We start from the raw sequence: 56,324 nt of genomic DNA on the forward strand, positions 1-56,324 counted from the left end.
TGAGGTCGTCGATCCCCGCGGACGCGGAGGTCATGACGGCCTCGGTGCGCAGCGGGTTGATCTCCGAGACCGCGCCGACGAGGGTGGTCTTGCCGACACCGAAGCCGCCCGCGACGACGATCTTCGCCGAGGTCGTCGCCCGGGTCGCCGTGCCGCCGAGGCCCGGATCCGCGGGCCTAGAGCTTGCGAAGTCCACTGAGCACCCTTTCGAGCAGTGTCACGTCGGGCTGTCCGCCGGTCTCGCCCGAGGCGGCGGCCGGCTGGTGGATGGCGACCAGGCCGGCTTCGGCCAGGTCGGCGACGAGGATGCGTGCGACCCCGAGCGGCATCGAGAGCAGTGCCGAGATCTCCGCCACCGACTTGATCTCGCGGCAGAGGTGGACGATGCGCTGGTGCTCGGGGAGCAGCCCGCCCTGGCGGCCGGCGGTGGCGGTGGTGGAGATCAGCGCCTCGATCGCGAGCTGGTACCGCGGCCGCGTGCGGCCGCCGGTCATCGCATAGGGGCGCACCAGCGGCTGCTGCTGTTCGTAGCCGCCTGGCTGCTGGTCACCGTAGCCGTTGCCGTACCCGTTTCCGTACGGACCGGCCGTGCCGGGGGGCGGGGTCATGAATCCTCCTTGCGCTGCAGCGGATCGCAGCCCGTGTCAGCGGGGTGGTTCTCCGGCGGCGCGGCGGGACGGCCGCGCCACCGGCGTGATGAGGGGTCAGTGCAGCAGGCTGCCCTGGAGTTCGGCGCGCAGCGCGGGGGTGAGGACGTCGCCGGCCCGGTCGACGAGGAGTGCCATCTCGTAGCCGACGAGGCCGATGTCGGAGTCGGGGGAGGCGAGCACCGCCAGCGAGGAGCCGTCGGAGACGGCCATCAGGAACAGGAAGCCCCGCTCCATCTCGACCACGGTCTGGTTGACGTCGCCGCCCTCGAAGATCCGGGAGGCCCCGGAGGTCAGGGAGGTGAGGCCGGAGGCCACCGCGGCGAGCTGGTCGGCCCGGTCGCGGGGGAAGCCCTCGGACATGGCGAGCAGCAGACCGTCGGCGGAGACCACCACCGTGTGGGACACCCCGGGGGTGTTGTCCACGAAGTTGGTGATCAACCAGTTCAGGTTGCTCGCCGCCTGGCTCAACTGACTCACTGTCTCAACGCTCCTGGTGGTCGGGCCCGTAGGCGCCGCTGCCGAATACTCCGGACCCGCTGTTCGGGTACCCGGTCTGCCTGCCCTGGTGGGGCTCCGCTGCGCCGGCACGGCGGCCCTGCTGGATGCCGCGGCGCAGGTTGGTGAGCCGGCCGCGCACCTCCTCGGGGGCGCGGGAGACCTGGGGGCCTCCCAGCGGTGCCTGCTCCGCGGTGCCCGCCACGAGGTTGGCGCGGGGGACCCGGCGGGGCAGGCCGGACGGGGTGATCCCGTCCGACGCCGGCTCGCGCACCTGCTCGGCGCGCCGCCAGCGCTCGTCGTTGGCCGAGGTCCGCCACGGGGCCTCGGCGGCACCGTCCGGCGCGGGGCGCTGGGGCGCCTGCTGCGCGGGGCGGTCCGCGGCCGGCCGCGGGGTGTCGGCCGTCCGCTGGCGCGGGGCGGTGGGCGCCTGGCGGGGCCGGGCCCGCCGCGGCTCCTGGTCCTGCTGCGGCGCGGGTGCGGCCGCCGGGGCGCCGCCGTCGACGGGGACGGCGCGCATGCGGTCCGCGGCGCCGGTGCGGAACCAGTTGGACTCCATCGCCTCGAAGATCGGCGATCCGGAGCCCCCGGCCGAACGGCCCGTGGTGTCCGGGCCGAGCGGCGCGGTCAGCGGGTCGGCGTCGCCGCCCGGGGGCAGCGCCATCGGCTGCTGGGGCGCGGCCGGGACGGACGGCCGCGGGCCGCCCTGGTGGGGCGCCGGCGCCGGCGGCTGCGGCGCGGGCGGCTGGGGGGCCGGCGGGACCGGGCCGAGGCCCAGCGGGTCCCGCGGGTCGATCTCGGCCTCGAAGCGGGGCCGGGCGAACTGGGCGGTGGTCTCCAGGGAATCCGCCGGGACGGCCTGCTGCCGGCCGCCGCGCGGCTGCTGCCCGGCGTCCTGGCCGTGGACGGGCCGCTGCTGCGGTCCGCGGGGGCCGTCCTGGGCGAACCGGCCGTCCCGCGGGTCGGGGCCCGGGGCGGTGTGCTGGGTGCGCTCCGCCGGCCAGCCGCCGTCGGCCTGCGGGAACTCCGCCCCCGCCACCGGCTGCTGCGGGCGCCGGTCCGGGCCCTGGGGGCCACGCTGGGCGGGACCCTGCGGACGGCCGCCGCGCTGCGGGCCGGCGGGCGGCAGCGGCGCCTGGGCACCGCGGCCCGGCAGCCCGTTCTGCTGCTGGCCGTTCTGCTGCTGGCCGGCGTACTGCTGGCCGTTCTGCTGGCGGCCGGCCTGGTCATGGCCGCCCGGCGCCTGGGGACCGCCCTGCGGACGGCCGCCGGAGCCGATCTGCGGCCGGGAGCCGCGGCCCAGGGCGCCCGCGGGGGCGTCCGCGCCGGGCACCGCGCGCTGACGCGGGGTGGGGCCCGCGCTCCGCTGCTGCTTGCCGGCCGCGCCGCCGCGGCCGCCGCGGCGGTCCGAGGCGTTGGTGACGTCCACCGGGAGCATGACGAGGGCGGTGGTGCCGCCGGAGTCGCTGGGGCGCAGCTGGATCCGGATGCCGTGCCGCAGGGACAGGCGGCCGACCACGAACAGGCCCATGCGGCGGGAGACGGAGACGTCCACCGTCGGCGGGCTGGCGAGCCGCTCGTTGATGTCGGCGAGGTCGTCGGGGGACAGGCCGATGCCGGTGTCGTGGATCTCGACGAGCACCCGGCCGTCCGGCAGGGCGTGGCCGGTGACCCGCACCCGGGTCTGCGGGCTGGAGAAGGAGGTCGCGTTCTCCAGCAGCTCGGCGAGCAGGTGGACGAGGTCGTTGACCACGCGGCCGGCGACGTCCGCGGACGGCACCGAGGCCAGCTCGATGCGCTCGTACTGCTCCACCTCGGAGGCCGCGGCGCGCAGCACGTCGACGAGCGGGACCGGGCGGGTCCAGCGGCGGCCGGGGTCCTCGCCCGCGAGGACGAGGAGGTTCTCGCCGTTGCGGCGCATGCGGGTCGCCAGGTGGTCCAGCTTGAAGAGGCTGGCCAGCTGGTCCGGGTCGGCCTCGCGGCTCTCCAGCTCGGAGATGAGCGACAGCTGGCGCTGGATCAGGCCCTGGCTGCGGCGCGAGAGGTTGGTGAACATCGCGTTGATGTTGCCGCGCAGCAGTGCCTGCTCGGCCGCGAGGCGGACGGCCTCGCTGTGCACCATGTCGAAGGCGTGCGCCACGTGGCCGATCTCGTCGGTGGAGTCGATGCCCACCTTCTCGACGGTGACGTCGACGTCCTGGGGGTCGGCCTCGGAGAGGGTCTTGACCAGCTCGGGCAGACGGCGCTCGGCGACGTCCTCGGCGGACTCCTGCAGGCGGGTCAGCGAGCGGACCATGGAGCGGGCCACCAGGGCGGCGCCGGCGACGGCGACGAGGAGGACCAGGGCGATCAGCACACCGTTGACGATGGCCTCGGTCTGCGCCTGCGAGCGCAGGTCGGCGGCCTGGCCCTGCATCTCCTCCAGCAGCCGCGTCTCGATGTTGTGCATCGCGCTCATCTTGGAGCTGGCGGTGTTGTACCACTCCAGGTACGTCATCGCCGGCACCTGCTGGATGCCGTTGGTCTGCAGGATCTGGTCCGACAGCCGGTTGGAGCGCTTGATCTCCGCGTTCAGTGACAGCGGCGCGAGCACCGCCTGGGCCTTGGAGGCGCCGTAGATCGCCTGGAAGGTGTTGAGCGAGCTGGTGACGTCGGTCCTCAGCTTGGCGCCGAAGGTCTCGTCGCTCGCGCTCAGGGCGGGCTTGGGCAGGTGGGCGAAGCCCGCGCTGATCAGGGCCCGCTGCATGGACACGTTCTCCTTGGCGATGGAGAACTGCTCCAGCGAACGGGTGCTCTCGATGAGGTCCCGGTTGCTGGAGCTCAGCGCCATGTCCTGGCTGATGGCGATCAGGCTCTTGATCAGGGAGTCGTACCCGGTGATCGTGGACTGCAGGTTGTCCGGGTGCTGGTACGCGGTGTTGCGGATCGTGGTCAGCGCGTTGGCGCCGGACTGGATCTGCGTCAGCAGCGCGTTGGCGCCGGGCAGGTCCAGCCTCTCGAAGTTCGCGGCCGCACCCATGTACGAGCGGTACAGGGTGTCGGTCTCCCGACGGGCGTTCACCACGTCGTCGTCGGTGAGCCTCCGACGGATGAAGGGGCCGGCGCTCGTGTCGCGCTCCGTCTGGAGGGCGTCGGCCACCGCGGTGGCCTTGCTGGCCAGGCTGCTCAGGTTGGCCATCTGGTCCAGGTCGCGCTCGTTCTGCAGCGACGACTGGATCCGCAGGCCGCCCAGCACCAGGGCCGCGATGACGGGGAGCGCCAGCAGCGCGATGAGCCTGGTGCGGATGCGCCAGTTGCGCAGCGCGAAGCGGCGCAGGCCGGTGGCCTTGCGCCGGGCGTTCGCGCGGTCCAGGCGCGCCCGTGTCCGGGCCCTGCGGCTCTGGTCGCCGGCGACCTCGTCGGCAGTGGGGCCGGCGTCGCCCCCGCGGGCGTCCGGTGCTCCCGGGGCGGCCTTCGGGCCTGCCTGCTGGGGGGCTGCGGCGGGCTCGCGCTCCTCCGGGTCACCCGCGGCGCCGCCACCCCTCTTGAAACGTCCCTGCACTAGCGTCGCAACCTCTGGACCAGGCGTCCCCCGCGTTGCCGCGAGGGGACGGTGTCGAGTTCGAATCCGCAATCCCGGATCGTCCGGGCCTGCCCGGGGCCGCCGTTTCGGCCCCTGCGCTGCTCAGCGCTCCGGAGGGCGGTCCTCCGGCGGTCCGTGGAATTCCAGCACAGCGGGGGATCTCCAACAAGGGGCGACGCTGCGTGTTCGACGCGACTACGCTTTGCGCCCCCCTCCTCACCGACTGTGCGCCCCGGCTGCTGGAATACCGCATCTTTCGGACAGGCTGCAGGCGAAGCCTATGCGACCTGCGTGACATGGCTCGGGCTTAATGTCCGAACTGTCGCCAATGCCGGAAAATCGGGCAGTGGCCAAATGTCCGTAATGTCGCTGTGCGTGATGCAATTGTTACCGAAATCACACCGCGCCGTGTAGATTCGCTCACGGTCGCTGTGGGAGTGGATCCCTAGTCTTGCTCGGTGCAGGGACCTGCGGGGCGGATGCGGCTCCGGTTGCAGCGGACGCCTCCCGGAGTACTCCCCCGTTCGGCGGGCCCTGACACCAGATCATCACTGCCGGATCCATGACAAGTAGGTGTCACGCGTGCCCACGAAGACCACGATGAGCTTCCGCCCGACGGCCAACCCGCGCCGGACCACCCTCGCCTCCGCCGAGGGCTTCGAGGTGCTGCCGGCCCAGGCCGCGGGCGGGCGCGAGCCGCGGCCGCTGCCGGAGAGCACCGCCAACCCCCGCCGCACCGTCCTGATGGAGGTGCCCGGCGGCGCCGCCTGAGGGGCCGGCCCCGGCGGGGACGGGCGCAGACCCGGCTCCCCGCGCCCGCTGCTCCGCCCGTCCGCCCTCCGGCACCCGCCCGCGCCCCCCCTCGGCGCCCCTCACGGCTCCCGCCCCGGCCCGACGGCCCCCGCCCGGCCCCGCCCCGACCGTCCCGGCCCCGCCCAGCCCGTCCCGGCCCGCCGCCCGCCCCACTGCCCGCGCCCGCCGTCCTGGCGCCGCGATAGCCTGAGGGCGTTCAGCCGCCGACCCGAGGAGTCCGGACACCCGTGCGCATCGCCCGATTCTCCATCGACGGGAACGTCTCCTTCGGCGTGGTCGAGGGCGACGCCGAGCGGCCGGAGTCGCTCGTCGTCCACGCTCTCGCCGGCCACCCGTTCGGGGCCCCGCAGCCGACCGGCGAGACGCACCGCCTCGCCGACGTCCGCCTCCTCACCCCGATGCTGCCCAGCAAGATCGTCGCCGTCGGGCGCAACTACGCCGCCCACGCCGCCGAGATGGGCAACGAGGTGCCCGAGGTCCCGCTGACCTTCTTCAAGCCCAACACGGCGGTCGTCGGCCCCACCGAGGCCATCGCCTACCCGCCGTTCTCCTCCGACGTCCAGTACGAGGCCGAGCTGGCCGTGGTCATCGGCCGGATGTGCCGCGAGGTGCCCGCCGCGCGGGTCCCCGAGGTGATCCTCGGCTACACCTGCGCCAACGACGTCACCGCCCGCGACGTCCAGCAGCGCGAGGGCCAGTGGGCCCGCGCCAAGGGCTTCGACACTTCCTGCCCGCTCGGCCCCTGGATCGAGACCGACCTCGACCCGGCCGACCTGGCCGTCACCTGCACCGTCAACGGCGAACTCCGGCAGGCCGGGCGCACCTCCCAGATGGTGCGCTCCGTCACCGACCTGATCGTCCACATCTCCGAGGCGATGACGCTGCTCCCCGGCGACGTCGTCCTCACCGGCACCCCGGCCGGCGTGGGACCGCTCCACGTCGGCGACGAGGTCGCCGTCTCCATCGAAGGCATCGGCACTCTCACCAACAGGGTGATCAAGCGTGGCTAATCCCGATCCGGCAGTCCGGGTCCGCTTCTGTCCCTCCCCGACCGGCAACCCGCACGTCGGCCTGGTCCGCACGGCCCTGTTCAACTGGGCCTTCGCCCGGCACCACGGCGGCACCCTGGTCTTCCGGATCGAGGACACCGACGCGGCGCGCGACTCCGAGGAGTCGTACGGGCAGCTCCTGGAGGCCATGCGCTGGCTCGGCTTCGACTGGGACGAGGGCCCCGAGGTCGGCGGCCCGCACGCGCCGTACCGGCAGTCGCAGCGGATGGACGTCTACGCCGACGTCGCCCGCCGCCTGCTGGAGGCCGGCCGCGCCTACCACTGCTTCTGCACCACCGAGGAGCTGGACGCCCGCCGCGACGCCGCCCGCGCCGCCGGCCGCCCCTCCGGCTACGACGGCCACTGCCGCGACCTCACCGCCGAGCAGCAGGCCGCCCACCGCGCCGAGGGCCGCGAGCCGATCGTCCGCTTCCGGATGCCGGACACCACGATCACCTTCCCGGACCTGGTCCGCGGCGAGCTCACCTTCGAGCCCGAGCACGTGCCCGACTACGGCATCGTGCGGGCCAACGGCGCCCCGCTCTACACCCTGGTCAACCCGGTGGACGACGCCCTCATGGGCATCACCCACGTGCTGCGCGGCGAGGACCTGCTCTCCTCCACCCCCCGCCAGATCGCCCTCTACGCCGCTCTCGGCGAGATCGGCATCGGTACCGGCGAGGCCCCGCTCTTCGGCCACCTGCCGTACGTGATGGGCGAGGGCAACAAGAAGCTCTCCAAGCGCGACCCGCAGGCCTCGCTCAACCTCTACCGGGAGCGCGGCTTCCTCCCCGAGGGCCTGCTCAACTACCTGGCGCTGCTCGGCTGGTCGCTCTCCGAGGACCGCGACCTGTTCTCCGTCGAGGAGATGGTCGCCGCCTTCGACATCGACCGGGTCAACGCCAACCCGGCCCGCTTCGACCTCAAGAAGGCCGAGGCGATCAACGCCCACCACCTGCGGCAGCTGCCGGCCGACGAGTTCGTCCGCCGCCTGGTGCCGTACCTGCAGGCCGCCGGGCTGCTCCCCGCCGAGCCCACCGCGGAGCAGCTGGAGCTGCTCGGCCGCGCCGCGCCGCTCACCCAGGAGCGCATGACGGTGCTCGGCGAGGTCGTCGGCATGCTGGGCTTCCTCTTCGTCGACCCGGCCGCCTTCGCCCTCGACCCGGCCGACGCGGAGAAGGTGCTCACCGCCGACGCCCGCCCGGTGCTGGAGGCCAGCGTCAAGGCGCTGGAGGGGCTGGCGGACTTCACGCCCGAGCCGATCCAGGCCGTGCTGCGCGAGGCGCTGGTGGAGGGGCTGGGCATCAAGCCCAAGTTCGCCTTCACCCCGCTGCGGGTGGCCGTCACCGGGCGCCGGGTCTCCCCGCCGCTCTTCGAGTCGATGGAGCTGCTGGGCCGGGAGGAGACGCTGCGCCGCCTGCGCGCCGCGCTGGAGGCCGTGCCCGCCGCCTGAGCAGCGCGGGGGCGCGGCCCGGCGCGGTAGTGTCCGCCGCATGGCCCTCGCAGGTGTCCTCTGGGACGTCGACGACACGCTCTTCGACCACTCCGGCGCCGAGCGCGCCGGCATCCTGCGCCACCTGGAGGCCGAGGGCCTGCCCGCCGACGGGCGGGCCCTCGGCCTCTGGCATGCCGTGGCGGAGGAGGTGCACGCCCGCTTCACCGCGGGCGGGCTCACCTTCCACGAGCACCGCCGCGAGCGCGCCCGCCGCTTCCTCGGCGATCCGGACCTGCCCGACGACCGCGCGGACGCCTGGTTCGCCGGCTACGTGCGCCGCTACGAGGAGTCCTGGGCGGCCTTCCCCGACGTGCTGCCCGCGCTGGACGCCCTCGGCGGGTACCGGCACGGCGTGCTCTCCAATGCCTCCCTGGCCCGCCAGGAGCGCAAGCTGATCCGGCTGGGCATGCGCGACCGCTTCTCCTGCCTGCTCTGCTCCGACCGGCTGGGCACCGCCAAGCCCGACCCGCGGGCCTTCCGCGCCGCCTGCGACGCGCTGGGCCTGCCGCCGCAGCGGGTGGCGTACGTCGGCGACCGGCTGGACCTCGACGCGCTGGGCGCCCGCGACGCCGGACTGCACGGCGTCTGGCTGGACCGCGCCGGTACCGGCGGCGACCCGCCGCCCGGCGTCCACCGCGTCCGCACCCTCGCCGACCTGCCCGGGCTGCTGCGGCGCGTCACGGGGTGACGGGTATGGATTTGGGAGCCGCGCCGGGCATCGGGTAATGTTCTTCCTGCGCCGCCCGGGACGGGCCTGAGGGAAACCGAGGGAACGGTCGGGAGGCGCAAGCCAAGCAGAGCCCCGCAGGGGCCGAGCAATGGGGTATGGGGTAATTGGCAGCCCGACGGATTCTGGCTCCGTTAGTCTAGGTTCGAGTCCTGGTACCCCAGCGTGAGATCCGCTGGCCACCACCCTCCGGTTCCGGGGGGTGCGGCCGCGGGACTCCACCTCAAGAGAGCCCCCGTTGTGTAGCGGCCTAGCACGCTGCCCTCTCAAGGCAGTAGCGCCGGTTCGAATCCGGTCGGGGGTACTCCCTCCTCGTCCATCGGTCGAGAAGGGTTCCACAGTCCCATTCCGGTCCTCCGGAGCGGGATGCCTGGCTCCCGCCCCCGTTGTGTAGCGGCCTAGCACGCTGCCCTCTCAAGGCAGTAGCGCCGGTTCGAATCCGGTCGGGGGTACCAGCCGGGCAGGCCCCCGTTGTGTAGCGGCCTAGCACGCCGCCCTCTCAAGGCGGTAGCGCCGGTTCGAATCCGGTCGGGGGTACTGATGGGGTATGGGGTAATTGGCAGCCCGACGGATTCTGGCTCCGTTAGTCTAGGTTCGAGTCCTGGTACCCCAGCGAGAGAATCGCTGGACATGCGTGTGGCCCCCGGCAGCAGCCGGGGGCCTTCGCTTTTCCCGGACCGTTTCCCGTGCCGCGCCCTCCCGGGCCGGGGCCGGGGCCCGGGTCGGGGCGTCCAGGGGCGCGGGTCCGCGGACGCGGCGCGGCCCCGGGCCCGCCGGGGGCGGACCCGGGGCCGTGGCCTGCGGCGTCAGCCGCGGCGCAGCGCGTCGGTGAGGCGGCCGGCGGCCTCGATGATGGCCTGGGCGTGCAGCCGGCCGGGGTGGCGGGTCAGCCGCTCGATCGGGCCGGAGACGGAGACGGCGGCCACGACCCGGTTGGACGGGCCGCGCACCGGCGCGGAGACCGACGCCACGCCCGGCTCGCGCTCGCCGATGGACTGGGCCCAGCCGCGCCGCCGGACCCCGGAGAGCGCCGTGGCGGTGAAGCGGGCGCCCTGCAGGCCGCGGTGCAGCCGCTCGGGCTCCTCCCAGGCGAGGAGCACCTGGGCGGCGGAGCCAGCCTTCATCGGCAGGGTGCTGCCCACCGGGACGGTGTCCCGCAGTCCGGAGAGCCGCTCGGCGGCGGCCACGCAGATGCGCATGTCGCCCTGGCGCCGGTAGAGCTGGGCGCTCTCGCCGGTCACGTCGCGCAGGTGGGTGAGGACCGGCCCGGCCGTGGCGAGCAGGCGGTCCTCGCCGGCCGCGGCGGCCAGTTCGGCGAGCCGCGGGCCGAGGATGAAACGTCCCTGCATGTCGCGGGTGACCAGGCGGTGGTGCTCGAGCGCGACCGCCAGGCGGTGCGCGGTGGGTCGTGCGAGTCCGGTGGCGGCGACGAGTCCGGCCAGGGTGGCGGGGCCCGACTCCAGAGCGCTCAGCACCAGAGCCGCCTTGTCGAGAACGCCGACGCCGCTAGAGTTGTCCATGCGCTGATATTGCAGTCTCAGATCGCGAGACGCAAGTTCAATCTTCCGGGATCTCCGTCACTCTGGGAGGAGCAGCCCCGGAGGCGCCCGCCACCCGGGCCGCCCCGAGCGCCGGGCGGCCCCGCGGACCGGGGCGGTCCCCGGACGGGCGCTGCCCCGCACGGGCGCCGCTCCCCGGACGCGTACCGCGGAGGCGGCTCCACCACACGAACAGGCCGGCAGAGCGGCCGGTCGGAGGGAAAGCGATGGGACGGACACTCGCGGAGAAGGTCTGGGACGACCACGTCGTCCGGCGCGCCGAGGGCGAGCCCGACCTCCTCTACATCGACCTGCACCTGCTCCACGAGGTAACCAGCCCCCAGGCGTTCGACGGCCTCCGGCTGGCGGGGCGGAAGGTCCGGCGGACCGACCTCACCATCGCCACCGAGGACCACAACACGCCCACCCTCGACATCGACAAGCCCATCGCGGACCCGGTCTCCCGCACCCAGCTGGAGACGCTGCGCCGCAACGCCGAGGAGTTCGGCGTCCGCATCCACTCGCTCGGCGACGTCGAGCAGGGCGTCGTCCACGTGGTGGGTCCGCAGCTGGGCCTGACCCAGCCGGGCATGACGGTGGTCTGCGGCGACAGCCACACCTCCACCCACGGCGCCTTCGGCGCGCTGGCGTTCGGCATCGGCACCAGCCAGGTCGAGCACGTGCTGGCCACCCAGACGCTGCCGCTGGCGCCCTTCCGCACCATGGCCGTCACCGTCGAGGGCGAGCTGCCCGAGGGCGTCACCGCCAAGGACCTCATCCTGGCGGTCATCGCCCGCATCGGCACCGGCGGCGGCCAGGGCTACGTCATCGAGTACCGCGGCTCGGCGGTCCGCTCGCTCTCCATGGAGGCGCGGATGACCGTCTGCAACATGTCGATCGAGGCGGGCGCCCGCGCCGGCATGATCGCGCCCGACGACACCACCTTCGCGTACCTGCAGGGCCGCCCGCACGCCCCGCAGGGCGAGGACTGGGACGCCGCCGTCGCGTACTGGCGCACCCTCGCCACCGACGACGACGCCGTCTTCGACCACGAGGTCTACATCGACGCGGCCGAGCTGACGCCGTTCGTCACCTGGGGCACCAACCCCGGCCAGGGCGCCCCGCTGGGCGCGAGCGTCCCGGACCCGGCCTCCTTCGCCGACCCGTCCGAGCGCACCGCCGCCGAGAACGCCCTCGCGTACATGGGCCTCACCCCCGGCACCCCGCTGCGCGAGGTCCCCGTGGACGCGGTCTTCGTCGGCTCCTGCACCAACGGCCGCATCGAGGACCTGCGCGCCGCCGCGGACATCCTGCGCGGCCGCCGGATCGCCGACGGCCTGCGCATGCTCGTCGTCCCCGGCTCGGTGCGCGTCGCCCTGCAGGCGGTGGAGGAGGGCCTGGACAAGGTCTTCACCGCCGCCGGCGCCGAGTGGCGGCACGCCGGCTGCTCGATGTGCCTGGGCATGAACCCCGACCAGCTGGCGCCGGGGGAGCGCTGCGCCTCCACCTCCAACCGCAACTTCGAGGGCCGGCAGGGCAAGGGCGGCCGCACCCACCTGGTCTCCCCCCAGGTCGCCGCCGCCACCGCCGTCCTGGGCCGCCTCGCCGCGCCCGCGGACCTCACCGACCGCATCTCCGTGGAGGCCTGAGACCGATGGAGAAGTTCACCGCCCACACCGGCCGGGCCGTCCCGCTGCGCCGCAGCAACGTCGACACCGACCAGATCATCCCGGCGCACTGGCTGAAGAAGGTCACCCGCACCGGCTTCGAGGACGGCCTCTTCGAGGCCTGGCGCAAGGACCCGGAGTTCGTCCTCAACCGCCCCGAGCGGCAGGGCGCGAGCGTCCTGGTGGCCGGTCCCGAGTTCGGCACCGGCTCCTCCCGCGAGCACGCCGTCTGGGCGCTGCAGAACTACGGCTTCAGGGCCGTGGTCTCGTCCCGGTTCGCCGACATCTTCCGCGGCAACTCGCTGAAGAACGGCCTGCTGACGGTGATCCTGCCGCAGGAGACCGTGGAGCGGCTGTGGGAGCTGACCGAGGCCGACCCGGCGGCCGAGGTCACCGTCGACCTGGAGGCGCGCGAGGTCCGTGCGGAGGGGATCACGGCCCCCTTCGAGCTGGACGAGAACGCGCGCTGGCGACTGCTCAACGGCCTGGACGACATCAGCCTCACGCTGCGGCACGAGGACGGCATCACCGACTTCGAGGCCGGCCGCCCCTCCTTCAAGCCCCGCACCCTGCCGGTCGCCTGACCGCGCCGGCGCCCGGTCCGGTGCGCACGCCCCACGGCCCGCCCTCCCGCATCCGCGGAGGGCGGGCCGTGGGGCGTCGGGGGCACAATCGAGCCATGGAACGGCGCCGTGAAACCCCGTACGGCCGCGGCGGGGACGGCGGCCCCGGCGAGGACGACCCCCGCGAGACCGCCCTCTACGCCCTGGTGGCCGAGCGGTTGAGGGTCGCCCATGCCCGGGTGCGTGCGCTGAACGTGTCCGACGAGACCAGGGTCGTGCTGGTGCGGCGGCTGCTGGCCGTCACCGAGTCCGCGAAGCGCGATCTCCCCGCCGCGGCAAGGAGGTTGGGGCGCATCGTCGCCGACCTGGAGGCCGGGAGGACGCCTCCGCCGCCGGGCGGCTGAGCGGCAAGTCCGTTGCGGCACCAGGGTGATTCGTCCGTTTGGTTATTGCAAGAACGTATATAGATACTTAACGTGCGAATTGTGCTGGTGGATTCACCGGCGGGCCGGTCTCCGAAGGGGAAGACGTGAACAAGGCACAGCTTGTCGAAGCGGTGGCCGAGCAGCTCGGCGGCCGGAGGGCCGCCGCCGAGGCAGTGGATGCTGTGCTCGACACCGTCGTCCGCGCCGTCGTCGCCGGGGACCGGGTCTCGGTCACCGGCTTCGGCACGTTCGAGAAGGTGGACCGCTCCGCGCGGTTCGCCCGCAACCCGCAGACCGGGGAGAAGGTCCGGGTCAAGAAGACCTCCGTCCCCCGGTTCCGCCCCGGCCAGGGCTTCAAGGACCTGGTCAGCGGCAGCAAGAAGCTGCCCAAGGAGGGCCCGTCGGTGAAGAAGGCGCCCAAGGGCTCCCTCACGCCGGGCAAGACCGGCACCGCCGCCGCCGTGAAGCGCGCCGCCGCCAAGCGCACCGCCGGCGCCGCCGAGGCCGCGGCGAAGCCCGCGAAGAAGGCGGCGGCGAAGACCACCGCCGCGGCGAAGAGGACGGTGACCGCGGCGAAGAAGGCCGCCCCCGCGAAGAAGACCACGACCGCGGCGGCGAAGAAGACGGCCCCCGCGAAGACCGCGGCGCCCAGGACGACGGCCGCCAAGACGACCGCGGCGAAGACGACGGCCGCGAAGACGGCGACGGCGAAGACGACGACGCCGAAGGCCGCCGCGAAGAAGACCGCGGCCAAGAAGTCCACCGGCAAGAAGGCGGCGGCGAAGAAGCCCGCCGGCAAGAAGACCGCGCCGGGCGCCCGCAAGACCGACTCCCGCCGGGCGGTCACCCGCACGGTCGTGGCGCCGGCCGGCTGAGCCGCCGGCGCGTGCACGGGCCGCAGGCGCGGGACCCTGCGGCTCCGCCGCCCTCCGCGGCGTCCTGCCCCCGGGGCGCCGCGGGTCCGTGACGCCCGCCCCGCGCCGGCGTCACCGCCTGTCCGCGCGCTCTCCCGGCCGTCCCCGCGGGGTCGCCGCCGGGTCGCCGCCGGGCCGTCCGGCGGCCCGGCCGGATCAGGCCCCCGGGTCCGGGAAGGTCTGCAGGGTGACGAAGACCACGCGCCGCTCCGCGCCCTCGCCCTCGGTGCGGATCCGCACCCGCTGGCCGGGCCGCAGCAGCCGCAGGCCCCCGGCGTCGAAGGCCGCCGCGTCGAACGGGACCGGCGTCCCGTCGTCGAGCAGCACCGAGCCGGAGCGCGTGTCGGAGGAGAAGGTGAAAGCCGTGGCCTGCATGGCATCAGCGTAGTCGCCGCCCCGGACACCCCTGCCGCCCCGGACACCCCCGCCGCGCCGGGCACCCCTGCCGCCCCGGACACCCCTGCCGCCCCGGGCACCCCCGCCGTCGCCGTGCCCGGCCCCGCCCCGCCCACCGCGCCACCCCGCGCGCCGCGCTACCCCGCGCGCCCGCCCCGCGCGGCCAGCACCCCCGCCACCTCCGCCGTGCGCGGGCCCACGCCCAGGACCAGCGCCTCCGCCAGGTCCGCGCCGGTGTCCACGTCGCGCCGCACCGAGTCCACGTCCGACGGCAGCAGCTCCCGCGCGCCGGACGCCCGGTGCCGCTCCCGCGAGGCGCCCCCGAAGGCCGGCGCGAGCTCCACCCCGGGAGCGGCCGCCAGCAGTGTCGTGCCGACGCCCGGGGTGTCCGGCAGGAACGCCCGCCCCCCGCACGGCACCCGGCACAGCACCCGCGCCAGCTCGCCCGGCCGCAGCGCGGGCAGGTCGGCCGACAGGGCCGCCACCGGACCGTCCGGCGCCTGCAGCCGGGCCCGCCGCGCTCCGTGCGCCAGGGCCGCGTTGAGCCCGAGCGCCGGTTCGTCCGGCACCACCAGCGCCCCCGCCGCCGCCAGTTCCGCCGCGGCCAGCGGGTCGTCGGTCACCACCAGGACCCGCGCCACCGCCGGGCAGGCGAGCGCCGCCGCGGCCGTGTCCAGCGCGAAGGCCAGCGCGAGGTCGGCCCGCAGCGCCCCGGCGCTGGCGCCGAGCCGGCTCTTGGCGACGGCCAGCGGCTTCAGCGGCAGCACCAGGGACCAACCGGCGGGGGGAACGCAGCCGGGCTCGGGGGAGGGGCGTACGGTGTCCTGGTTCATCGGCGCCATTCTGGTACCGCCACGGGCCCGCCCGCTCCGCCGGAGGAGCCGCCGGACGTGCGTTTCGTCACGTGCGAGCGGTCGCGGACTGCTGTTCCTCGACAGCGGCGGGGAGGCGGGACACACTTGTCCGGCCGCCACCACGGGGCCGGTGGAGGTTTCCTCCCGGTCCCCGGCCGGGCAGATCGGGGGAACGGCACAGCGAACAGCGGCCCGCAGGGGGCCGCGCAGGCAGAGGAGGACTCGGGGTGGCCCGCCGCTCTAAAGCCCGGTACGGCTTCTGGTACCGCTCGACGGCTGCGCTCGTGAAGCCGGTGCTCTTCCTCCTCACGAAGCACGAGTGGCGGGGCTGGGAGAACCTTCCCGCCGAGGGCGGCTTCATCACCGCCGTCAACCACATCTCCTACTTCGACCCGCTGAGCTACGCCCACTTCCAGTACGACAGCGGCCGCCCGCCGCGCTTCCTGGCCAAGTCCGGGCTCTTCGCCATCCCCTTCGTCGGCATGATGCTGCGCAACACCGGCCAGATCCCGGTCTTCCGCGAGTCCGCGGACGCGGCGCACGCCTTCCGGGCCGCGGTGGACGCCGTCGAGCGCGGCGAGTGCGTGGCCGTCTACCCCGAGGGCACCCTCACCCGCGACCCCGGCATGTGGCCGATGACCGGCAAGAGCGGCGCCGCCCGCATCGCGCTGATGACCGGCGCCCCCGTGATCCCGGTGGCCCAGTGGGGCGCGCAGGAGATCGTCCCGCCGTACGCCAAGGGCGGCCGCGGCGCCCGCCGGTTCCGGCCGTTCCCCCGGCACCGCATGACGGTGGTGGCCGGTCCGCCGGTGGACCTCTCGCGGTACGCGGGCGAGGACCTCACGGCGGAGGTGCTGCGGGACGCCACCGAGGACATCATGGCGGCGGTCACCGCCCTGCTGGAGGAGATCCGGGGGGAGAAGGCGCCCGCCGAGCGGTTCGACATGAGGCGCAGCGCGCGGCAGCGCCGGGCCGAGCGGGCGGCCCAGGGCGGCCGCGCCGCGGCGCCCCAGGCCGACGCCGCCGCCGACGAGGGCGCCGCTCCGGAGGGCCCCGCTTCCGAGGGCCCCGCTTCCGAGGGCACCGCCCCCGAGGGCACCGCCCCCGAGAGCACCGCCCCCGAGAGCACCGCCCCCGAGAGCACCGCCCCCGAGGGGGCCGCCAAGTGATCCGCTGCGCCGTCTACGGCAACGGCTCCTGGGGCACCGCCTTCGCCATGGTGCTCGCCGACGCCGGCTGCGAGGTGTCCCTGTGGGGCCGCCGCCCGGAGCTGGCCGAGGCCGTCAACCGCGACCGGGTCAACCCCGACTACATGCCCGGGATCGAACTGCCGCCGGGGATCACCGCCACCGCCGACCCGGCGGAGGCCGCCGCCGGCGCCGCCTTCACGGTGCTGGCCGTGCCCTCGCAGACGCTGCGCGGCAACCTCGCGGCCTGGGCGCCGCTGCTGGAGCCCGACACCGTGCTGGTGAGCCTGATGAAGGGCGTGGAGCTCGGCACCGCCAAGCGGATGAGCGAGGTCGTCGCCGAGGTCACGGGCGCCGGACCGGAGCGCATCGCGGTGGTGAGCGGTCCCAACCTCGCCCGCGAGATCGCCGGCCGGCAGCCCGCCGCCAGCGTGGTCGCCTGCGCCGACGAGGAGGTGGCCCGGCGCCTCCAGGCTGCCTGCCACACCGGCTACTTCCGCCCCTACACCAACACCGACGTCGTCGGCTGCGAGCTGGGCGGCGCGGTCAAGAACGTCATCGCCCTCGCCGTCGGCATGGCCGACGGCATGGGCCTGGGCGACAACGCCAAGGGCTCGCTCATCACCCGCGGCCTCGCCGAGACCACCCGCCTCGGCCTGGCCATGGGCGCGGACCCCTACACCTTCGCCGGACTCGCCGGCATGGGCGACCTGGTCGCCACCTGCTCCTCGCCGCTCTCCCGCAACAACACCTTCGGCACCAACCTGGGCCGCGGCATGACGCTGGAGGAGGCCGTGGCCGCCACCCGCCAGACGGCCGAGGGGGTCAAGTCCTGCGAGTCGGTCCTCGACCTGGCGCGCCGCGCCGGCGTCGAGATGCCGATCACCGAGGCGGTGGTGGACGTCGTGCACAACGGCAAGCCCACCCGTCTGGTGCTCAAGGAGCTGATGGCGCGCTCGGCCAAGCCGGAGCGCCACTGACGCGGCCCGGTGCCGCCGCACCCGCCGCCGTCCGCAGCCGTCCGCCGGGCGCGCCCCGCCCGGACGGCGGCCGCGGCGCGTCCGGCCGTACGCCCGCACGACAGCCGCAGGGGCGCACGGTAGTGTCGGCCCCGATATGAGCATCGAACCGCCTCCCTCGAACCACCCGGCCCCCGCGGACCCGGAGGGCCGCGCCGCCGGGCGCAAGCCCCGGGTCGCCCTCGTCTTCGGCGGCCGCAGCTCCGAGCACGCCGTCTCGGTGTCGACCGCCGGCAGCGTCCTGCGCGCCATCGACCGGACGGTCTACGACGTGCTGCCCATCGGCATCACCCACGACGGACGCTGGGCGCTGACCGGCGACGAGTCGTCCCGGATGGCCATCACCGCCGGCCGCCTGCCCAGCGTGGAGGACGTGGCTGAGTCGGCGGAGGGCCAGGTCGCGCTGCCCGTCAGCCCGGCCTCCCGCGAGGTGGTCTGGAACGAGCCCGGCGCCGCGCCCAAGGCGCTCGGCGAGGTCGACGTCGTGCTGCCGCTGCTGCACGGCCCGTGGGGCGAGGACGGCACGCTCCAGGGCCTGCTGGAGCTCTCCGGCGTGCCCTACGTCGGCTCCGGCGTGCTGGCCAGCGCGGTCGGCATGGACAAGGAGTACACGAAGCGGGTGCTGGCCTCCTTCGGCCTCGGCATCGGCCCGTACACGGTGGTCCGCCCCCGCGACTGGGAGACCGAGGAGGGCCGGGCCGCCGCCCGCGCCCGTGTGGCGGAGCTGCGGTTCCCCGTCTTCGTCAAGCCCTGCCGGGCCGGCTCCAGCATCGGCATCACCCGGGTCAAGGACCCCGCCGACCTGGACGGGGCGATCGAGGAGGCCCGCCGCCACGACCCCAAGGTCATCGTGGAGGAGGGCCTGGTCGGCCGCGAGATCGAGTGCGGCGTGCTGGAGTTCGAGGACGGCCCGCGGGCCAGCGTGCCCTCCGAGATCAAGGTCGGCGGCGACTTCGAGTTCTACGACTTCGAGGCCAAGTACATCGACTCCTCCGAGGTGGAGATCCCGGCGCGGCTCGCCGAGGCCGAGACCGCGGAGATCCGCGAGCTTGCGGTGCGCGCCTTCGAGGCGCTCGGCTGCGAGGGCCTCGCCCGGGTCGACTTCTTCCTGCTGGACGACGGCCGGTGGGTGGTCAACGAGATCAACACCATGCCGGGCTTCACCCCCATCTCGGCCTACCCGAAGATGTGGGAGGCCACGGGCGTGCCCTACCCCGAGCTGATCGACCGCCTGCTCCGGGCCGCGCTGCGCCGTTCCACCGGACTGCGCTGAACCGGCCCCGCTGCGGACCCCCGGGGCCCGGCCCGCGCCGCACGGCGCGCGCCGGGCCCCGGTTGCGTACGCCCCTGCGGTGCAGCACGGTGCGGGGCGCGGCACGGCACGGTGCGGGGCGCGGCGCGGCACGGCGCGAGGCACCGGGCGGGGCGCCCTACGGCGTGAAGCGCGAGGGCACGGTCCGCGCCACGGCGTCGGAGAGCGGCGGCAGCACGTCCGTCGCGTTCGGGTACGCCCCTGCGCGGACGGTCACCTGCACGGTGGTCCGCCGCTCGATCGTGGTGAAGCGGTAGTCGCCGCCGCCCAGCTCCTCGACCAGCCAGTCGACCCCGTTGACCTCGGCGGCCTCGTCCGACGGCCGCGGCCGCTCCAGCCGCGGCGGCACCGGCACCCCGCACTCCAGCACGGTGCGGGGACTGCTCGCCCAGGCCGCGGTGTACGGGGATGCGGGCGCCGGGTCGCGGCGCGCCCGGCCCTGCAGGTCGCGGGGGAGCGCGCGGTCCAGCGCGCGGCACAGGGCCGCGCCCCCGGCGTCGGGCCGCGGCGGGTCGACCCGGTCCGCGCCGCCCCTCCACCACAGCAGGCCGGCCGCCAGCAGTGCGCAGAGCACCGCCGTCAGCAGCAGCATGCGGCGGGGGGCGGCCGAGGCCGGGAGGAGCCGCCGGAGCGGGGTCGGAACGGTCACCGACCGATCATAGGAGGGGTCTACAGGTGGACCACCGGGCAGGTCAGGGTCCGGGTGATCCCCTCGACCTGCTGGATGCTGGCCACCACCAGGCGGCCCAGCTCGTCCACGGTCTCGGCCTCGGCCCGTACGATCACGTCGTAGGGGCCGGTGACGTCCTCGGCCTGGATCACCCCGGTGATGTCCGAGATGGTCCCTGCCACGGCGGAGGCCTTGCCGACCTCGGTCTGGATCAGGATGTATGCCTGCACCACGGGGGGACCTCCCGGCGGCTCGGTGTGGAGATCGTCTCGTCGTCCGATGTCACGCTACCGTGCGGCGCGCCCCCGCGGGGAGACCTGCGCGACCGTGCGGGACTACGCTCGCGCTGGGAGCCCGTGCCGCACGGGTCCGCCCGGCGCACGGGCGGTCCGCACCGCGGGCGGCCCCCGCGCGGTCCGGCACACGGCCGGGCACACGATCCGGCGCACGCGTCCGGGGTCCAGGGAAGGACGGCACATGCAGGGCACCGTGGGCGAACTCGGCGAGTTCGGGCTCATCCGGGAGCTGACCGCCCGGCTGCCCCGCAACCGGGCCGTCGACCTCGGGCCGGGCGACGACGCCGCCGTGGTGCGGGCGCCCGACGGCCGCGTGGTCGCCACCACCGACGTCCTCCTGGAGGGGCGCCACTTCCGCCGCGACTGGTCCACCGCGTACGACGTGGGCCGCAAGTCCGCCGCCCAGAACCTCGCCGACGTGGCGGCCATGGGCGCGGTGCCCACCGCCCTGCTGCTCGGCCTGGTCGTGCCCGCCGACCTGCCCGCCACCTGGGCCACCGAGCTGATGGACGGGCTGCGCGACGAGTGCCGGGTGGCGGGGGCCGCGGTGGTCGGCGGGGACGTGGTGCGCGGCGACACCGTCATGCTCGCCATCACCGCCCTGGGCGACCTGCAGGGCCGCGCCCCCGTCACCCGCTCCGGCGCCCGGCCCGGCGACGTGGTCGCGGTCACCGGCTGGCTGGGCTGGTCGGCGGCCGGCTACACGGTGCTCTCCCGCGGCTTCCGCTCGCCGCGCGCCTTCGTGGAGGCCCACCGGCGCCCGGAGCCGCCCTACCACGCCGGTCCGGCCGCGGCCCAGCTCGGCGCCACCGCCATGATCGACGTCAGCGACGGCCTGGTCGCCGACCTCGGCCACGTGGCCGAGGCGAGCGGCGTCGACATCGACCTGCGCGCCGCCGACCTGGACGTGCCGGCGCAGATGGCCGACATCGGGCAGGCGGTGGGGGTGGACCCGCTGGTCTGGGTGCTCTCGGGCGGCGAGGACCACGCCATCGTGGCGACCTTCCCGCCGGACACGCCGCTGCCCGCCCGCTGGCGGGTGGTGGGCGCGGTGTCCGCGGCCCGGCCCGGCCGGACCGGTGCGGTCACCGTCGACGGCGCGCCCTGGGACCGGGCCGGAGGCTGGGACCACTTCTCCGCCTGAGCCGCCCGGGCCGCCTGAGCCGCCCGGGTCGCCCGGCGCTCCCGGCCCGGCGCCTCGGGACCGGCGGGCCCGGACCCGGACCCGCCGTCCCGCACGTCCCGCAGCCCCCGTCGGCGCGTCCGACCCCGCTCGGGCGTCTGTTTCGGGTATCTCTGGGGCGGTATGTCCGAAAACGGGCATTCCCGGACGGAGAGCGGGAGCTCTGGCGACGTATGCGCATCGGTGTCATGACCAGCGGCGGCGACTGCCCCGGCCTCAACGCGGTGATCCGCTCCGTGGTGCACCGCGCCGTCGACGTCCACGGCGACGAGGTCGTCGGCATCGAGGACGGCTACCTGGGGCTGATCGAGCAGCGGGCCAGGCCGATCGGCCACGACGACGTCACCGGGCTCCTCACCCTCGGCGGCACCGTCCTCGGCTCCTCCCGGGTGGAGCACCACCGCATCCGCCAGGCCGTCGCCGAGGCGCCCGCGCTGGCCGCAGGGCTCGGCATCGACGCCCTCATCGCCATCGGCGGCGACGGCACCTTCACCGCCGCCCGGATGTTCTGCGACGCGGGCCTGCCGGTGGTGGGGGTGCCCAAGACCATCGACAACGACGTCAGCGCCACCGACGTCTCCTTCGGCTTCGACACCGCGGTGTCCGTCGCCACCGAGGCCGTCGACCGGCTGAAGACCACCGCCGAGTCCCACCAGCGGGTCATGGTGGTGGAGGTGATGGGCCGGGACGCCGGGTGGATCGCCCTGGAGGCGGGGATGGCGGGCGGCGCGCACGCCATCCTCATCCCGGAGAAGCCGTTCGACATCGAGGCGGTCTGCGTGATGGTCGAGGAGCGGTTCGCCCGCCGCAAGAAGTTCGCGATCGTGGTGGTCGCCGAGGGGGCCCGGCCCGCACCCGGCACGCTGCGCCTCGACCCGGGAACCGTCGACCAGTTCGGCCACCGCCGCCACGGCGGGATCGGCGCCCGCCTGGCCGTGGAGCTGGAGCACTGGGTGGGCAAGGAGGCCAAGCCGGTGATCCTCGGCCACACCCAGCGCGGCGGCACGCCCACCGCCCGGGACCGGGTGCTCGCCACCCGCTTCGGCTGGCACGCGGTGGAGGCCGTCCACAAGGGCGCCTTCGGCTGGTTCACCGCGCTGCGCGGCACCCAGGTCGAGCTCGCGCCGCTCGCCGACGCCATCGCCGAGTCCAACACGGTGCCGCTGTACCGGATCCTGGAGGCCGAGGCGGTGCTGTGACCCCGGCCGGGACCGGGGGCGCCCGTCCTGTCCGTCCCGCCCGCCCCGCCCGTCCCGCCCGTCCTGCCCGCCCCGCGGCGGGCGGTAGGTTGGAGCCATGGCAGACAGTGCACACCCCGCCCCCGGCGCCGCCGTCCCGGCGCCGCCGAGGGTGCTGACCGTCGCCGGCTCCGACTCCGGCGGCGGCGCGGGGATCCAGGCCGACCTCAAGACGATGCTGGCGCTCGGCGTGCACGGCATGAGCGTGGTCACCGCGGTCACCGCCCAGAACTCCCTGGGCGTGCAGGGCTACTGGGAGCTGCCCGCCGAGGCCGTGCGGGCGCAGTTCCGCAGTGTCGTCGACGACATCGGCGTCCAGGCGGTGAAGACCGGCATGCTGGCCTCCGCCGTCCTCGCCGGGACCGTCTCCGACCTGCTCGCCGGCCTCGACGTGCCGGTCGTGGTGGACCCGGTGGGCGTCTCCAAGCACGGCGACGCCCTCCTCGCCGCCGACGCGGTCGCCACCGTGCGGGAGCGGCTGCTGCCCCTCGCCACCGTCGCCACCCCGAACCTGCACGAGGTCGCCCAGCTCACCGGCGTCCGCGTGGAGGACGAGTCCGGCATGCGCAAGGCCGCGGAGGCGGTGCTGGCGCTCGGGCCGCGCTGGGTCCTCGTCAAGGGCGGCCACCTGCCCGGCCGCGCCTCCGACCTGCTCTCCGACGGGTCGCAGGAGCACTGGTTCCACGCCGAGCGGTACGACAACCGGCACACCCACGGCACCGGCTGCACCCTGGCGAGCGCCGTCGCCGCGGAGCTCGCCAAGGGGCAGGACGTGCCCGGGGCGGTCGCGGCCGCCAAGGAGTACGTCACCGGCGCCATCCGGGCCGGCTTCCCCCTCGGCTCCGGCATCGGACCGGTCGACCACGCCTGGCGGCAGCGCCGCTGACGGGCCTTCACCGCCGGGGGGCCGTGGCCTGCGGTGTGCCTGCGGGCCGCGGCGGCCGCGGCCCGCAGGCACCGGGGGCCCCGCCGGGGAGTCCCGGCGGGGCCCGTGTCCGGCCTCAGGGCAGGTTGACGGTGACGGTGTCCCCGTCGCCCGTGTCGGTGGTGACCGTGGCGTTCTTCTTGATGGTGTGCAGCGCCCCGCCGCCCGGCGGGTCGCACGTGGCCTGGAAGGACACCTTGACGTTGCTGTCCGCGAGCGTCAGCGTCAGCGGCCCGTAGGTGCCCTTGACGCCGCCGGTGCTGGTGACGTCGCCGCTGTCGGAGCCGAAGCCGGCGGACGTCACGCGGACCACGGTCGGCACCGACAGGTCCTTGAACTTCGCGCACGACACCGAGCCCTCGAAGTTCACGTCCCTGACCTGCGGGGCGGCGTGCGCGGCCGTCGTGGGGCCGACCACCAGGGCGCCGGCCAGCAGGGGCGCCGCCCCCAGCAGGGCCTTCAGCCGCCGGGAGCGGGAAGAACGGAAGGACATCGCAGCCTCCAGGCAATTCGGGGATGGCGGGTCCGGTGCGTGTACCCGTGCCCCGGCCGGGGTTGAATTCCGTGATGCTGGTCCGTGTCCGATTCCGTGCGGCCCGGCCGAGGAATGTGCCGCAGGCGGGGTGCGGCGTCCCGGACATTTCAGTGACAACGCTAGTGACAGCACCTCTGAGCTGGCAAGAGGGGCTTCCGGATTTTGCATTGCCGCACGGCGTTACTGCATGCGGGAAATCGTTTGAAAATTCCACATGATTCTCCCGTGCCGATGTCCGGCGTTTGTTCGGGGCGGTGTGCTCCCGTGTTCCGGAATGCGCGGCGGAGATGTTCCGTCGCGGTCCTCGGCCGCCGTCCCCGCGCGCCGCCCCGCCGGCCGCGGCCCTGGGCCGACCGGGTGTCGTTGCGCTTCGTCCGGCCCCTGCGCCTTGCCGCGGCGGCCGCCCTGCAGTGGTGTGGGTACCGCGGGATGATCAGCGCGAGAGGAGGTGGCCGGGTGCCGGGCGACCGCGAGACCGCAGCCGAGCACGGTGAGGGCCCGGCGGGTTCCGGAGCCGGGGACGGCCACCGGAGGCTGGAGCCGACGGTGACGCGCACCCGGCCCGTCCGCACCACGGTGGACCTGGACCCCACGCTGCACCGGCGGCTGAAGAGGTGGACCGCGGACGCCGCCGTGAAGCTCGACGTCGTCGACCTCCCGCTCGTCGAGGTCCTCCGCGCCCTGGTGCGCCGCGTGATCGTGGACGAGGACCTCGCCGCCGCCGTCCTGGACGACCTGCGCGCCCGGTGAGCGGGGCCGACGCACGGGCACCCCGCGCGGACGGGGCGGCCCCGGGCCGTGCACCGGAGGTGAACCCGAGGCATGGTCCGCGCGTACTCGGGGAAAGGCTCAGGAACAGGTGCGCGACCGGTCGTCCCTCCACGACCGCGGGGCATGCTCGGGAGGCGGCATGACGGCCGACGGGACAGCACAGCCGAACGGCGCCGCCGGGCGGCGCACACCCCGGTACGGCATGCCGCGCCGGGCCCTCCTGCTGCTGCTCCGGGCCTGCGGTGCGGACGGCAACCCGCTCTGCCGCCGCAACGACCGCCGACGGGCCCGGCTCCTGCTCGCCGCCGCCGCGCTCCTGCTGCTGGCGCCGCTCGCGGCCCTCCTCACCGGACAGGCCGTCCACCGGCACGGCCGCGACGCGGCGGCCGCCCGCTCCGCCCAGCAGCACCGCGTCACCGCCGTGACCCTGGCCGCGGCGGTGCCCGGGCAGGTGCGGGCGGGGCAGCGGCCGGACGTCCTGGTGGACGCCCGCTGGTCCTACCCCCCGGGGCACGTCCGCACCGGGCGGCTCGCGGTGGCGCCCGGCACCGCGGCCGGCGCGAGGGTGCCGCTCCGGGTGGACGCAGCGGGGCGCCCGGTCCGGCCGCCGCGCAGCGCGGCCGACATCGACGCGGACGCCTGGTTCGCGGGCGTCGGCACGTTCGCCGTCCTGGCCGCCCTCACCGTGACCGGCACGGGGCTGGTCCGCAGGGCCCTGGACCGGCACGAGGCCCGGGCCTGGGCCCGGCGCTGGGCCGAGGTGGAGCCGGAGTGGTCCGGCCGCCGCCCGCACGGGATCGACGGCCGCTGACGCGCCCCGCACGGCACCGGCCGACGCGGTGCGCCAGGACCGCCCCCGCGGCGCGGGCCCCCGGCGCGGGACCCCGGACATGCGGAAGGCCGGTCCACCCCGAGGGGTGGACCGGCCTTCCGGCGAACCGGGTGTACCGGCCTGCGCGTCAGCGCGAGACCTTGCCGGCCTTGATGCACGAGGTGCAGACGTTGAGCCGCTTCGGCGTCCGACCGACCACGGCACGCACCGTCTGGATGTTGGGGTTCCAACGACGGCGGGTGCGGCGGTGCGAGTGGGAGATGTTGTTGCCGAAGCCCGGCCCCTTGCCGCAGACGTCGCAGTTGGCAGCCACGGGAGTCACTCCAAAGACTTCAGATCAGATACGTTCCAAAACCCCGGAAGACCGCGGACCGTGGATGACGGGTACAGGGCCAAACCGAGAAGTGCCCGGACCGGCCGGGCAACCGGAGCAGCATACATCTGCCGCTCCCGTAGAACGAAACTACCACGACCCGGGCACCCGTCGGCATCGAGCACCCGGCCGCCCCGGATAGCCTGCCTGCGGCGGGCCGCCGACCGGGGCCCGCGGACACGCGCCCGTGAGGTGAGGAGGCCCGGTGCCGGACACGCTCGACGCCCCCGCCGTGCGCACCTGGTGCCGGCTCGCGCTCGCCGCGCTGGGGCAGGCCCGCGAGGAGATCGACGCCCTCAACGTCTACCCCGTGCCCGACGGCGACACCGGCACCAACCTCTACCTCACGGTCGAGGCCGCCGCCGCGGCCGTCGACCCGCTGTTCGACCCCGTCGCCGGCACCGCCCCCGACCTCGCCGGCGCCATGCGGGCGATGTCCCGCGGCGCCCTGCTCGGCGCCCGCGGCAACTCCGGGGTGATCCTCGCCCAGCTGCTGCGCGGCATGGCCGAGGTGCTCGCCGACGGCGGCGGCGCGGGCGACCACGCCTCCCTGCGCCGCGCGCTGCGCCGCGCCGCCGACGCCGGGTACGAGGCCGTCGCCCGGCCCGTCGAGGGCACCGTGCTGACCGTCGCCGCGGCCGCCGCCCGCGCCGCCCAGGAGTGCCCCGGCGGCCTGGTCGAGGTCGCCGAGGCCGCCCACGACGCCGCACGCCTCGCCCTGGCCGGGACCCCCCGGCAGCTGGACGTCCTGGCCCGCGCCGGTGTGGTCGACGCCGGCGGCCGCGGCCTGGTCGCCGTGCTCGGAGCCCTCGCCGACGCCGTCGCCGACCACACCCCGATGGGCCCGCTGGCCCTGGGCCCCGGCCGCTCCCGGCAGCGCGAGGCCGCCGGGGCGGCCCCCGACTGCACCGGCGGGCCGGAGCCCGCGTCCTCCCGCAGCGACCCGGCGTTCGAGGTGACCTACCTCCTCGACGCCCCCGACGACGCCCTCCCCGCCCTGCGCGCCCGCCTCGGCGGGCTCGGCGACTCCCTGGTCGTCGTCGGCGGCGACGGGCTGTGGAACGTCCACGTCCACGTGGACGACGCCGGCGCCGCCGTCGAGGCCGGCGTGCTGGCCGGCCGGCCCCACCGCATCCGCATCACCCACTTCGGCGACGCCGCCCGCGCCCGCGCGGCCGCCGTGCCCCCCGAGCCCCGGGAGCACCCCGAGCCGTCCCGCCGGGCCGTCGTCAGCGTGGTGCACGGCACCGGCACCGCCCGGCTGTGCACCGAGGCCGGCGCCGCCGTCCTGCACGCCGACCCCGACCGGCCGCCGTCCAGCGCCGAACTGGTCGGCGCCGTCCGCGGCACCGGCGCCCGCGAGGCGGTCCTGCTGCTCAACGACCCCGAGCTGCGCGCGGTCGCCGGCGCCGCCGCCGACCAGCTGCGCGCCGAGGGCATACGGGTGGCCGTCATCCCCACCCGCTCCCCGGTCCAGGGCCTGGCGGCGCTCGCCGTCCACGAGCCCGGCCGCCGGTTCGACGAGGACGTGGTCTCCATGACCTCCGCCGCCGGCGCCACCCGGTACGCCGAACTCGCCGTCGCCGAGGGCGAGTCCTGGACGATGGCGGGCGTCTGCCAGGCCGGCGACGTCCTGGGACTGATCGACGGCGACGTGGCCGTCATAGGCGGCGACCTCGGCGACACCGGGGAGGTCGTGCTCGACCGCATGCTCGCCGCGGGCGGCGAGCTGCTCACCCTGATCCTCGGCGAGGGCGTGCCGCAGCACCTCGCCGACCGGCTGGTCGCCCATGTCCGGCGGCAGCGCCCCGAGGTCGACACGGTGGTCTACGACGGCGGCCACGAGGCCGCACCGCTGCTGGTCGGCCTGGAGTAGCGCCCCGCGTCCGGGCCGCGGCCGCCCGCGGTGCGACCGCCCGGGACGCGGCCGTCCGCGGCGCGACCGCCCGGGCACGACCGTCCGGGACACGACTGTCCGAGGCGTGAGGTGGAATGGAACCGATGTCACCGCTCGACGAACCCCTCCACAAGCTCGTCGGCGATCGCACCGCCAAGGTGCTCGCCGACAGCCTCCGGCTGCGCACCACCGGCGACCTCCTGCACCACGTCCCCCGGCGCTACGCCGAGCGGGGCGAGCTCACCAGCCTCGACGAGCTCGAGGTCGACGAGCACGTCACCGTGGTGGCCCGGGTGGAGAAGGTCACCCTCATCCCCTTCCGGCAGCGCCGCGGCAACCGGCTGGAGGTCGTCGTCACCGACGGCCGGGGCCGGCTGACGCTCACCTTCTTCAACCAGGCGTGGCGGGAGAAGGAGCTGCGCCCCGGCGCCCGCGGCATGTTCGCCGGCAAGGTCGGGGTCTTCCAGCGCACCCGGCAGCTGGCCAACCCGGACTACCAGCTGCTGGACGCCGACGCGGAGTCCGGCGCCGCCGAGCGCTTCGCGGGCCGGCTCATCCCCGTCTACCCGGCCTCCGCCCAGGCGCCCAGCTGGAAGATCGCCCAGTGCGTGGAGGTCGCCCTGGACGGCCTGGCCGCCACCGGCTGGGAGGGCGTCGGCGACCCCCTCCCGCCCGCGCTGCGCGAGGACCGCGAGCTGCTGGCCCTCCCCGACGCGCTGGAGCGCATCCACCGCCCGCGCAGCCAGGCCGACGTGGCGATGGCCCGCTCCCGCCTCAAGTGGGACGAGGCCTTCGTCCTGCAGACCGCGCTGGCCCGCCGCCGCGCCGCCGACTCCGCCCTGCCCGCGGTCGCCCGCACCCCCCGCGACGGCGGCCTGCTCGACGCCTTCGACGCCAAGCTCCCCTTCACCCTCACCGAGGGCCAGCGGAAGGTCTCCGCCGAGATCTTCGCCGACCTCGCCCGCGAGCACCCCATGCACCGCCTCCTCCAGGGCGAGGTCGGCTCCGGGAAGACGATGGTGGGCCTGCGGGCCATGCTCGCCGTGGTCGACACCGGCGGCCAGGCGGCGATGCTGGCGCCCACCGAGGTGCTGGCGCAGCAGCACCACCGCTCCATCACCGCGATGATGGGCGACCTCGCCGAGGGCGGCATGCTCGGCGGCTCCGACATCGGCACCAAGGTGGTGCTGCTGACCGGCTCCATGGGGACCGCCGCCCGCCGCCAGGCCCTGCTGGACCTGGTCACCGGCGAGGCCGGGATCGTGGTCGGCACCCACGCCCTGATCGAGGACAAGGTGCAGTTCCACGACCTGGGCCTGGTGGTCGTCGACGAGCAGCACCGCTTCGGCGTGGAGCAGCGCGACGCCCTGCGCTCCAAGGGGGAGCGGCCGCCGCACCTGCTGGTGATGACGGCCACCCCCATCCCGCGGACCGTCGCCATGACCGTCTTCGGCGACCTCGAGACCTCCGTCCTGGACCAGCTGCCCTCCGGCCGCTCCCCGATCTCCTCCCACGTCGTGCCCGCCCTGGAGAAGCCGCACTTCCTGGCCCGCGCCTGGGAGCGGGTCCGCGAGGAGGTCGGCAAGGGCCACCAGGCGTACGTGGTCTGCCCGCGGATCGGCGACGAGGAGCAGGAGGGCGGCGGGTCCGGGAAGGCCGCGAGGAAGTCCGCGAAGGCCGCCGGGGAGGACCTGGAGGACCTCGACGGCGGCGGCGCGGACGGCGAGGAGCGCCGCCCGCCGCTGGCGGTGCTCGACGTCGCCGAGCAGCTGCGACGCGGCCCGCTGGCCGGGCTGCGGGTGGAGGTCCTGCACGGCAGGATGCAGCCCGACGCCAAGGACGACGTCATGCGCCGCTTCGCCGCCGGTGAGGCGGACGTGCTGGTCGCCACCACCGTGATCGAGGTCGGCGTGAACGTCCCCAACGCCACCGCGATGGTCGTCATGGACGCGGACCGCTTCGGCGTCTCGCAGCTCCACCAGCTGCGCGGCCGCGTCGGCCGCGGCAGCGCACCGGGCCTGTGCCTGCTGGTCAGCGACATGCCCGCGGCCACCGCCGCCCGCAGCCGGCTGGACGCGGTCGCCGCCACCCTGGACGGCTTCGAGCTCTCCCGGATCGACCTGGAGCAGCGCCGCGAGGGGGACGTGCTCGGGCAGGCCCAGTCCGGGGTGCGCTCCTCGCTCAAGGTCCTCTCGGTGCTCCAGGACGAGGACGTCATCGCCGCCGCCCGGGAGGAGGCCGTCCGGCTCGTCGCCGAGGACCCCGGCCTGGAGCGCCACCCGGAGCTGGCGGGGGCCCTGCAGAGCCTCCTCGACGAGGAGCGGGCCGAGTACCTGGAGAAGGGCTGAGTCCTGGGGGAGCGCCGGGTCCCGGCCGGGTCCCGGAGGAGGTCCGGGGCCCGGAGGGCGGCCGGGCGGGGCGGGTGCGGGCGCCGTCCGCACCCGGCCCGTGCGGGGTCCGGCCAGGGCCGGTTGTCAGTGCCCGCTGCGACAATGGAGGTGTTCGGGAAGCACTCCTGCGAGTGCTCCGCCCGCGGACACCTGGGGGCACACCACATGGCATTCCGGCACCTCAACGAACTCCCGCTCGGCGACAAGGTCTTCCGCATCGAGCTCGCCAGCGACGACGACCGCGAAGTCACCCTCACCCTCACCGGCTGGCGGGAGGGCGAGTCCGCCAACCCGCTCGCCTCCGGCCGGCTCCGGCTGCCCGTCGAGGACGTCGCCTCGCTGCGCATCGCGCTCAACCGGGCCCTGCGCGCCCTGGCGATCGTCGCCGACGTCTCCGAGCCCATCCCCGACCGCGACGTCCTGCGCGAGCTCTACCCCGGCCACGGCGCCCCCTGGGTGCCGCAGCACGAGGAGGAGCTGGTCCGGCGCTTCCACGACGGCGAGACCGTCGCCCGCATAGCCGCCCGCTTCGGCCGCACCCCCGACTCCGTCCGCACCAAGCTGCGCGAGCTCGGCCACGACCCGCGCCGCCCCGAGTACTGCCCGCCCGACGGCTGCCTGTCCTGGTCGCGGTACGCCTCGCCCGGCCTGCTCGGCTCCCCCGAGCCGGCCGCCGGGGCCGACGCCTCCTGACCCGTACCGGCCCGATCCCGGAGGCCCGGCCGGCACCGGCCGGGCCTCCACCGGAGTGACCCGGACCGGCCGGGGCGGGGGAGGCCCCGCCCCGGCCGGTCCGGGCGCACCCGCCGGTCCGCCGGTCCTGCCGCCGCCGTATAGCGTGGAGGGAGCACCCCGCCCGTCCGCCCGTGAGGAAGCGCAAGCCCGATGACCCGCGTGATCGCCGGAGCGGCCGGCGGCCGCCGCCTGGCCGTGCCGCCCGGCCAGGGGACCCGCCCCACCTCCGACCGGGCGAGGGAGGCCCTCTTCTCCACCTGGGAGTCGCTGCGCGGCACCCTGCACGGCGCCCGCGTGCTGGACCTGTACGGCGGCTCCGGCGCGGTCGGCCTGGAGGCGCTCTCCCGGGGCGCGGCCCACGCCCTGCTGGTGGAGGCCGACGCCCGGGCCGTGCGCACCATCCGGGAGAACGTCCGCGCCCTCGCCCTGCCCGGCGCCGAGGTGCGGGCCGGCAAGGCCGAGCGGGTGGCCGAGGGCGAGCCCCCGGCCGCCCCCTACGACCTCGTCTTCCTCGACCCCCCGTACGCCGTCACCGACGCCGCGCTGCGGGAGATCCTCCTCACACTCTCCGCCGGGGGGTGGCTCGCCGCCGACGCGCTCGCCACGGTGGAACGCAGCACCAGGGGCGGTGAGTTCGCCTGGCCGGACGGCTTCGAACCGCTCCGCTCCCGCCGCTACGGCGAGGGCACGCTCTGGTACGGTCGCGCCGCCGCTCCGGCCGGTGCCGCCACGCCGGGACAGGGACGTCCGGACCGGCCGGGAACGAACGGCTAGCAGAGTCGGCCCATCCTCACGGCAGAGCCGCCGGGGCCGGAGAGCGAGGATCACGTGTTGCGCCGCGCCGTCTGTCCGGGGTCCTTCGACCCCATCACCAACGGCCATCTCGACATCATCGAGCGGGCCTCCAAGCTGTACGACGTCGTCCACGTCGCCGTGCTGATCAACAAGTCCAAGCAGGGCCTGTTCACGGTCGAGGAGCGCATCCGGATGATCGAGGAGGTGACCGCCCCCTACGGCAACGTGGAGGTGGAGTCCCACCACGGCCTCCTGGTGGACTTCTGCCGCGACCGCGGCATCCCCGCGATCGTCAAGGGCCTGCGGGCGGTCAGCGACTTCGACTACGAGCTGCAGATGGCCCAGATGAACCACGGGCTGTCCGGCGTGGAGACCCTCTTCGTGCCGACCTCGCCCACCTACAGCTTCCTCTCCTCCAGCCTGGTCAAGGAGGTCGCGGCCTACGGCGGCGACGTCGGCCACCTCGTGCCCGAGCCGGTGCTGCAGCGCCTGGTCAAGCGGATGGCGGAGCGCGCGGCCGAGCAGTGAGCCGGGCCGCGGCAGGCGCCGGAGCGACGGCCGGGACGGCGGCCGGGGCCGCGCCCCGGCCGGTGCGGGCGGTTCCTGCCGGTCTGTCACCCCGCCTCCGCCGCACCCGTTCCCCCGCACCCCGGCGGTGGCCGTAGAGTTTCAACCCCCCGCCCCGCCGCACCCCGGCGCACACGGAAAGACGTGAGCCACAGTGGACGTGCAGAACAAGCTCGACGACATCGTCGCGGCCGTCGAGAGCGCCCGTGCCATGCCGATGTCCGCCTCCTGCGTCGTCAACCGGTCCGAGCTGCTCGGCCTGCTGCACGAGCTCCGGGAGGCGCTGCCCTCGGAGATCTCCCGCGCGCAGGCCGTGATGGCCGACCACGAGCAGGTGGTCGCCGAGGCCCGCGCCGAGGCCGAGCGGATCATCCACGAGGCCCACGGCGAGCGGGGCTCGCTGGTCTCCGGCACCGAGGTGGTCCGCCTCTCCCAGACCGAGGCGGACCGCATCCTCACCGAGGCCCGCGCCGAGGCCGCGGAGCTGCGGCGGGAGGCCGACGACTACGTCGACAGCAAGCTCGCCAACTTCGAGGTCGTCCTCACCAAGACCCTCGGCGCGGTCGGCCGCGGCCGGCAGAAGCTGCGCCCGGAGGCCGACGCCTACGGGCAGGACGGTCTCGGCGTGCAGGGCGAGGACGGCGAGGAGTTCACGCCGCAGGCCTCGCCCAGCCCCGAGGTGGACGAGTACGTCGACGTGAAGCTCGCCACCCTGGAGACGGTGCTCAGCCGGACCCTGGAGGCCGTCGGACGCGGCCGCGACAAGCTGCTCGGCAAGCAGCCCATCGACGAGCTCGGCGCCTACCTGGCCGCCGCCGACCAGGCCCAGCAGGACAAGGACCGCGCGGCCGCCGTCGCCGCCGGGTTCGCGGCCGCCGAGGCGGAGGAGGCCGCGGTCCGCGGCACGGGCGGCGGCGAGATCGGCGAGGCGTGGTTCCGCGACCAGGCCGACGGCACCCCGCACGCCGGCACCCCGCACGCCGACCCCCGGCACGGTGACCTCCAGCACACCGGCGGGCACCAGGACGGCGCGCAGCAGGGCTGGGGCGGCCAGGACGGCTGGCAGCAGCAGGACCCGTACGCGGCGGCCGCCCACGGCGGCGACCCCTACGGCGGCGGCTGGGCGCAGGGCGGCTCCGCGGAGGGCTACCCGCAGCAGTCGTGGCAGGGCCACGACCCCTACGGCGGCGGCTACGCCCAGGGCCACGACGGCTCCGGCTACCCGTCCCAGCCCGGCTACGCCCCGCAGGAGACGTACCCGGCGTACGGCTACCCCCAGCAGGTGTCGCAGCACGAGCTGCCCCCCGCGCAGTCCCCCCACCGCCAGGACGGCGCCGGCCTGGACGAGACCAGCTTCTTCGACACCAGCGTCATCGACGTGGCCCGGCTGAGGGAGCTCGGCGGCGGCCGCTGAGGCGCGAAGTTGGGGCTGGCCGGAGCGTCCGGTATCCTGACTGCTCCGGCCTGTTCGCGCCGGGGTTGTCGGCTGCCCGGGCCCCTCCGGGGGTGCGCCGCGGAGCCGCAGTCACATGAGCCGCATTGCGTCGCGCAGGGATGCGCACGCCGTAGGAAGCAGGACGTCCTGGACCGCCTCGACCACCGCGACCCCCTCGTGTTCGACACGCACGAGCTGGGCCGTCGTCCGGGCTCGATGCGCAGGGTGACCCGCACCGTCGAGGCTCCCGAGGACTTCGGCATCGACGTGATCGGCGTCCCCGCGAAGAGCCCGGTCGAGCTGGACCTCCGGCTGGAGTCGGTGGTGGAGGGAGTACTGGTCACCGGTACCGCCGCCGCCCGCATCACCGGGGAGTGCGTACGCTGTCTGGAGCCCGTCGAGGACGACCTCGAGGTGGACTTCCAGGAGCTGTACTCCTACCCGGAGGACGACCGCGCCGTGCGCGGCGCGTCCGCCGGGAGTGCGTCCGACGAGGACGACGAGGAAGAGACTTACCGCCTGGAGGGCGACCTGTTCGACCTCCGGCCGGTGCTGCGTGACGCGGTGGTGCTCGCACTGCCGCTGCAGCCGGTGTGCCAGGACGACTGCCTGGGTCTGTGCTCCGAGTGCGGGGCACGCCTGAGCGACGACCCGGACCACCACCACGATGCCGTCGACCCCCGGTGGGCGGCACTGCAGGGACTCTCCGCCGCCCCCGGCGACGAGGGTGACGGGAACGACGAGGACAGCAACGCCCGTGAGGGCGCTGCCGAGAACCAGGAGAAGTAGCCGTGGCTGTTCCGAAGCGGAAGATGTCGCGCAGCAACACGCGCCACCGCCGTTCGCAGTGGAAGGCTGCGGTCCCGGCCCTGGTGGCGTGCGACCGCTGCCACGAGCCGAAGCTCGCGCACATCGCGTGCCCGAGCTGCGGCACCTACAACCGCCGCCAGGTCCTGTCGGTCTGATCGGCGGGGTGCACGGATCGATGTCGGACGGAACCACGACCTCACGCCAGGCCGCCTCATCCGGGGCCCAGTCCGCGGACAAGGCGGCCGGGCGGCCGACCTCGACCACCAACGACGTCCTGGAAGGGCGGCTCGGGTACACACTCGAGCCCGCCCTTCTGGTACGCGCTCTCACCCACCGCTCGTTCGCGTACGAGAACGGCGGCCTCCCCACCAACGAGCGCCTGGAGTTCCTGGGCGACTCGGTGCTCGGCCTCGTGGTGACCGACACCCTCTACCGGATCCACCCGGACCTCCCCGAGGGCCAGCTCGCCAAGCTGCGCGCCGCGGTGGTCAACTCCCGCGCGCTGGCCGACGTCGGCCGCGGCCTCGACCTCGGCGCCTTCATCCGGCTCGGCCGCGGCGAGGAGGGCACCGGCGGACGCGACAAGTCGTCGATCCTCGCCGACACCCTGGAGGCGCTCATCGGCGCCGTCTACCTCGACCAGGGACTGGACGCCGCCTCCGAGCTGGTGCACCGCCTCTTCGACCCGCTGATCGAGGAGTCCTCCAACCTCGGCGCCGGCCTCGACTGGAAGACCTCGCTGCAGGAGCTCACCGCCACGGTGGGCATCGGCGTGCCCGAGTACCTGGTCACCGAGTCCGGCCCGGACCACGAGAAGACCTTCACCGCCACCGCCCGCGTCGGCGGCGAGGAGTACGGCTCCGGCACCGGCCGCTCCAAGAAGGAGGCCGAGCAGAAGGCCGCCCAGAGCGCCTGGCACGGCATCCGCGAGAAGCACGGCGTCGGAGCAGCGTCCGCCGACGGCACCGCGTCCGCCGACGGCGCCGCACCCGCCGTCTGACCGGGCCGACCCGAGGACCGGACCGCCGCATGCCCGAACTGCCCGAGGTCGAGGTCGTCCGCCGCGGACTGGACCGCTGGGTCAGCGGCCGCACCGTCGCCGAGACCCAGGTCCTCCACCCCCGCGCCGTGCGCCGCCACACCGCGGGCGCGGAGGACTTCGCCGCCCGCCTGGCGGGACGCACCCTCGGCCCCGCCCACCGCCGCGGCAAGTACCTGTGGCTGCCCGTGGAGGACACCGGCGCCTCCCTGCTCGGGCACCTCGGCATGAGCGGCCAGCTGCTGGTCCAGCCGCCCGAGGCCCCCGACGAGACCCACCTGCGGGTCCGCGTGCGGTTCACCGACGGCGGCCGCGAGCTGCGCTTCGTCGACCAGCGCACCTTCGGCGGCCTCACCGTCCACCCGGCCGAGCCCGGCGACCCCGAGGCCACCCCGCTGGCCATCGCGCACATCGCCCGCGACCCGCTGGACCCCCGCTTCGACGACGGCGTCTTCCACACCGCCCTGCGCCGCCGCCGCACCACCGTCAAGCGTGCCCTGCTCGACCAGAGCCTCGTCAGCGGCGTCGGCAACATCTACGCCGACGAGGCCCTGTGGCGGGCCCGCCTCCACTACGAGCGGCCCACCGCCGGCCTCACCCGGCCGCAGACCGCCCTGCTGCTGCAGTCCGTGCGGGACGTCATGACGGCGGCCCTGGCCGCGGGCGGCACCAGCTTCGACAGCCTCTACGTCAACGTCAACGGCGAGAGCGGCTACTTCTCCCGCGACCTCGACGCCTACGGGCGCCGCGACGAGCCGTGCCGCCGCTGCGGCACCCCCATCCGCCGCGAGCCGTGGATGAACCGCTCCAGCTACTTCTGCCCCCGCTGCCAGCCCGCCCCCCGCACCGCCTGACGGTCCGTCACCTCCGTGGCGGGGGCCGGGACGGGGCGGGCCCCTCCGCCCCGGCGCCCGTGGGCGCGCACGTCCGCATCCAGGTCCGCGTCCGCATCCGTGCCCCCGGAAAGCCCTCGCCCCGCCGCGCGCTGCCCCCTAGGATCACGCGCATGCCCACCACCCTCGGCGAAGCCGCGCGCAGGCTCTTCGACGACGCCAACCCGGCGGTCCTCGGCACCGTCAACCCCGACGGCAGCCCCCAGACCTCGGTCGTCTGGGTCGCCCGGGACGGCGACGACCTCCTCGTCTCCACCGCCGCCGGCCGGTGGAAGGAGCGGAACATCCGCAGGGACCCCAGGGTGAGCCTCACCGTCCACGACCGCCACGACGCCCTCCGCTACGTCGAGGTGCGGGGCACGGCCGCCGTCACCGAGGACGTCGGGCGCGCGCTGGCGGTCCGGCTGGCGGAGGAGTACGAGGGGCCGGGCGCCGGCCAGGAGTACCTGGACCTCCCCCCGGAGACCGTCCGCGTCGTCGTCCGCATCACGCCCCACCGCGTCCTCGGCACCGCCGCCCGCTGACCCGCCGACCCGCTGACCCGTCGGCACCGCCCGCACCGCCCGCACCGGTCCGCTCCCCGCGGGCAGGATGCGCGCCGGTCCGCCGCGAGCTGTCGTCGGGCCGATGAGAAACGGTCGCCGTCCCGGTCTCCTTGAACGTCAGGGCCGGATGCGCGTCCGGCTTCGGAGACAGCGATCGGACTGGGCATGGGCAAGGTTGTCGTGATCGAGCACGTCACGCTGGACGGTGTGATGCAGGCCCCGGGGCGCCCCGACGAGGACCGGCGGGGAGGGTTCCGCCACGGCGGATGGGCCACGGAGCGTCAGGACCCCCTGATGCAGCAGGTCATGGGCGAACGCATGTCGTCCGCCTGGGCCCTGCTGCTCGGCCGCACCACCTATGCGGACTTCGCCGACTACTGGCCCAAGCAGGGCGCGAACCCGTTCACCGAGGCCCTCGACCAGGTCCGCAAGTACGTCGTGTCGACCACCGCGACCGAGCCCCTGCCCTGGCAGAACTCCACACTTCTCACAGGTGAGCCCACCGAGGAGGTCGCCGGGCTCAAGAAGCGGCTCGACGAGAAGCTGGTGGTGTTCGGCAGCGGCCTGCTCGTCCGATCCCTGCTGGAGCGCGCTCTCGTCGACGAACTGGTGCTCATGATCCACCCGATCGTCCTCGGGTCCGGCCGCCGCCTGTTCGCGGACACCGGGAACGACCTTGCCGCCCACCGGCTCACCGACAGCCGTGCGACCGGGTCCGGTGTGATCATCGCCGTCTACGGGCGAGCGGACACCTGATCCCCGGAGTCACGCCCGTTGGCGCGGTGTGCCGGCAGCGGCCCGGCGGTTCCGACTCCCGACCGGCCGCCGGGCGGTGTCCGGCCGCAGTCCTCCGCGGCGGGTCGGCCGGCCTGCCGCCGCCGTCGCAGGTTCCTTTCCGCGCCTCGGTCCTCCCGGACGCGGGGGAGGGCGGAAGGCCCCGGGCGGATACCCGCGCCGTCACGACCCGGGCGCACCCCGCGTGTCTGCACGCAGCTGATGCCCGTCCGCGGGACCGGGACCCGGGCCGCGGCCGGCCGCACCTTCCGGTCCGCGGACGCTGCGGACGACGGCCCGGGGACGGCCCCCGGCCTGCTGCGGGTCGCCGGCCTGCGGGTTCTCTCAGAAGCCGAAGTCCTGGGTCCACCAGGGGCCGCCGGCGCCCTCGTGGACGCCTATGCCGAGGCGCTTGTAGTCGCAGTTGAGGATGTTCGCCCGGTGGCCGGGGCTGTTCATCCAGGCGTCCATGACCTCCTCCGGCGTCTGCTGCCCGCGGGCGATGTTCTCGCCGCCGAGGTAGGAGATGCCCGCCGCGGCGGCGCGGTCCCAGGGGCTGCGGCCGTCGGGGTCGGTGTGGTCGAAGAAGCCGCGGGCGGCCATGTCGTCGCTGAAGTCCCGTGCCAGCTTGGCGAGGTGGGGGTCGGTGGCCACCGGGGAGCAGCCGGCCTTCGCCCGCTCCTGGTTGACGAGGGTGAGCACGGCGGAGGCCACGGCGGCCCGGCTGTCCGCGGACCTGCCGGTCGAGGCGGCCGTGGGGGCCGGGGCGGTGCCGGCGTCGGCCGTGGGCGCGGGTGTCGCGGTGGAGCCGGCGGCCGGGGCGTCGGCGGTGGGCGCCGCCACCGGCGACGTGCTGGCGGAGGGCGCGGGGGAGGGGGCCGTGGGGGACGGCACCGGGCTCCGGTCCTGGTCCCGCCCGGCGGGCTCGGACGGACGGGGGGCCGGGAGGGCCGCGCCGGGGGCGGCCGCGCCGCCGGGTGCCCGGGTCGAGGTGGTGCCCGCGGCGCCTGCGGCCGTGCCGTCTCCGGTGCCGGTCCCGGGCTCGGCGACGGCGGTCTGCGCGGCGGGCGGCCCGCCCGCGACGACGGCGGAGCCGGCCAGTGTGGAGGGCATGGGGACCAGGCCGCTGATCACCCCGCCCGCGCCGGCGGCGAGGGCGGTGCAGCAGACCGCGAGGACGGCCCGGGCCGGACCCCCGGCGGGGCCGGGCTCCCGTCCGCGGCGGCGGTGGGACACCGGTCCTGCGGGACGGGTCGCCGCGGGTGCGGCGGCGGGCGCGGCATGGCGCCGGTGGCCCCCCCGGGCCCCTGCAGCGGGCTGCTGCGACTGCGGCTTGGACGTGCGCGCATGTCGGGACATGGCTGTTAGGAACCCTCCCGATCCCCCCGACCGGTGACAAGAACCGTGCTCTCACCCTTTCGGGTGATGGCAGGACTGTACAGGTATGACGGGTGGGGCCGGAGGGAACTCCCGGGGCGCCGCGCCGTAGGGTCGCCGCATGCACGAACACGTCCGGCTGACCGCATGGGTGCGCGGAAAGGTCCAGGAGGTCGGTTTCCGCTGGTGGACCCGGGCCCGGGCGCTGGAGATCGGCCTGGTCGGATACGCGGGCAACCTCTCCGACGGCCGGGTCCAGGTCGTGGCGGAGGGCGCGCGGGAGGAGTGCGAGCGCCTGCTCGTCCTGCTGCGCGGCGCCGGCACGCCGGGCCGGGTGGACGGGGTGACCGAGCTCTGGGGGGTGCCGCGCGCCGGGTACGAGGGGTTCGCGATCCGCTGAGCGCCCCTGGCGCGGCCCGCCGGGCCGCGCCGCCTGCCGGTGGTCCCGCCCCGCCGGTACGCCTGTCCCCGCCGGTACGCCTGTCCTTGCCGGGGCGCCTGCCCCTGCCGGCTCCCCCGTGCGGGGGCGCAGCCGCCCGTGGGGCGGGCGGGGAGGACCGCCCGCGGGCGCCTGCCGACCGTGCGGACGCGGACGGCTGCGTCCGCTGAGCGGCACCTGCCGTCGTCATGTGGTTGCACGGTCGGCCCGTGACGTGGTTGACTCCCCACCGAGCGGTGATCGTCCGGCCACGGGCCGTCGGAACCGCCCCCCTCGGCGTGGGTGTTCCGCCATGCAGGTGGGCGCCGGGCGTTGCGCGCTGTGATCGTGTTGACCCGTACAGCGTTTGGTGAGACGCTGGAAACCCGCTCACCCGTACGTGTTTCCCCCGGCAGAGCTGTCACGGCAGACCTGCGAAGAGCGCGTGGCGGTGCGCACCCTTCCCCCTAGACCAGCACCTCACAAAGGTCGGTCACTCAGCGTGGAGGACCACTCATCATGGCAAAGGCGCTTCTCGGTTACGTCGGCGGTCCCGACCCGCGACTGCTCGCCGAGATGCGACGGCTCCAGCAGCGTGTCCAGGACCTGGAATCCGAGCTGAACCGGATGCAGGCCGAGAACGACGCCCTGGCTGCCGTCGCCGACGAGCAGAGGCTGCTCAGCAGCATCGACGTACCTCAGCGGGAGCCCGCCCTCACCTGATCGAACCCGATCAGGCGGCGGTGCCGCCGGGAATTGCAAGGGACGCCGGCCACCGGCGTCCCTTCGTCATTCCCCCCGTCTCCCCCGCAGCAGCTCCTGCTGCCGTCAAGATGCCCACCGGCGTCCCCCGCGAAACCGCGGGCGCCTCACACCGCCCCGCCGTCCTCCCCCGTTACGCTCCTTGTGCGGTCCAGAGCAAGGAGAACGGCGCGTGCACCTCAAGAGCCTCACCCTGCGCGGCTTCAAGTCCTTCGCCTCCGCGACCACGCTCCGGTTCGAGCCCGGCATCACCTGCGTGGTGGGACCGAACGGCTCCGGCAAGTCCAACGTCGTCGACGCGCTGTCCTGGGTGATGGGCGAGCAGGGCGCCAAGTCGCTGCGCGGCGGCAAGATGGAGGACGTCATCTTCGCCGGCACCGCCGGCCGCCCCCCGCTCGGCCGCGCCGAGGTCTCCCTCACCATCGACAACACCGACGGCGCCCTGCCCATCGACTACTCCGAGGTCACCATCACGCGGACGATGTTCCGCAACGGCGGCTCCGAGTACGCCCTCAACGGCGACACCTGCCGCCTCCTCGACATCCAGGAGCTCCTCTCCGACTCCGGCATCGGCCGCGAGATGCACGTCATCGTCGGCCAGGGCCAGTTGGACTCCGTCCTGCACGCCGACCCCGCCGGGCGCCGCGCCTTCATCGAGGAGGCCGCCGGCGTCCTCAAGCACCGCAAGCGCAAGGAGAAGGCGCTGCGGAAGCTCGACGCGATGCAGACCAACCTCAACCGGGTGCAGGACCTCGTCGCCGAGCTCCGCCGCCAGCTCAAGCCCCTCGGCCGCCAGGCGCAGATCGCCCGCCGCGCGGCCGTCATCCAGGCCGACCTGCGCGACGCCCGCCTGCGGCTGCTGGCCGACGACCTCGTCACCCTGCGCCACGCCGTCGAGGCGGAGATCGCCGACGAGATGGCGCTGCGGCTGCGCCGCTCCACCGTCGAGCAGCAGCTGGCGGGCGCCCGGCAGCGCGAGGCGGTGCTGGAGGCGCAGGTGCAGCAGCTCAGGCCGCGGCTGGAGCAGGCGCAGGAGACGTGGTTCCAGCTCTCCTCGCTCGCCGAGCGGGTGCGCGGCACCGTCGGCCTGGCCGACGCCCGGGTCCGGCACGCCGCGGCCCGGCCCGCCGAGGAGCGGCGCGGCCGCGACCCGGAGGACATGGAGCGGGAGGCCGCCCGCATCCGGGAGGAGGAGGCCGCGCTCGCGGAGGCGCTGGAGGAGGCGCAGGACGCCCTCGCCGAGGCCGTGGAGCGGCGCTCCGCGCTGGAGCGGGCGCTGGCGGAGGAGGACCGGCGGCTCCGCGACGCCGCCCGCGCCCTCGCCGACCGCCGCGAGGGGCTGGCCAGGCTCCAGGGCCGGGTGGCCGCCGCCGCCTCCCGGGCGGCCGGGGCCGAGGCCGAGATCGGCCGCCTCGCGGCCGCCCGCGACGAGGCGGTGCTCCGCGCGGAGGCCGCCGCGGCCGAGGAGGAGCTGCTGCGGGAACAGGTCGAGGGACTGGACGCGGTCGACGAGCAGGCGGAGGCCGACTGGGCGCGGGCGCGCCGCCGCCTCGCGGAGGCCGAGGAGGAGCAGGGGCGGGCCCGGGACGCCGTCACCGCCGCCGAACGGGAGCGCGCCGCCCTCACCGCCCGCCGCGACGCGCTCGCCCTGGGCCTGCGCCGCAAGGACGGCACCGGCGCGCTGCTGGCCGCCGGCGGTGAACTGGCCGGTGTCCTCGGCCCGGCCGCCGCCCTGCTCACCGTCGTCCCGGGGGCCGAGGCCGCCGTCGCCGCCGCGCTGGGCGCCGCCGCCGACGCGGTCGCCGTGGACGCGGTCCCCGCCGCCGCCGACGCGCTGCGGCTGCTCCGCAAGACCGACGCGGGCCGCGCCGCCCTGCTGGTCGCCGGTGCGCCCGACCCCGCCGTGCCGGACCCCGCCGCTCCGGCCGACGCCGCCCTGCCCGAGGGCGCCCGCTGGGCCGCCGACCTGGTGGACGGTCCGGCGCGGCTGCTGCCCGCCGTCCGCGGCCTGCTGCACCGCACCGCCGTGGTCGACACCCTGGAGGACGCCGAGGCGCTCCTCGCCGACCACCCCGGGCTGACCGCCGCCACCCGCGACGGCGACCTGCTGGGCGCGGGCTTCGCCCACGGCGGCTCCGCCGGCGCGCCGACCCTGCTGGAGACGCAGGCCGCCGTGGACGAGGCCGCCGCCGCCCTGGAGGAGCTCTCCGCCCGCACCGCCGGGCTGGCGGCCCGGGCCGAGGAGGCCGCCGCGCGCCGCCGCGCTCTGGCCGCCGAGGTCGAGGAGCTGACCGCGCGCCGCCGCAGCGCGGAGAAGGAGCGCTCCGCCGTGGCGCAGCAGCTCGGCCGCCTCGGCGGCCAGGCCCGCGCCGCCGCCGGTGAGGCGGAGCGCACGGCCGCCGCCGCCGCGAGGGCCGAGGCGGCGCTGGAGCAGGCCGCCGCCGAGCACGCGGAGCTGTCCGAGCGCCTCGCCGCCGCCGAGGAGGCGCCCGCCGAGGACGAGCCCGACACCGCCGGGCGCGACCGGCTGGCCGAGGAGGCGTCCCGCGCCCGGCAGGCCGAGGTGGACGCCCGGCTCGCGGTCCGCACCCACGAGGAGCGGGTGCGGGGGCTGTCCGGCCGCGCCGACGCGCTGGACCGCGGCGCCCGCGCCGAGCGGGAGGCGCGGGCCCGGGCCGCCGCGCAGCGCCGCCGGGCCGCGTACGAGGCGGAGGTCGCCGGGGCCGTCGCGCAGGGCGCCCGGCAGCTGCTGGCCTTCGTCGAGGCGTCCCTGGAGCGGGCGGCGCGGGAGCGCCGCGCCGTCGAGGAGGAGCGTGCCGCCCGGGAGGAGGAGCTGACGGGCGAGCGGGCGCGCGGCCGGGAGCTGAAGGAGGAGCTGGACCGCCTCACCGACTCCGTCCACCGCGACGAGGTGCTGCGGGCCGAGAAGCGGCTGCGCATCGAGCAGCTGGAGGCGCGGGCGCTGGAGGAGTTCGGCATCGAGGCGGCGGCGCTGCTCGGCGAGTACGGGCCGGACCGGCCGGTGCCCGCGCCGCCCCCGGCGGAGGGGGAGGAGCGGGCGGAGGACGACCCGGCGGGTCTGCCCCGCCCCTACGTCCGGGCGGAGCAGGAGAAGCGGCTGCGGGCGGCCGAGCGGGCCCACCAGCAGCTGGGCAAGGTCAACCCGCTGGCGCTGGAGGAGTTCGCGGCGCTGGAGGAGCGCCACCAGTTCCTCAGCGAGCAGCTGGACGACCTGAAGCGGACCCGCCGCGACCTGATGGACATCGTCCGGGACGTCGACGAGCGGGTGGAGCAGCTCTTCACCGCCGCGTACCACGACACGGCGGCGCAGTTCGAGGGCGTCTTCGCCCGGCTCTTCCCCGGCGGCGAGGGCCGGCTGCTCCTCACCGACCCGGAGTCCATGCTCACCACCGGCGTCGAGGTGGAGGCCCGGCCGCCGGGCAAGAAGGTCAAGCGGCTCTCGCTGCTGTCGGGTGGCGAGCGGTCGCTGACGGCGGTGGCGCTGCTGGTCTCGATCTTCAAGGCGCGCCCCAGCCCCTTCTACGTCATGGACGAGGTGGAGGCGGCGCTGGACGAGACCAACCTGCGCCGGCTGATCGGGATCATGGAGGAGCTGCGGGAGTCCTCCCAGCTCATCGTGATCACCCACCAGAAGCTCACCATGGAGTCCGCCGACGCCCTCTACGGCGTCACCATGAAGGGCGACGGCATCTCCCAGGTGATCAGCCAGCGGCTGCGCGAGGAGCACCGCGAGCGCCGCCCGCGCGCCCGCGCCGCGGCCGCGGCGCCCGGCCGGGGCGCACCCGCCGAGGGCGCCCCGGCCGGGGACGGCCCCGGCGTGCCGGCCCCCGCCGACGGCTGACGGCCGGTCAGCCGCGCGGCAGCACCAGGGACTGCACCTCCGGCAGGTGCCGCCAGTCGCTGGAGACGACGCTCGCATGGGCGGCGGCCAGCTGCTGCGTGCGGGCGCGGGCCTGCTCGGCGGCCGGGTCGGTGGCGCTGATGGCGGGGGAGACGTTCTGGGCGTCCGTCATCACCAGCAGGTAGTGGTTGCGGTCGTACCAGCCGGTGTCGGTGCCGGAGGCGTACGCCGAGGCGTCGCCGTCGAAGACGGCGAACCACGGCCGGAGCGAGGCGTCGGAGTACTTCGTGCGGGGGTCGCCCGGGGCCGCGCCGTGCACGGCCGGGAAGACCTGCGCCTCGCCGATCCGGCCCGCAGCGGCCAGGTCGCGCAGGTGGCGGGCGTACTCGACGTCGGTGTGCAGGGTGTCGAAGGGGTTGGACTCCTCCACGGTGCCCGGGATGACGTCGACCAGCACCCGGCCGGCGAGCTGCGCGCGGGCGGGCCAGTTCCCGGCGCGGGCGGCCTCGTCCAGGGTCGCGTACGCGCCGCCGCCGGACCGGGCGAGCAGGTCGGCGGGGCGGAGGACGGCGGGGCCCAGGTGGGCGGCGACCAGGGCGTCCAGCTGGGCGGGGCCCATGCCTCGGTTCGCGGCGAAGCCCTGCTTCAGTTCCAGCTTGACCAGCAGCGGGCCGCTGCCGGGGTGGGCGCCGAGCCAGACGCGGATGTCGTCCAGGCAGCTCTCCAGGTCCTTGTTCGCGCCGCCGGTGTAGAGGCGGTCGGGGGTGGCTGCGGCGACGCAGTTGTTCCTGTTGCCCAGGGGGTTGGAGTGGCTGACCTTCCACTCCTTGGTGACGGTGTCGGTCCAGGCGTCCAGTTCGACCATGCCGGTGCCGGTGTCCAGGGCCTGGGCGAGGAAGCCGAAGGCGGCGGGGTCGTAGGTGTTGTGCAGGCCGACCGTGGTGGCCGAGGCGAGGGGGAGGGCGCCGGTGTCGGCGGCGGAGGCCTGCCGGGCAGGCGCCAGGACGGCGGTCAGCGCCAGCAGCGCGGCGGCGGCGGACGTGCGGCGAAGGGTCAACGTGGCCTCCTCGGCGGGCGCCGCGCGGGCGGCGCGGGGCGGCGGTCCGGGCGGACCGCCGACGGCAGCTCCGACCATCCGAGCGGATTTGAGGTGACATGACAAGCAACTTCGTCAAACCGTTCGCAACGCTCCGCGCACCGTCTGGGCGCCCTCCGTTGTCAGACATACCGTCAGCAGCATTGCCCCGACGGAGGAGCAGGCATGCAACGACGCATCCGGACCCTCGGGCTCCAGGCCGCCGCCGCGGCCGCCGCCCTGCTGACGACCACCGCCCTCGCCCTCGCCCCCGCCGCCCCCGCGGCCGCGACCGCCCCCGCGGCCGCGACCGCCCCCGCGGCGGCGGCCGCGGCCCCGGCGGACCTCTGCGGCGGCGGCTGCAACGACATCCTGCCGCCCGGCGAGAACGGCAACGCCACCCTCGCCGACATCCTCGCCCACCGGATCCTCGGCACCCGCCCCGCCCACACCGACGACCGCCTCGGCCCCTACGCCGCCCTCGCCGACGGCTACCCCGGCCTCACCGACGGCCAGTTGGGCCGCTTCTTCGGCGACGCCTCCTTCGGCGTCCCCGCCGACCAAGTGGCCAGCACCGTCCGCCCCCGCGCCGACGTCGCGATCGTCCGCGACAGGGCGACCGGGGTGCCCCACATCACCGGCACCACCCGGTACGGCACCGAATACGGCGCCGGCTGGGCCGCAGCCCAGGACCGGCTGTGGGTGATGGACCTCTTCCGCCACGTCGGCCGGGGCGAGCTCAGCGGCTTCGCCGGCGGCGCCGCCGCCAACCGCGCCCTGGAGAAGTCCTTCTGGCAGGCCGCCCCCTACACGGAGGCCGAACTCCAGGCCCAGATCGACACCCTCGCCGCCTCCGGCCCCCGCGCCCGGCAGGCCCTCGACGACGCGAACGCCTACCTCGACGGCGTCAACGCCTACATCGACCGGGCCCGCCGCACCCGCACCTTCCCCGGCGAGTACGACCTCACCGGCCACGTCGACCCGATCACCAACGCCGGCTCCATCGACCACTTCCGCCTCGCCGACCTCGTCGCCCTCGCCTCCGTCGTCGGCGCGCTGTTCGGCTCGGGAGGCGGCGGCGAGCTGCAGTCCGCCCTGGTCAGGCAGGCCGCCCAGGCCCGCTACGGCACGGTCGCGGGGGACCGGGTCTGGGCCTCCTTCCGCGAGGCCGACGACCCCGAGGCCGTGCGCACCCTCCACGACGGGCAGCGCTTCCCCTACGCCCTGCCGCCCGCCGACCCGCGCGGCACCGCGATGCCCGACCCCGGCTCCGTCGTCCCCGAACGGCTCGTCCACGACGCCGCCGGCACCGGGGCCTCCACCGCCCCCACCGCAGCGAAGGGCGTCCTGCCCGCCGACCTGCTCACCGCCCGGCACGGCATGTCCAACGCCCTGGTCGTCTCCGGCCGGTACGCCGAGGGCGGCCGCCCGGTCGCCGTCTTCGGGCCGCAGACCGGCTACTTCGCGCCGCAGCTGCTCATGCTGGAGGAGCTCCAGGGGCCCGGCATCAGCGCCCGCGGCGCCGCCTTCGCCGGACTCTCCTTCTACGTCCAGCTCGGCCGCGGGCAGGACTACGCCTGGAGCGCCACCTCCGCCGGACAGGACATCACCGACACCTACGCCGTGCCGCTCTGCAACGCCGACGGCTCCACCGCCACCACCGCATCCGACTCCTACCTGTGGCACGGGACCTGCACGCCCATGGAGCGGCTGGAGCGCCGGGACGCCTGGCGGCCCACCGCGGCCGACCCCACCCCCGCCGGCTCCTACACCCTGGTCATGCGGCGCACCCGGTACGGGCTGGTGACCGCACGCGGCACCGTCGGCGGCCGGCCCGTCGCCTTCACCTCCCTGCGCTCCACCTACCGCCACGAGGCCGACTCCATCGTCGGCTTCCAGATGTTCAACGACCCGGGGGCCGTGCACTCCGCCGCGACCTTCCAGGAGGCCGCCGGGCACGTCGGCTACACCTTCAACTGGTTCTACGCCGACTCCGCCCACACCGCGTACTACAACTCCGGCGCGAACCCGGTGCGCGCCGACGGCGTCGACCCCGGCCTGCCCGTGCTCGCCGAGCCGCGGTACGAGTGGCGCGGCTTCGACCCCGACGCCGGCACCGCCGACCTGGCCCCGCCCGCCGAGCACCCGCAGTCCCGGGACCAGGGCTACTACGTCTCCTGGAACAACCGGCAGGCCGGCGGCTACGCCGCCGCCGGCTTCGGCGACGGGTCCGTCCACCGCGCCGACCTCCTCGACGACCGGGTGGCGGCCCTGGTGCACAGCGGGACGCCGGTGACCCGCAGCGCCCTCGTGCAGGCCATGGAGGACGCCGCCCTCACCGACCTGCGGGGCGAGGACGTGCTGCCCGGCCTGCTGCGGGTCCTGCGCCGCGCGCCCGTCACCGACCCGGCGCTCGACGGCGCCGTGCGGCGGCTGGAGACGTGGCTGGCGCACGGCGCGAAGCGCCGCGAGACCGCGCCCGGCAGCCACCGCTACGCCGACGCCGACGCGGTCCGGACCATGGACGCCTGGTGGCCGCTGCTGGTCCGCGCCGAGTTCGGCGACGGGCTGGGGGAGCCGCTGACGGCCGCGCTCACCGGCGCGCTCCAGGTCGACGAGGCGCCCTCCGGCGCGCCGGCGGCCGGCGGGGACGTCAACGGCTCGATCCCGCACCGGGGCTCCGCCTTCCAGTACGGCTGGTGGTCGTACGTCGACAAGGACCTGCGGACGGTGCTCGGCGAGCCGGTGGCCGGCCCCCTGGCCGAGCCGTACTGCGGCGGCGGCGACCCGGCCCGCTGCCGGCAGGCGCTGCTCGACAGCCTCGCGCAGGCCGCCGCGCTCACCCCGGCCCAGGTCTACCCGGGCGGCGACGGCTGCGCCGCGGGCGACCAGTGGTGCGCGGACACGGTCGTCCAGCGGCCGCTGGGCGGGATCACCGACGCCCGGATCTCCTGGCAGAACCGGCCGACCTACCAGCAGGTCGTCCGGTTCGCCGGGCACCGCTGAGCCGGGACCGGCCCGGACGGCCGCGCCTCCCGGCGTGGCCGGGCCCCACCGGCGCGCCCGCGACCGACCCGCACGGCCGCGACCGGACGGCCGGGACCGCCCCCCGGACGGCCGGGACTGACCCGAACGACGGAGCCGGGATGCCCGCCCCCCGGCGGCGCCTTACGGTGCCGCTGGGGGGCGACCCACGAAAGGTGAATCCCATGGCAGGCAAGTTCGAGATATACACCGACGACTCCGGCTCCCACCGCTTCCGCCTCAAGGCGTCCGACGGCCGGGTGCTCATCGTCGGCGACGCGTACGACAGCCGCGACCAGTGCCTCAAGGGCATCGAGACCATCCGCAAGCTCGCCCCCTACGCCCAGGTCAAGGACGTCGCCGCCGCCGACGCCTGACGCCGCGGGCGGGGCCGCGGGCGACGGCGCCCGCGGCCCCGCCCCGTTCCCGCCTCCGCCCTCCCCCCACCGGGCCTGCCGCCCCCGCTCGTTTCCGCCCCGCCTCCGCCCGGCCCGCACTCCCGCGCCCTCACCGAACCTCCACACGCCGCCCTGAGCGGTCCGGCCCCCCGCACGCGTGAAGAGGGGGACGGCCGCCGGGCGGCCGGTCCCGTCCCGTCCGGACGCCCGTCCCGTCCCGACCGGCCCAGGACCGACCAGGAGGCACCGGTGCGCAACCACGCCGCCGTGACCGACGGCCCGTCGCGGAGCCGGAACCGCGGCCGCGAGCGGGACCGCGGCAGGGGCCCGGGCGGCGGGTCCGCGCCGCCCGGCGCCCCGCCGCCCGACGAGGAGCTGATGCGCTCCCTCTACCGGGAGCACGCCGGACCGCTCCTCGCCTACGTCCTGCGCCTGGTCGCCGGCGACCGGCACCGCGCCGAGGACGTCGTCCAGGAGACCCTGGTGCGCGCCTGGCGCAGCGCCGACCGCCTCGACCCCGCCGCGGGCTCGCTCCGCCCCTGGCTGGTGACGGTGGCGCGCCGTATCGTGATCGACGGCCACCGCAGCCGCCTCGCGCGGCCGCAGGAGGTGGACCCGTCGCCCCTGGAGACCCTGCCCGCGGAGGACGAGCTGGACCGCGCCCTGCGCATGATGACCATCTCCGACGCCCTCGGGGCCCTCACGCCGGCGCACCGGGAGATCCTGATCGAGACGTACTTCAAGAGCCGCACGGTGGACGAGGCCGCCCGCCTGCTCGGCATCCCGCCCGGGACCGCCCGGTCCCGGGTGTACTACGCGCTGCGCTCGCTGCGGCTCGCGCTGGAGGAGCGGGGGGTGACATCGTGACGCAGGCACCGGACCGCCACGCCGACGTGGGCGCCTACGTCCTCGGGGTGCTCGGCGAGCCCGACCGGACGCTCTTCGAGGAGCACCTGCGCGGCTGCGCCCGGTGCGCCGCCGAGGCCTCCGCCCTCGGGGGGCTGGAGCCGGTCCTGGCCGAGTTCGCGGAGCTCGCGGACGTCCGGGCCCTCGACGGCGCCCTCCCCGCCGTCGCGCCCGCCCCTCCCGTGCGGGAGCCCCGCCCCGGACCCGCCGCCCCGCCCCCGCTGCTCGACCGGCCCCTCGCCGACGTCTCCGCGGCCCGCCGCCGCACCCGCACCCGGCGCCTGCTGGCCGTCGCCGCCGCGGCGGTCCTGGTCGTCGGCGGACCGGTCGTCGCGGCCACCGTCGCCTCCGGCCCCCGGACGACCGCCGCCGCGCCCGTGCTCTCCGGCGAGCAGCACACCGCCACCGACACCGCCACGGGCGTCACCGCCACCGTGGCCCTGAGCCCCAAGCGGTGGGGCACCGAGGTGGGCCTGCGGCTCAGCGGGGTGAGGGGCCCCCTGCGGTGCAGCCTGGTCGCGGTCTCCCGCACCGGGGAGCAGCAGGTGGTGCTGAACTGGCAGGTCCCCGGCAGCGGCTACGGCGTCCCCGGCGCGCCCGAACCGCTCCTCGTCCGGGGCGGCGCCGGGATGTACCGGCCGGAGCTGGACCGCCTGGAGGTCCGCACCGGGGAGGGGGGCCGGCTGGTGACCGTGCCGCTCTGACGGCCCCGCCGCCGTCCCGTCCGCGGCCCCGCCGGCCGGCTCCCCGCCGGCCGCTCCGGCCGGTCGGCCCCACCGCTGCGGCTGCGGGCCCCCGAGCACGGATACTGGGGGGGTTATGGAATACGTGATCCTTGCCGTAGCCATCGCCGTGGTCGCCATCGGTGCGATCACCGGCTTCGTCGTCAGCGGCAGACGACGCAGGACACTGCCCCCGTCGTCGCGCGTCCCGATCGGGACGCCGACAGCCGAGCCCCGGGTCGGCGAGGACGCCGAGACCCCGCGGGACACCCCCACCCGCACCATCGACCAGGTGGACCTGCCCACGGGCACGGCGGCCCCGGAGGCCGCCCCCGAGGCGCCGCCCCTGCCCGAGGCCCCCGCCGGGCCCGAGGCGCCCGTCTCCGCCGAGGGCGCCGTCACCGCGCCCCCGCTGGAGGTGCCCGAACCCACCGCCGGGCGCCTGGTGCGGCTGCGCACCCGGCTGTCCCGCTCCCAGAACTCCCTGGGCAAGGGCCTGCTCTCGCTCCTCTCCCGCGAGCACCTCGACGAGGACACCTGGGAGGAGATCGAGGACACCCTGCTCACCGCCGACGTCGGCGTCGCCCCCACGCAGGAGCTGGTGGAGCGCCTGCGCACCCGCGTCAAGGTCCTCGGCACCCGTACGCCGGAGGAGCTGCGCGGCCTGCTCCGCGAGGAGCTCGTCGCCCTGATCGGCACCGACGCGGACCGCTCGCTGCACTCGTCGCGGCACTCGGCCGCCGAGGCGGGCCGCCCGTCCGTGGTGCTGGTCGTCGGCGTCAACGGCGTCGGCAAGACCACCACCACCGGCAAGCTCGCCCGCGTGCTGGTGGCCGACGGCCGCAAGGTCGTCCTCGGCGCCGCCGACACCTTCCGCGCCGCCGCCGCCGACCAGCTCCAGACCTGGGGCGAGCGGGTGGGCGCCCGCACCGTCCGCGGCCCCGAGGGCGGCGACCCGGCGTCGGTCGCCTTCGACGCGGTCCGGGAGGGCGCCGCCGAGGGGGCCGACACCGTCCTGGTGGACACCGCCGGGCGCCTGCACACCAAGACCGGCCTCATGGACGAGCTGGGCAAGGTCAAGCGGGTCGTGGAGAAGCACGGCCCGGTCGACGAGGTGCTCCTCGTGCTCGACGCCACCACCGGCCAGAACGGCCTGGTGCAGGCCCGGGTCTTCGCCGAGGTCGTCGACATCACCGGCATCGTGCTCACCAAGCTGGACGGCACCGCCAAGGGCGGCATCGTCATCGCCGTCCAGCGCGAGCTCGGCGTCCCCGTCAAGCTGATCGGCCTCGGCGAGGGCGCCGACGACCTGGCTCCGTTCGAGCCGGGCGCCTTCGTCGACGCCCTGATCGGGGACTGACCGGGACCTGCCGGGCCTGACGGCCGGCAGGCCGCCGACAGGAGAAGAGGGCCGTCCCCGTATCCGGCACGGGGGCGGCCCTCTGCCGTGCGGCGGGCCCGGAAGGGGGGAAGCCTGCCCGCCGCGCGGGGAAGGGGGGCGCGGGTCAGGAGGCGAGCCAGGCGGCCTCGGCGCCGACCGGCTCCCGGCTGCGGTGGCAGGCGTACGCCAGGGTGCCCAGCAGCAGCCGGGCCTCCGGCGGCCGTCCGGCCGTCCCCGGGCCCGGCGGCCGCAGCCAGTGCGCCGCGCCCAGGCCGGCCAGCACCGTGGGCGGCGCGGCCACGTACGCGCCCTCGCCGTGGCAGACGAGGTCCAGCGCCGCGTCGTCCCACCCCATGCGGTAGAGCAGGTCGGGGAGCTCGCGCGCCGCGCCCGGGGCCACGAGGAACAGCGCCCGCCCGGCGGGCGAGGCGAGGACCGGTCCGAGCCGGATGCCCATGCGCTCCAGCCGCACCAGCGCCCGGCAGCCCGCCTCCAGCGGCACGTCCAGCACGTCGAAGGTGCGGCCGGCCGGCAGCAGGACGGACGCCTGCGGCACCGCCTCCCACACGGCCCGCACCTCGGCGCGCTCCGCCCACGGCCCGACCTCCAGGGCCCGGGTGGCGGCGGACGGGTGCAGGCCGGGCGCGGCGCAGTGCCGCTGTCCGCAGCAGCAGCAGCCGCCGTCCGCGGCGGGGCCGGCGGCGCCGTTCCGCCCGCGGCCCGGGGGCGGGGCGCCGGCGGCCACCCACCAGCCCCATCGCCCGGCGTACTCGGCCGCCGCGTGGAGCGCGGTGGCGCGGGTGCGGCGCCGCGAGCCGAACCTGAGATCGCCGAACAGGATGTCCATGCCTCCCCCAACGGGTATCCGTCGCCGGTGGTTACGCGACGGTGACACAGTGTTGCCGAATCCGTGTGACGCGCGGCGCGGGCGGGCGGCGCGCAGGGCGGTCTTTCACACCGTCGGCCCAGAGCGGTTTCCCCGACGCCGTTGCGGCGGTGCGCACGGATGGTGGATCGTCGGTGGCGGACGGTTCGTTGCTGCGCTGCCGGCCCCGTTCGGGCCGATGGAGTCCAGTCAATCGCGGGACGTCGGGGAAAGGTTCACCCTCAGGGGTGGCGAATGGTGGCGTTTCCCCGGCGCGTCTCCCCTGGACGGCTCAGTGCGCGTTACGTTCGGTCCACGGACCGCGGCGCTGTGTCAGTCCGCGGGTATGCCGGTGGCATAGGACAGCAGATCCTGCGAACCCTGTGCGCCCGGCCTCTGCCCCTGACGGAGCGTCGGCAGCGGACCACCGCCCCCGGCCGATGCCGACGGGCGCGCAGGATCACGAATTCGGCCCGCGACCGTCGGGCACGGCAGCGGGGTAACCCGGGATGGGGGCGTTCCGGTGGGAGAGAAGCAACCGAACGAGCGGTTGGCTTCCTGGTTCGCACGCAGCGGCTGGTCCAAGGGCGAGCTGGCGCGGCAGGTCAACAGACGGGCGCGCCAGACCGGCGCGCACCACGTCAGCACCGACACCTCGCGGGTGCGGCGCTGGCTGGACGGCGAACAGCCCAGGGAGCCCATCCCCAAGATCCTCTCCGAGCTCTTCTCCGAGCGCTTCGGCTCGGTCGTCACCGTCGAGGACCTCGGCCTGCGCGCCGCCGTCCCGGTGACCGGCTCCGGCGAGGTCGACCTGCCGTGGAGCGGCGAGCAGACGGTCCAGCTGATCAGCGAGTACTCGCGCAGCGACCTGATGCTCAACCGCCGCGGCTTCCTCGGCACGTCCCTGGCCCTCACCGCCGGCTCCGCGCTCATCGAGCCCCTGCAGCGCTGGCTCGCGCCGGGCCCGTCCGGCTCGCCGACGCCGATCCTGGCCGCCGCCAACGGCGGGGAGCCGCACACCGGCCGGCTCTCCCCGCCCGAGCTCCAGTTGCTGGAGCAGACCACCGTGATGTTCCGCCAGTGGGACGCGCAGAACGGCGGCGGCCTGCGCCGCAAGGCGGTCGTCGGGCAGCTCCACGAGGTCACCGACCTGCTCCAGGAGACGTACCCGCAGGAGACCACCCAGCGCCTCTTCCGCCTCACCGCGGAGCTCGCGCACCTCGCCGGGTGGATGTCGTACGACGTCGGCATGCACCCCAGCGCGCAGAAGTACTACGTGCTGGCGCTGCACGCCGCCAAGGAGGCCGGCGACCGGCCGTTCGGCGCGCTCATCCTCTCCGACATGAGCCGCCAGATGATCCACCTCAACCGGGGCGAGGACGCCCTGGAGCTCATCCACCTCGCCCAGTACGGCAGCCGCGACACCGCGTCGCCCCGCACGGCGGCGCTGCTCCACGCGATGGAGGCCCGCGCCTACGCCAGCCTGGGCGAGGTCAACAAGTGCCACCGCGCCGTCCGGCTCGCCGAGGACTCCTTCAGCGACGTCCGCACCGGGGAGCGCGAGCCCGACTGGATCTCCTTCTTCTCCGAGGCCGAGCTCAACGCGGAGAACGCGCACTCCTACCGCGACCTCGCCTACCACGCCAGCCGCAGCCCGATGTACGCCTCGCTGGCCGCGCCGGTGATGGAGCGCGCCGTCGACCTCTTCCGGGAGGACCCGACGCACCGCAGGTCCTACGCCTTCAACCTGATCGGGATGTCCAGCGTCCACCTGCTCCAGGGGGAGCCCGAGGAGGCGGCCGCCATGGCCCACCAGGCCGTGGACATCGCGGGCAAGGTGCGCTCGGAGCGGCTGAACACCCGCATCCGCAAGACCACGGACGCCGCGCTGCGCCACTACTCCTCCGTCGCCGACGTCCAGCAGCTGGCCGACCGCATCACCACCGCGCTCCCGGAGTACGCCTCCGCCGTGTGACCCGGCGGGCGACCCCCGTCCGCCCCGCCCCTGCGGCCCGCCGTGCGACCCGTCGCGCGGCGGGCCGTGCCGTGTGCCGCGTCCGACCGCACGGTTCCGGCCATCCGCCGGCCGTCCGCCGGCCGGGCCCCCGCGCCCCGGTCGCGGGGACCGCCCGGGCGCTTCCGGCCCGGCGGCCCCGCGCCCAGCATCCGGGTGGTTTCCGCGGCCGACGCCGCTGTGCCCGCGTGCAGGCGGGGAAGAGTAGACGAGCCCCGGCCCCGGCCGGGCTGCAGTTCACCTCCGTGTAACACCGGAGTGGCGCTCGTCACTCTCGTGAAACAGCCGGACGCACCGGTCGAAACCGGCCTCCGTCACGCTCCTTGGCATCGCCGACGCCCGCGGGCAGCACGGGACGGCCCTCTCGCCCAGGAGGGACGCGCCCGGGGGCGGAGCGGCCATCACACACAAGGAGACGCCGATGCCGAAAGGCTTCGACGCGGGCGACACCGCATTCGTGCTCATAAGCGCAGCTCTGGTCATGCTGATGACGCCCGGCCTCGCCTTCTTCTACGGGGGCATGGTCCGGGTCAAGAGTGTCCTGAACATGCTCATGATGAGCTTCATCAGCCTCGGGATCGTCAGCATCCTGTGGGTGGCCTACGGCTACACCATCGCCTTCGGCGACGACACCGGCGCGGGGCTGCTGGGCAACCTCGACTTCCTTGGCATGAAGGGCATCACCGGGACCACCCTCAGCGGCTCCATCCCGGTCTTCGCCTTCGCCGCCTTCCAGCTGATGTTCGCGATCATCACCCCGGCCCTGATCAGCGGCGCGCTCGCCGACCGCGCCAAGTTCAGCGCCTGGATGCTCTTCACCGCGCTCTGGGTCAGCATCGTCTACTTCCCGGTGGCGCACTGGGTGTGGCAGTCCGGCGGCTGGATCTTCAAGCTCGGGGTGAAGGACTTCGCGGGCGGCACCGCCGTCCACATCAACGCGGGCATGGCGGGCCTCGGCGCCCTGCTCGTCCTCGGCAAGCGGGTCGGCTTCAAGAAGGACCCGATGCGCCCGCACAGCCTGCCGCTGGTCATGCTCGGCTCCGGCCTCCTGTGGTTCGGCTGGTTCGGCTTCAACGCCGGCTCCGCCCTCGCGGCCAACGGCACCGCGGGCGTCGCCTTCTTCAACACCCAGGTCGCCACCGGCGCCGCCATGATCGGCTGGCTCGCCTACGAGCGGGTCAAGCACGGCGCCTTCACCTCCCTGGGCGCCGCCTCCGGCGCCGTCGCCGGCCTGGTCGCGATCACCCCGGCCTGCGCCGCCGTCAACACCTGGGGCGCCATCGGCATCGGCGTCATCGCCGGCGCGGTCTGCGCCTGGGCGGTCGGCCTGAAGTACAGGCTGGGCTACGACGACTCCCTCGACGTGGTCGGCGTGCACGCGGTCGGCGGCATGATCGGCACCCTGCTGATCGGCGTCTTCGACGCCACCGACGGCCTCACCGCGGGCGCCGGCTTCTCCCAGCTCGGCAAGCAGGCGGTCGGCGCCTTCGCGGTCGCCGCCTACTCGCTGACCGTCTCCTGGATCCTCGCCAAGGGCATCGACCTCACCATCGGCTTCCGTGCCACCGAGGACGAGGAGGTCAGCGGCATCGACCAGGCGTTCCACGCGGAGACCGCCTACGACTTCGCCTCCGTCGGCGGCAGCGTCGCCCGCACCGCCCCGCCGGCCGCCGCCGGCACCACCGCCCCCGCCCCGGTCGCGAAGAAGAGCGAGGTCGACGCCTGATGAAGCTCGTCACCGCAGTCATCAAGCCCCACCGTCTGGACGACGTGAAGGAGGCCCTGCAGTCCTTCGGCGTCCACGGCCTCACCGTCACGGAGGCGAGCGGCTACGGCCGGCAGCGCGGCCACACCGAGGTCTACCGCGGCGCCGAGTACACCGTGGACCTGGTGCCCAAGGTCCGCATCGAGGTCCTGGTCGAGGACGACGACGCCGACGGCCTGATCGACGTGGTCGTCAAGGCCGCCCGCACCGGCAAGATCGGCGACGGCAAGGTCTGGGCCGTCCCGGTGGAGACCGCGGTCCGGGTCCGCACGGGGGAGCGGGGACCGGACGCCCTCTGACCCGGACGCCCCCACCCGGCCACCCCCGACCCGGTTCCCCGACCCGGCCGGCCCCTCCGCTCCGAGGACCGGTACGGACCGGGGGCC

At 75.6% G+C, this 56,324-nt stretch carries 52 protein-coding genes, 5 tRNA genes and 1 pseudogene; 44 read left to right on the forward strand and 14 right to left on the reverse strand.

What is annotated here, in order from left to right; genetic code table 11:
- From LO771_RS21550 to LO771_RS21565, 4 genes and pseudogenes are all read right to left on the reverse strand, one after another.
- A pseudogene (locus tag LO771_RS21550) lies at positions 1–196 on the reverse strand (ATP/GTP-binding protein); the annotation flags it as partial.
- The gene (locus tag LO771_RS21555; RefSeq protein WP_230654970.1) at positions 177–608 is read right to left on the reverse strand and encodes a DUF742 domain-containing protein; all 432 of its coding nucleotides are present in this window, start codon (positions 606–608) and stop codon (positions 177–179) included. The gene LO771_RS21555 and the pseudogene LO771_RS21550, both read right to left, overlap by 20 nt.
- Positions 609–704: 96 nt before the next feature.
- On the reverse strand, positions 705–1,118 hold the full coding sequence (locus tag LO771_RS21560) for a roadblock/LC7 domain-containing protein (RefSeq protein WP_230745250.1): 414 nt from the start codon (positions 1,116–1,118) through the stop codon (positions 705–707).
- 13 nt (positions 1,119–1,131) lie between these two features.
- Complete coding sequence (locus tag LO771_RS21565) at positions 1,132–4,686, reverse strand: nitrate- and nitrite sensing domain-containing protein (RefSeq protein WP_230654972.1); 3,555 nt, start codon at positions 4,684–4,686, stop codon at positions 1,132–1,134.
- Positions 4,687–5,289: 603 nt separating this feature from the next.
- Between LO771_RS21565 and LO771_RS21570 the strand changes: the two genes are divergently transcribed.
- The 9 genes from LO771_RS21570 (at position 5,290) to LO771_RS21610 (ending at position 9,404) form a co-directional block, all read left to right on the forward strand.
- A complete protein-coding gene (locus tag LO771_RS21570) occupies positions 5,290–5,478 on the forward strand; it encodes a hypothetical protein (RefSeq protein WP_230745277.1) in 189 nt (62 codons plus the stop codon).
- Positions 5,479–5,747: 269 nt separating this feature from the next.
- Complete coding sequence (locus LO771_RS21575; protein ID WP_230654974.1) at positions 5,748–6,530, forward strand: fumarylacetoacetate hydrolase family protein; 783 nt, start codon at positions 5,748–5,750, stop codon at positions 6,528–6,530.
- A complete protein-coding gene (gltX, locus tag LO771_RS21580) occupies positions 6,523–8,022 on the forward strand; it encodes a glutamate--tRNA ligase (RefSeq protein WP_230654975.1) in 1,500 nt (499 codons plus the stop codon). The genes LO771_RS21575 and gltX overlap by 8 nt, the downstream gene beginning before the upstream one ends.
- Positions 8,023–8,062: 40 nt before the next feature.
- Positions 8,063–8,752 (forward strand): HAD family hydrolase, encoded by a 690-nt coding sequence (locus LO771_RS21585; RefSeq protein WP_230654977.1) that lies wholly within the window; start codon positions 8,063–8,065, stop codon positions 8,750–8,752.
- Positions 8,753–8,883: 131 nt separating this feature from the next.
- Positions 8,884–8,955 (forward strand) — tRNA-Gln (locus LO771_RS21590).
- A 67-nt stretch (positions 8,956–9,022) separates the two neighbouring features.
- Positions 9,023–9,095 (forward strand) — tRNA-Glu (locus LO771_RS21595).
- A gap of 75 nt (positions 9,096–9,170) precedes the next feature.
- Positions 9,171–9,246 (forward strand) — tRNA-Glu (locus tag LO771_RS21600).
- Positions 9,247–9,255: 9 nt separating this feature from the next.
- Positions 9,256–9,328, forward strand: a tRNA-Glu gene (locus tag LO771_RS21605).
- Between the two features lie 4 nt (positions 9,329–9,332).
- Positions 9,333–9,404: transfer RNA gene (locus LO771_RS21610), tRNA-Gln, on the forward strand.
- Between the two features lie 193 nt (positions 9,405–9,597).
- On the opposite strand, the gene ndgR is transcribed toward LO771_RS21610, so the two are convergent.
- Positions 9,598–10,311, reverse strand: coding sequence for an IclR family transcriptional regulator NdgR (gene ndgR / locus LO771_RS21615; RefSeq protein WP_230654978.1), 714 nt, complete (start codon positions 10,309–10,311; stop codon positions 9,598–9,600).
- Positions 10,312–10,556: 245 nt separating this feature from the next.
- Here ndgR and leuC point away from each other — a divergent pair, with 245 nt between their 5' ends.
- The 4 genes from leuC to LO771_RS21635 all read left to right on the forward strand — a co-directional run bounded on the left by leuC (position 10,557) and on the right by LO771_RS21635 (position 13,859).
- The gene (gene leuC / locus LO771_RS21620) at positions 10,557–11,978 is read left to right on the forward strand and encodes a 3-isopropylmalate dehydratase large subunit (RefSeq protein WP_230654981.1); all 1,422 of its coding nucleotides are present in this window, start codon (positions 10,557–10,559) and stop codon (positions 11,976–11,978) included.
- Positions 11,979–11,983: 5 nt separating this feature from the next.
- Entirely contained in the window at positions 11,984–12,580 is a 597-nt protein-coding gene (leuD, locus tag LO771_RS21625) for a 3-isopropylmalate dehydratase small subunit (protein WP_230654983.1), read from the forward strand.
- A 95-nt stretch (positions 12,581–12,675) separates the two neighbouring features.
- Complete coding sequence (locus LO771_RS21630; RefSeq protein ID WP_230654985.1) at positions 12,676–12,963, forward strand: hypothetical protein; 288 nt, start codon at positions 12,676–12,678, stop codon at positions 12,961–12,963.
- Between the two features lie 125 nt (positions 12,964–13,088).
- Positions 13,089–13,859, forward strand: a complete 771-nt coding sequence (locus LO771_RS21635; protein WP_230654987.1) for an HU family DNA-binding protein — start codon at positions 13,089–13,091, stop codon at positions 13,857–13,859.
- Between the two features lie 195 nt (positions 13,860–14,054).
- On the opposite strand, the gene LO771_RS21640 is transcribed toward LO771_RS21635, so the two are convergent.
- Together LO771_RS21640 and cofC are read right to left on the reverse strand one after the other, a co-directional pair.
- Entirely contained in the window at positions 14,055–14,273 is a 219-nt protein-coding gene (locus LO771_RS21640) for a hypothetical protein (protein ID WP_230654989.1), read from the reverse strand.
- A gap of 158 nt (positions 14,274–14,431) precedes the next feature.
- Positions 14,432–15,127 carry a 2-phospho-L-lactate guanylyltransferase gene (cofC, locus tag LO771_RS21645; protein WP_230654991.1) on the reverse strand — a complete coding sequence of 232 codons (696 nt, stop codon included), beginning with the start codon at positions 15,125–15,127 and terminating at the stop codon, positions 14,432–14,434.
- 248 nt (positions 15,128–15,375) lie between these two features.
- Between cofC and LO771_RS21650 the strand changes: the two genes are divergently transcribed.
- The 3 genes from LO771_RS21650 (at position 15,376) to LO771_RS21660 (ending at position 18,627) form a co-directional block, all read left to right on the forward strand.
- On the forward strand, positions 15,376–16,317 hold the full coding sequence (locus LO771_RS21650) for a 1-acyl-sn-glycerol-3-phosphate acyltransferase (RefSeq protein WP_230654993.1): 942 nt from the start codon (positions 15,376–15,378) through the stop codon (positions 16,315–16,317).
- Complete coding sequence (locus tag LO771_RS21655) at positions 16,314–17,315, forward strand: NAD(P)H-dependent glycerol-3-phosphate dehydrogenase (protein WP_230654995.1); 1,002 nt, start codon at positions 16,314–16,316, stop codon at positions 17,313–17,315. The genes LO771_RS21650 and LO771_RS21655 overlap by 4 nt, the downstream gene beginning before the upstream one ends.
- A gap of 136 nt (positions 17,316–17,451) precedes the next feature.
- Entirely contained in the window at positions 17,452–18,627 is a 1,176-nt protein-coding gene (locus LO771_RS21660) for a D-alanine--D-alanine ligase family protein (protein WP_230654997.1), read from the forward strand.
- A gap of 157 nt (positions 18,628–18,784) precedes the next feature.
- Here LO771_RS21660 and LO771_RS21665 read toward each other — a convergent pair whose 3' ends face one another.
- Together LO771_RS21665 and LO771_RS21670 are read right to left on the reverse strand one after the other, a co-directional pair.
- A complete protein-coding gene (locus tag LO771_RS21665; protein ID WP_230654998.1) occupies positions 18,785–19,315 on the reverse strand; it encodes a DUF3515 domain-containing protein in 531 nt (176 codons plus the stop codon).
- Positions 19,316–19,335: 20 nt separating this feature from the next.
- Entirely contained in the window at positions 19,336–19,569 is a 234-nt protein-coding gene (locus tag LO771_RS21670; RefSeq protein ID WP_230654999.1) for an Lrp/AsnC ligand binding domain-containing protein, read from the reverse strand.
- 244 nt (positions 19,570–19,813) lie between these two features.
- Between LO771_RS21670 and LO771_RS21675 the strand changes: the two genes are divergently transcribed.
- The 3 genes from LO771_RS21675 (at position 19,814) to thiD (ending at position 22,939) form a co-directional block, all read left to right on the forward strand.
- Complete coding sequence (locus LO771_RS21675) at positions 19,814–20,776, forward strand: thiamine-phosphate kinase (RefSeq protein WP_230655000.1); 963 nt, start codon at positions 19,814–19,816, stop codon at positions 20,774–20,776.
- 212 nt (positions 20,777–20,988) lie between these two features.
- A complete protein-coding gene (locus LO771_RS21680; protein ID WP_230655001.1) occupies positions 20,989–22,014 on the forward strand; it encodes an ATP-dependent 6-phosphofructokinase in 1,026 nt (341 codons plus the stop codon).
- A 97-nt stretch (positions 22,015–22,111) separates the two neighbouring features.
- Positions 22,112–22,939: a bifunctional hydroxymethylpyrimidine kinase/phosphomethylpyrimidine kinase gene (gene thiD / locus LO771_RS21685; protein ID WP_230655002.1), complete on the forward strand. Its 828-nt coding sequence runs from the start codon at positions 22,112–22,114 to the stop codon at positions 22,937–22,939.
- A gap of 115 nt (positions 22,940–23,054) precedes the next feature.
- On the opposite strand, the gene LO771_RS21690 is transcribed toward thiD, so the two are convergent.
- Positions 23,055–23,471 (reverse strand): hypothetical protein, encoded by a 417-nt coding sequence (locus tag LO771_RS21690; RefSeq protein WP_230655004.1) that lies wholly within the window; start codon positions 23,469–23,471, stop codon positions 23,055–23,057.
- Positions 23,472–23,969: 498 nt separating this feature from the next.
- Between LO771_RS21690 and LO771_RS21695 the strand changes: the two genes are divergently transcribed.
- Entirely contained in the window at positions 23,970–24,263 is a 294-nt protein-coding gene (locus tag LO771_RS21695) for a hypothetical protein (RefSeq protein WP_230655006.1), read from the forward strand.
- Positions 24,264–24,423: 160 nt separating this feature from the next.
- Complete coding sequence (locus LO771_RS21700) at positions 24,424–25,095, forward strand: hypothetical protein (RefSeq protein ID WP_230655008.1); 672 nt, start codon at positions 24,424–24,426, stop codon at positions 25,093–25,095.
- 148 nt (positions 25,096–25,243) lie between these two features.
- Here LO771_RS21700 and rpmB read toward each other — a convergent pair whose 3' ends face one another.
- The gene (gene rpmB / locus LO771_RS21705) at positions 25,244–25,429 is read right to left on the reverse strand and encodes a 50S ribosomal protein L28 (protein ID WP_009714771.1); all 186 of its coding nucleotides are present in this window, start codon (positions 25,427–25,429) and stop codon (positions 25,244–25,246) included.
- 265 nt (positions 25,430–25,694) lie between these two features.
- On the opposite strand from rpmB, the gene LO771_RS21710 reads away from it, so the two are divergent.
- The 12 genes from LO771_RS21710 (at position 25,695) to LO771_RS21765 (ending at position 37,351) form a co-directional block, all read left to right on the forward strand.
- Entirely contained in the window at positions 25,695–27,365 is a 1,671-nt protein-coding gene (locus LO771_RS21710) for a DAK2 domain-containing protein (RefSeq protein WP_230655010.1), read from the forward strand.
- A gap of 125 nt (positions 27,366–27,490) precedes the next feature.
- Positions 27,491–29,734 carry an ATP-dependent DNA helicase RecG gene (gene recG, locus LO771_RS21715; protein ID WP_230745260.1) on the forward strand — a complete coding sequence of 748 codons (2,244 nt, stop codon included), beginning with the start codon at positions 27,491–27,493 and terminating at the stop codon, positions 29,732–29,734.
- Positions 29,735–29,941: 207 nt separating this feature from the next.
- Complete coding sequence (locus LO771_RS21720) at positions 29,942–30,469, forward strand: hypothetical protein (RefSeq protein ID WP_230655012.1); 528 nt, start codon at positions 29,942–29,944, stop codon at positions 30,467–30,469.
- A 192-nt stretch (positions 30,470–30,661) separates the two neighbouring features.
- Complete coding sequence (gene rsmD, locus LO771_RS21725; RefSeq protein WP_230655014.1) at positions 30,662–31,285, forward strand: 16S rRNA (guanine(966)-N(2))-methyltransferase RsmD; 624 nt, start codon at positions 30,662–30,664, stop codon at positions 31,283–31,285.
- A 57-nt stretch (positions 31,286–31,342) separates the two neighbouring features.
- Complete coding sequence (coaD, locus tag LO771_RS21730; protein ID WP_230655016.1) at positions 31,343–31,834, forward strand: pantetheine-phosphate adenylyltransferase; 492 nt, start codon at positions 31,343–31,345, stop codon at positions 31,832–31,834.
- A gap of 193 nt (positions 31,835–32,027) precedes the next feature.
- Complete coding sequence (locus LO771_RS21735) at positions 32,028–33,287, forward strand: cell division initiation protein (protein WP_230655018.1); 1,260 nt, start codon at positions 32,028–32,030, stop codon at positions 33,285–33,287.
- Positions 33,288–33,485: 198 nt separating this feature from the next.
- A complete protein-coding gene (locus LO771_RS21740) occupies positions 33,486–34,097 on the forward strand; it encodes a DUF177 domain-containing protein (protein ID WP_230655020.1) in 612 nt (203 codons plus the stop codon).
- 2 nt (positions 34,098–34,099) lie between these two features.
- On the forward strand, positions 34,100–34,273 hold the full coding sequence (gene rpmF / locus LO771_RS21745; protein ID WP_111492989.1) for a 50S ribosomal protein L32: 174 nt from the start codon (positions 34,100–34,102) through the stop codon (positions 34,271–34,273).
- 20 nt (positions 34,274–34,293) lie between these two features.
- Positions 34,294–35,118, forward strand: a complete 825-nt coding sequence (rnc, locus tag LO771_RS21750; RefSeq protein WP_230655021.1) for a ribonuclease III — start codon at positions 34,294–34,296, stop codon at positions 35,116–35,118.
- A 29-nt stretch (positions 35,119–35,147) separates the two neighbouring features.
- Positions 35,148–36,011 carry a bifunctional DNA-formamidopyrimidine glycosylase/DNA-(apurinic or apyrimidinic site) lyase gene (gene mutM, locus LO771_RS21755; RefSeq protein ID WP_230655023.1) on the forward strand — a complete coding sequence of 288 codons (864 nt, stop codon included), beginning with the start codon at positions 35,148–35,150 and terminating at the stop codon, positions 36,009–36,011.
- A 152-nt stretch (positions 36,012–36,163) separates the two neighbouring features.
- On the forward strand, positions 36,164–36,574 hold the full coding sequence (locus LO771_RS21760) for a PPOX class F420-dependent oxidoreductase (protein WP_230655025.1): 411 nt from the start codon (positions 36,164–36,166) through the stop codon (positions 36,572–36,574).
- 186 nt (positions 36,575–36,760) lie between these two features.
- Positions 36,761–37,351, forward strand: coding sequence for a dihydrofolate reductase family protein (locus LO771_RS21765; protein ID WP_230655027.1), 591 nt, complete (start codon positions 36,761–36,763; stop codon positions 37,349–37,351).
- A gap of 363 nt (positions 37,352–37,714) precedes the next feature.
- Here LO771_RS21765 and LO771_RS30830 read toward each other — a convergent pair whose 3' ends face one another.
- The gene (locus LO771_RS30830) at positions 37,715–38,605 is read right to left on the reverse strand and encodes a CAP domain-containing protein (protein ID WP_308188964.1); all 891 of its coding nucleotides are present in this window, start codon (positions 38,603–38,605) and stop codon (positions 37,715–37,717) included.
- 262 nt (positions 38,606–38,867) lie between these two features.
- Between LO771_RS30830 and LO771_RS21775 the strand changes: the two genes are divergently transcribed.
- From LO771_RS21775 to smc, 3 genes are all read left to right on the forward strand, one after another.
- A complete protein-coding gene (locus LO771_RS21775; RefSeq protein ID WP_230655034.1) occupies positions 38,868–39,146 on the forward strand; it encodes an acylphosphatase in 279 nt (92 codons plus the stop codon).
- A gap of 537 nt (positions 39,147–39,683) precedes the next feature.
- Entirely contained in the window at positions 39,684–39,887 is a 204-nt protein-coding gene (locus LO771_RS21780; protein ID WP_230655036.1) for a hypothetical protein, read from the forward strand.
- 211 nt (positions 39,888–40,098) lie between these two features.
- On the forward strand, positions 40,099–43,788 hold the full coding sequence (gene smc / locus LO771_RS21785; protein ID WP_230655037.1) for a chromosome segregation protein SMC: 3,690 nt from the start codon (positions 40,099–40,101) through the stop codon (positions 43,786–43,788).
- A gap of 7 nt (positions 43,789–43,795) precedes the next feature.
- On the opposite strand, the gene LO771_RS21790 is transcribed toward smc, so the two are convergent.
- On the reverse strand, positions 43,796–44,845 hold the full coding sequence (locus tag LO771_RS21790; protein WP_230655038.1) for a phosphatidylinositol-specific phospholipase C domain-containing protein: 1,050 nt from the start codon (positions 44,843–44,845) through the stop codon (positions 43,796–43,798).
- Between the two features lie 204 nt (positions 44,846–45,049).
- Here LO771_RS21790 and LO771_RS21795 point away from each other — a divergent pair, with 204 nt between their 5' ends.
- The 5 genes from LO771_RS21795 to ftsY all read left to right on the forward strand — a co-directional run bounded on the left by LO771_RS21795 (position 45,050) and on the right by ftsY (position 51,273).
- Positions 45,050–47,869, forward strand: coding sequence for a penicillin acylase family protein (locus tag LO771_RS21795; RefSeq protein ID WP_230655039.1), 2,820 nt, complete (start codon positions 45,050–45,052; stop codon positions 47,867–47,869).
- Positions 47,870–48,072: 203 nt separating this feature from the next.
- Positions 48,073–48,264, forward strand: coding sequence for a DUF1508 domain-containing protein (locus tag LO771_RS21800; RefSeq protein ID WP_230655041.1), 192 nt, complete (start codon positions 48,073–48,075; stop codon positions 48,262–48,264).
- Positions 48,265–48,534: 270 nt separating this feature from the next.
- Positions 48,535–49,152 carry a sigma-70 family RNA polymerase sigma factor gene (locus LO771_RS21805; RefSeq protein ID WP_308188965.1) on the forward strand — a complete coding sequence of 206 codons (618 nt, stop codon included), beginning with the start codon at positions 48,535–48,537 and terminating at the stop codon, positions 49,150–49,152.
- Positions 49,149–49,895: a zf-HC2 domain-containing protein gene (locus LO771_RS30835; protein WP_308188966.1), complete on the forward strand. Its 747-nt coding sequence runs from the start codon at positions 49,149–49,151 to the stop codon at positions 49,893–49,895. The genes LO771_RS21805 and LO771_RS30835 overlap by 4 nt, the downstream gene beginning before the upstream one ends.
- A 115-nt stretch (positions 49,896–50,010) precedes the next feature.
- Positions 50,011–51,273, forward strand: a complete 1,263-nt coding sequence (gene ftsY / locus LO771_RS21815) for a signal recognition particle-docking protein FtsY (RefSeq protein ID WP_230655043.1) — start codon at positions 50,011–50,013, stop codon at positions 51,271–51,273.
- Between the two features lie 145 nt (positions 51,274–51,418).
- Here the strand turns inward: ftsY and LO771_RS21820 are convergent, their stop codons facing one another.
- Positions 51,419–52,141, reverse strand: a complete 723-nt coding sequence (locus LO771_RS21820) for a bifunctional DNA primase/polymerase (protein ID WP_230655045.1) — start codon at positions 52,139–52,141, stop codon at positions 51,419–51,421.
- Between the two features lie 541 nt (positions 52,142–52,682).
- Here LO771_RS21820 and LO771_RS21825 point away from each other — a divergent pair.
- The 3 genes from LO771_RS21825 (at position 52,683) to LO771_RS21835 (ending at position 56,237) form a co-directional block, all read left to right on the forward strand.
- Positions 52,683–54,134 (forward strand): hypothetical protein, encoded by a 1,452-nt coding sequence (locus LO771_RS21825; RefSeq protein WP_230655046.1) that lies wholly within the window; start codon positions 52,683–52,685, stop codon positions 54,132–54,134.
- Between the two features lie 460 nt (positions 54,135–54,594).
- Positions 54,595–55,899 carry an ammonium transporter gene (locus tag LO771_RS21830; protein ID WP_230655047.1) on the forward strand — a complete coding sequence of 435 codons (1,305 nt, stop codon included), beginning with the start codon at positions 54,595–54,597 and terminating at the stop codon, positions 55,897–55,899.
- Positions 55,899–56,237, forward strand: a complete 339-nt coding sequence (locus LO771_RS21835) for a P-II family nitrogen regulator (RefSeq protein ID WP_230655048.1) — start codon at positions 55,899–55,901, stop codon at positions 56,235–56,237. Before LO771_RS21830 ends, LO771_RS21835 begins: the two co-directional genes overlap by 1 nt.
- Positions 56,238–56,324: the final 87 nt, after the last annotated feature.

Origin of the sequence: Streptacidiphilus sp. ASG 303 (assembly GCF_020991365.1) — a bacterium.
Classification (GTDB): Bacteria; Actinomycetota; Actinomycetes; order Streptomycetales; family Streptomycetaceae; genus Peterkaempfera.

Coding starts and splice junctions, on each gene's coding strand:
- cofC (WP_230654991.1), bottom strand. CDS start 15,127: ATGAACCAGGACACCGTACGCCCCTCCCCCGAGCCCGGCTGCGTTCCC.
- LO771_RS21830 (WP_230655047.1), top strand. CDS start 54,595: ATGCCGAAAGGCTTCGACGCGGGCGACACCGCATTCGTGCTCATAAGC.
- LO771_RS21780 (WP_230655036.1), top strand. CDS start 39,684: ATGGCAAAGGCGCTTCTCGGTTACGTCGGCGGTCCCGACCCGCGACTG.
- LO771_RS21775 (WP_230655034.1), top strand. CDS start 38,868: ATGCACGAACACGTCCGGCTGACCGCATGGGTGCGCGGAAAGGTCCAG.
- recG (WP_230745260.1), top strand. CDS start 27,491: ATGTCACCGCTCGACGAACCCCTCCACAAGCTCGTCGGCGATCGCACC.
- LO771_RS21760 (WP_230655025.1), top strand. CDS start 36,164: ATGCCCACCACCCTCGGCGAAGCCGCGCGCAGGCTCTTCGACGACGCC.
- leuC (WP_230654981.1), top strand. CDS start 10,557: ATGGGACGGACACTCGCGGAGAAGGTCTGGGACGACCACGTCGTCCGG.
- LO771_RS21640 (WP_230654989.1), bottom strand. CDS start 14,273: ATGCAGGCCACGGCTTTCACCTTCTCCTCCGACACGCGCTCCGGCTCG.
- mutM (WP_230655023.1), top strand. CDS start 35,148: ATGCCCGAACTGCCCGAGGTCGAGGTCGTCCGCCGCGGACTGGACCGC.
- ftsY (WP_230655043.1), top strand. CDS start 50,011: ATGGAATACGTGATCCTTGCCGTAGCCATCGCCGTGGTCGCCATCGGT.
- LO771_RS21820 (WP_230655045.1), bottom strand. CDS start 52,141: ATGGACATCCTGTTCGGCGATCTCAGGTTCGGCTCGCGGCGCCGCACC.
- LO771_RS21680 (WP_230655001.1), top strand. CDS start 20,989: ATGCGCATCGGTGTCATGACCAGCGGCGGCGACTGCCCCGGCCTCAAC.
- LO771_RS21700 (WP_230655008.1), top strand. CDS start 24,424: ATGACGGCCGACGGGACAGCACAGCCGAACGGCGCCGCCGGGCGGCGC.
- LO771_RS21630 (WP_230654985.1), top strand. CDS start 12,676: ATGGAACGGCGCCGTGAAACCCCGTACGGCCGCGGCGGGGACGGCGGC.
- thiD (WP_230655002.1), top strand. CDS start 22,112: ATGGCAGACAGTGCACACCCCGCCCCCGGCGCCGCCGTCCCGGCGCCG.
- ndgR (WP_230654978.1), bottom strand. CDS start 10,311: ATGGACAACTCTAGCGGCGTCGGCGTTCTCGACAAGGCGGCTCTGGTG.
- LO771_RS21675 (WP_230655000.1), top strand. CDS start 19,814: ATGCAGGGCACCGTGGGCGAACTCGGCGAGTTCGGGCTCATCCGGGAG.
- rnc (WP_230655021.1), top strand. CDS start 34,294: ATGTCGGACGGAACCACGACCTCACGCCAGGCCGCCTCATCCGGGGCC.
- LO771_RS21555 (WP_230654970.1), bottom strand. CDS start 608: ATGACCCCGCCCCCCGGCACGGCCGGTCCGTACGGAAACGGGTACGGC.
- leuD (WP_230654983.1), top strand. CDS start 11,984: ATGGAGAAGTTCACCGCCCACACCGGCCGGGCCGTCCCGCTGCGCCGC.
- LO771_RS21795 (WP_230655039.1), top strand. CDS start 45,050: ATGCAACGACGCATCCGGACCCTCGGGCTCCAGGCCGCCGCCGCGGCC.
- rsmD (WP_230655014.1), top strand. CDS start 30,662: ATGACCCGCGTGATCGCCGGAGCGGCCGGCGGCCGCCGCCTGGCCGTG.
- LO771_RS21835 (WP_230655048.1), top strand. CDS start 55,899: ATGAAGCTCGTCACCGCAGTCATCAAGCCCCACCGTCTGGACGACGTG.
- LO771_RS21660 (WP_230654997.1), top strand. CDS start 17,452: ATGAGCATCGAACCGCCTCCCTCGAACCACCCGGCCCCCGCGGACCCG.
- LO771_RS21720 (WP_230655012.1), top strand. CDS start 29,942: ATGGCATTCCGGCACCTCAACGAACTCCCGCTCGGCGACAAGGTCTTC.
- LO771_RS21690 (WP_230655004.1), bottom strand. CDS start 23,471: ATGTCCTTCCGTTCTTCCCGCTCCCGGCGGCTGAAGGCCCTGCTGGGG.
- LO771_RS21585 (WP_230654977.1), top strand. CDS start 8,063: ATGGCCCTCGCAGGTGTCCTCTGGGACGTCGACGACACGCTCTTCGAC.
- LO771_RS21765 (WP_230655027.1), top strand. CDS start 36,761: ATGGGCAAGGTTGTCGTGATCGAGCACGTCACGCTGGACGGTGTGATG.
- LO771_RS21800 (WP_230655041.1), top strand. CDS start 48,073: ATGGCAGGCAAGTTCGAGATATACACCGACGACTCCGGCTCCCACCGC.